This window comes from Mucilaginibacter sp. P1_A3, from assembly GCF_056406855.1.
On sequence record NZ_JBFTZJ010000014.1, the window covers coordinates 1 to 57,671 of the forward strand.

54 protein-coding genes (1 of these 54 running past the window's edge) are annotated in these 57,671 nt (G+C 40.5%); 22 read left to right on the forward strand and 32 right to left on the reverse strand.

Translation table 11 applies throughout. From position 1 onward, the window contains the following. From AC1D0K_RS25915 to AC1D0K_RS25950, 8 genes are all read right to left on the reverse strand, one after another. Window positions 1-248, reverse strand: a 248-nt coding sequence (locus AC1D0K_RS25915; RefSeq protein WP_477463120.1) for a hypothetical protein, incomplete at its 3' end; no start/stop codon positions are given. 236 nt (window positions 249-484) lie between these two features. Next, window positions 485-1,468 (reverse strand): type IX secretion system ring subunit PorN/GldN, encoded by a 984-nt coding sequence (gene porN / locus AC1D0K_RS25920; RefSeq protein ID WP_295712563.1) that lies wholly within the window; start codon window positions 1,466-1,468, stop codon window positions 485-487. 6 nt (window positions 1,469-1,474) lie between these two features. Then, on the reverse strand, window positions 1,475-2,989 hold the full coding sequence (gene porM, locus AC1D0K_RS25925; protein WP_477398821.1) for a type IX secretion system motor protein PorM/GldM: 1,515 nt from the start codon (window positions 2,987-2,989) through the stop codon (window positions 1,475-1,477). Window positions 2,990-3,017: 28 nt separating this feature from the next. Continuing rightward, window positions 3,018-3,842 (reverse strand): type IX secretion system motor protein PorL/GldL, encoded by an 825-nt coding sequence (gene porL, locus AC1D0K_RS25930; RefSeq protein ID WP_477398819.1) that lies wholly within the window; start codon window positions 3,840-3,842, stop codon window positions 3,018-3,020. 47 nt (window positions 3,843-3,889) lie between these two features. Next, window positions 3,890-5,197, reverse strand: coding sequence for a T9SS ring complex lipoprotein PorK/GldK (gene porK, locus AC1D0K_RS25935; RefSeq protein ID WP_295712571.1), 1,308 nt, complete (start codon window positions 5,195-5,197; stop codon window positions 3,890-3,892). Between the two features lie 252 nt (window positions 5,198-5,449). Then, a complete protein-coding gene (locus AC1D0K_RS25940; RefSeq protein WP_295712777.1) occupies window positions 5,450-6,214 on the reverse strand; it encodes a uroporphyrinogen-III synthase in 765 nt (254 codons plus the stop codon). A gap of 12 nt (window positions 6,215-6,226) precedes the next feature. After that, the gene (locus tag AC1D0K_RS25945; protein WP_295712574.1) at window positions 6,227-7,207 is read right to left on the reverse strand and encodes a DUF4271 domain-containing protein; all 981 of its coding nucleotides are present in this window, start codon (window positions 7,205-7,207) and stop codon (window positions 6,227-6,229) included. A 149-nt stretch (window positions 7,208-7,356) separates the two neighbouring features. Further along, entirely contained in the window at window positions 7,357-8,130 is a 774-nt protein-coding gene (locus tag AC1D0K_RS25950) for a hypothetical protein (RefSeq protein ID WP_477398816.1), read from the reverse strand. Window positions 8,131-8,449: 319 nt separating this feature from the next. Between AC1D0K_RS25950 and AC1D0K_RS25955 the strand changes: the two genes are divergently transcribed. Beyond that, on the forward strand, window positions 8,450-8,917 hold the full coding sequence (locus tag AC1D0K_RS25955; RefSeq protein WP_295712580.1) for a response regulator: 468 nt from the start codon (window positions 8,450-8,452) through the stop codon (window positions 8,915-8,917). A gap of 24 nt (window positions 8,918-8,941) precedes the next feature. Here AC1D0K_RS25955 and AC1D0K_RS25960 read toward each other — a convergent pair whose 3' ends face one another. The 5 genes from AC1D0K_RS25960 to AC1D0K_RS25980 form a co-directional block, all read right to left on the reverse strand. After that, window positions 8,942-9,334: a response regulator gene (locus tag AC1D0K_RS25960; protein WP_477398813.1), complete on the reverse strand. Its 393-nt coding sequence runs from the start codon at window positions 9,332-9,334 to the stop codon at window positions 8,942-8,944. A 5-nt stretch (window positions 9,335-9,339) separates the two neighbouring features. After that, window positions 9,340-10,425 carry a hybrid sensor histidine kinase/response regulator gene (locus AC1D0K_RS25965; protein WP_477398811.1) on the reverse strand — a complete coding sequence of 362 codons (1,086 nt, stop codon included), beginning with the start codon at window positions 10,423-10,425 and terminating at the stop codon, window positions 9,340-9,342. Window positions 10,426-10,521: 96 nt separating this feature from the next. Further along, complete coding sequence (locus AC1D0K_RS25970; RefSeq protein ID WP_477442936.1) at window positions 10,522-12,669, reverse strand: sensor histidine kinase; 2,148 nt, start codon at window positions 12,667-12,669, stop codon at window positions 10,522-10,524. Between the two features lie 79 nt (window positions 12,670-12,748). Further along, on the reverse strand, window positions 12,749-15,055 hold the full coding sequence (locus tag AC1D0K_RS25975) for an Rv1355c family protein (protein WP_477392296.1): 2,307 nt from the start codon (window positions 15,053-15,055) through the stop codon (window positions 12,749-12,751). A 51-nt stretch (window positions 15,056-15,106) separates the two neighbouring features. Then, a complete protein-coding gene (locus AC1D0K_RS25980) occupies window positions 15,107-15,916 on the reverse strand; it encodes a hypothetical protein (RefSeq protein ID WP_477392298.1) in 810 nt (269 codons plus the stop codon). A gap of 817 nt (window positions 15,917-16,733) precedes the next feature. On the opposite strand from AC1D0K_RS25980, the gene AC1D0K_RS25985 reads away from it, so the two are divergent. From AC1D0K_RS25985 to AC1D0K_RS26010, 6 genes are all read left to right on the forward strand, one after another. Beyond that, window positions 16,734-17,207 (forward strand): helix-turn-helix domain-containing protein, encoded by a 474-nt coding sequence (locus AC1D0K_RS25985; RefSeq protein ID WP_477392300.1) that lies wholly within the window; start codon window positions 16,734-16,736, stop codon window positions 17,205-17,207. 125 nt (window positions 17,208-17,332) lie between these two features. Then, window positions 17,333-19,216, forward strand: a complete 1,884-nt coding sequence (locus tag AC1D0K_RS25990) for an InlB B-repeat-containing protein (protein WP_477392302.1) — start codon at window positions 17,333-17,335, stop codon at window positions 19,214-19,216. A 73-nt stretch (window positions 19,217-19,289) separates the two neighbouring features. Further along, a complete protein-coding gene (locus tag AC1D0K_RS25995) occupies window positions 19,290-21,227 on the forward strand; it encodes an outer membrane beta-barrel protein (protein ID WP_477392304.1) in 1,938 nt (645 codons plus the stop codon). Window positions 21,228-21,647: 420 nt separating this feature from the next. Then, window positions 21,648-23,285: a sensor histidine kinase gene (locus tag AC1D0K_RS26000; protein ID WP_477442932.1), complete on the forward strand. Its 1,638-nt coding sequence runs from the start codon at window positions 21,648-21,650 to the stop codon at window positions 23,283-23,285. Window positions 23,286-23,399: 114 nt separating this feature from the next. After that, on the forward strand, window positions 23,400-24,500 hold the full coding sequence (locus AC1D0K_RS26005) for a PAS domain-containing sensor histidine kinase (RefSeq protein ID WP_477392309.1): 1,101 nt from the start codon (window positions 23,400-23,402) through the stop codon (window positions 24,498-24,500). A gap of 166 nt (window positions 24,501-24,666) precedes the next feature. After that, complete coding sequence (locus tag AC1D0K_RS26010; protein ID WP_477392311.1) at window positions 24,667-27,153, forward strand: mechanosensitive ion channel family protein; 2,487 nt, start codon at window positions 24,667-24,669, stop codon at window positions 27,151-27,153. 58 nt (window positions 27,154-27,211) lie between these two features. Here the strand turns inward: AC1D0K_RS26010 and AC1D0K_RS26015 are convergent, their stop codons facing one another. Then, complete coding sequence (locus AC1D0K_RS26015) at window positions 27,212-27,643, reverse strand: hypothetical protein (RefSeq protein WP_477392313.1); 432 nt, start codon at window positions 27,641-27,643, stop codon at window positions 27,212-27,214. Between the two features lie 251 nt (window positions 27,644-27,894). Between AC1D0K_RS26015 and hemW the strand changes: the two genes are divergently transcribed. The 4 genes from hemW (at window position 27,895) to AC1D0K_RS26035 (ending at window position 31,577) form a co-directional block, all read left to right on the forward strand. Further along, complete coding sequence (hemW, locus tag AC1D0K_RS26020) at window positions 27,895-29,016, forward strand: radical SAM family heme chaperone HemW (RefSeq protein ID WP_477392315.1); 1,122 nt, start codon at window positions 27,895-27,897, stop codon at window positions 29,014-29,016. 198 nt (window positions 29,017-29,214) lie between these two features. Continuing rightward, on the forward strand, window positions 29,215-29,763 hold the full coding sequence (locus AC1D0K_RS26025; protein WP_477392317.1) for a fasciclin domain-containing protein: 549 nt from the start codon (window positions 29,215-29,217) through the stop codon (window positions 29,761-29,763). A 193-nt stretch (window positions 29,764-29,956) separates the two neighbouring features. Next, window positions 29,957-30,838: a cupin-like domain-containing protein gene (locus AC1D0K_RS26030; RefSeq protein ID WP_477392319.1), complete on the forward strand. Its 882-nt coding sequence runs from the start codon at window positions 29,957-29,959 to the stop codon at window positions 30,836-30,838. A gap of 193 nt (window positions 30,839-31,031) precedes the next feature. After that, complete coding sequence (locus tag AC1D0K_RS26035) at window positions 31,032-31,577, forward strand: hypothetical protein (RefSeq protein WP_477392321.1); 546 nt, start codon at window positions 31,032-31,034, stop codon at window positions 31,575-31,577. A 539-nt stretch (window positions 31,578-32,116) separates the two neighbouring features. On the opposite strand, the gene AC1D0K_RS26040 is transcribed toward AC1D0K_RS26035, so the two are convergent. After that, window positions 32,117-33,091: a phytanoyl-CoA dioxygenase family protein gene (locus tag AC1D0K_RS26040; protein ID WP_477392323.1), complete on the reverse strand. Its 975-nt coding sequence runs from the start codon at window positions 33,089-33,091 to the stop codon at window positions 32,117-32,119. A 127-nt stretch (window positions 33,092-33,218) separates the two neighbouring features. On the opposite strand from AC1D0K_RS26040, the gene AC1D0K_RS26045 reads away from it, so the two are divergent. After that, entirely contained in the window at window positions 33,219-34,082 is an 864-nt protein-coding gene (locus tag AC1D0K_RS26045; protein ID WP_477392325.1) for a helix-turn-helix domain-containing protein, read from the forward strand. Between the two features lie 25 nt (window positions 34,083-34,107). Here AC1D0K_RS26045 and AC1D0K_RS26050 read toward each other — a convergent pair whose 3' ends face one another. Together AC1D0K_RS26050 and AC1D0K_RS26055 are read right to left on the reverse strand one after the other, a co-directional pair. Continuing rightward, on the reverse strand, window positions 34,108-34,596 hold the full coding sequence (locus AC1D0K_RS26050) for an adenylyltransferase/cytidyltransferase family protein (protein WP_295717503.1): 489 nt from the start codon (window positions 34,594-34,596) through the stop codon (window positions 34,108-34,110). A 28-nt stretch (window positions 34,597-34,624) separates the two neighbouring features. Next, window positions 34,625-35,044: a YybH family protein gene (locus tag AC1D0K_RS26055; RefSeq protein WP_477392328.1), complete on the reverse strand. Its 420-nt coding sequence runs from the start codon at window positions 35,042-35,044 to the stop codon at window positions 34,625-34,627. 155 nt (window positions 35,045-35,199) lie between these two features. Here AC1D0K_RS26055 and AC1D0K_RS26060 point away from each other — a divergent pair, with 155 nt between their 5' ends. The 6 genes from AC1D0K_RS26060 (at window position 35,200) to AC1D0K_RS26085 (ending at window position 41,914) form a co-directional block, all read left to right on the forward strand. Continuing rightward, window positions 35,200-36,078 carry a carbohydrate kinase family protein gene (locus AC1D0K_RS26060; protein ID WP_477392330.1) on the forward strand — a complete coding sequence of 293 codons (879 nt, stop codon included), beginning with the start codon at window positions 35,200-35,202 and terminating at the stop codon, window positions 36,076-36,078. Between the two features lie 280 nt (window positions 36,079-36,358). Further along, a complete protein-coding gene (locus AC1D0K_RS26065) occupies window positions 36,359-37,456 on the forward strand; it encodes a vWA domain-containing protein (protein WP_477392332.1) in 1,098 nt (365 codons plus the stop codon). Window positions 37,457-37,578: 122 nt separating this feature from the next. Then, window positions 37,579-39,087 (forward strand): sigma 54-interacting transcriptional regulator, encoded by a 1,509-nt coding sequence (locus AC1D0K_RS26070; RefSeq protein ID WP_295717491.1) that lies wholly within the window; start codon window positions 37,579-37,581, stop codon window positions 39,085-39,087. A gap of 14 nt (window positions 39,088-39,101) precedes the next feature. Then, complete coding sequence (locus AC1D0K_RS26075) at window positions 39,102-40,379, forward strand: metallophosphoesterase (RefSeq protein WP_477392334.1); 1,278 nt, start codon at window positions 39,102-39,104, stop codon at window positions 40,377-40,379. 25 nt (window positions 40,380-40,404) lie between these two features. After that, entirely contained in the window at window positions 40,405-41,292 is an 888-nt protein-coding gene (locus AC1D0K_RS26080; RefSeq protein WP_295717485.1) for a UbiA family prenyltransferase, read from the forward strand. A 1-nt stretch (window position 41,293) separates the two neighbouring features. Next, window positions 41,294-41,914: a class I SAM-dependent methyltransferase gene (locus tag AC1D0K_RS26085; protein ID WP_477392337.1), complete on the forward strand. Its 621-nt coding sequence runs from the start codon at window positions 41,294-41,296 to the stop codon at window positions 41,912-41,914. Between the two features lie 224 nt (window positions 41,915-42,138). On the opposite strand, the gene AC1D0K_RS26090 is transcribed toward AC1D0K_RS26085, so the two are convergent. The 3 genes from AC1D0K_RS26090 to AC1D0K_RS26100 are packed head-to-tail and all read right to left on the reverse strand — an operon-like array spanning window position 42,139 to window position 46,376. Further along, window positions 42,139-42,831: a response regulator transcription factor gene (locus AC1D0K_RS26090; protein ID WP_295717483.1), complete on the reverse strand. Its 693-nt coding sequence runs from the start codon at window positions 42,829-42,831 to the stop codon at window positions 42,139-42,141. Between the two features lie 3 nt (window positions 42,832-42,834). Then, entirely contained in the window at window positions 42,835-44,481 is a 1,647-nt protein-coding gene (locus tag AC1D0K_RS26095; RefSeq protein WP_295717481.1) for a sensor histidine kinase, read from the reverse strand. A 5-nt stretch (window positions 44,482-44,486) separates the two neighbouring features. Further along, window positions 44,487-46,376: an alpha/beta hydrolase family protein gene (locus AC1D0K_RS26100; protein WP_477392340.1), complete on the reverse strand. Its 1,890-nt coding sequence runs from the start codon at window positions 46,374-46,376 to the stop codon at window positions 44,487-44,489. A 152-nt stretch (window positions 46,377-46,528) separates the two neighbouring features. Here AC1D0K_RS26100 and AC1D0K_RS26105 point away from each other — a divergent pair, with 152 nt between their 5' ends. The 4 genes from AC1D0K_RS26105 (at window position 46,529) to AC1D0K_RS26120 (ending at window position 49,366) form a co-directional block, all read left to right on the forward strand. Next, window positions 46,529-48,334: a tetratricopeptide repeat protein gene (locus AC1D0K_RS26105; RefSeq protein WP_477392342.1), complete on the forward strand. Its 1,806-nt coding sequence runs from the start codon at window positions 46,529-46,531 to the stop codon at window positions 48,332-48,334. A 143-nt stretch (window positions 48,335-48,477) separates the two neighbouring features. Then, window positions 48,478-48,780 carry a DUF4286 family protein gene (locus AC1D0K_RS26110; RefSeq protein ID WP_295717473.1) on the forward strand — a complete coding sequence of 101 codons (303 nt, stop codon included), beginning with the start codon at window positions 48,478-48,480 and terminating at the stop codon, window positions 48,778-48,780. Window positions 48,781-48,845: 65 nt separating this feature from the next. Next, a complete protein-coding gene (locus AC1D0K_RS26115) occupies window positions 48,846-49,079 on the forward strand; it encodes a hypothetical protein (RefSeq protein ID WP_477392344.1) in 234 nt (77 codons plus the stop codon). After that, a complete protein-coding gene (locus AC1D0K_RS26120) occupies window positions 49,064-49,366 on the forward strand; it encodes a type II toxin-antitoxin system RelE/ParE family toxin (protein WP_477392346.1) in 303 nt (100 codons plus the stop codon). Before AC1D0K_RS26115 ends, AC1D0K_RS26120 begins: the two co-directional genes overlap by 16 nt. A gap of 65 nt (window positions 49,367-49,431) precedes the next feature. Here AC1D0K_RS26120 and AC1D0K_RS26125 read toward each other — a convergent pair whose 3' ends face one another. From AC1D0K_RS26125 to AC1D0K_RS26180, 12 genes are all read right to left on the reverse strand, one after another. Next, window positions 49,432-50,238: an OmpA family protein gene (locus tag AC1D0K_RS26125; RefSeq protein WP_295717470.1), complete on the reverse strand. Its 807-nt coding sequence runs from the start codon at window positions 50,236-50,238 to the stop codon at window positions 49,432-49,434. 22 nt (window positions 50,239-50,260) lie between these two features. After that, window positions 50,261-50,923 (reverse strand): DUF2461 domain-containing protein, encoded by a 663-nt coding sequence (locus tag AC1D0K_RS26130; RefSeq protein ID WP_295717468.1) that lies wholly within the window; start codon window positions 50,921-50,923, stop codon window positions 50,261-50,263. Continuing rightward, window positions 50,901-51,305: a DUF983 domain-containing protein gene (locus AC1D0K_RS26135; protein ID WP_477392351.1), complete on the reverse strand. Its 405-nt coding sequence runs from the start codon at window positions 51,303-51,305 to the stop codon at window positions 50,901-50,903. Before AC1D0K_RS26135 ends, AC1D0K_RS26130 begins: the two co-directional genes overlap by 23 nt. Before the next feature lie 28 nt (window positions 51,306-51,333). Then, window positions 51,334-51,612 (reverse strand): hypothetical protein, encoded by a 279-nt coding sequence (locus AC1D0K_RS26140; RefSeq protein ID WP_477392353.1) that lies wholly within the window; start codon window positions 51,610-51,612, stop codon window positions 51,334-51,336. Between the two features lie 143 nt (window positions 51,613-51,755). Next, window positions 51,756-52,331, reverse strand: coding sequence for a DUF420 domain-containing protein (locus tag AC1D0K_RS26145; protein ID WP_477392355.1), 576 nt, complete (start codon window positions 52,329-52,331; stop codon window positions 51,756-51,758). A gap of 5 nt (window positions 52,332-52,336) precedes the next feature. Continuing rightward, complete coding sequence (locus AC1D0K_RS26150) at window positions 52,337-53,035, reverse strand: SCO family protein (protein ID WP_477392357.1); 699 nt, start codon at window positions 53,033-53,035, stop codon at window positions 52,337-52,339. Next, the gene (locus tag AC1D0K_RS26155; protein WP_295717457.1) at window positions 53,035-53,379 is read right to left on the reverse strand and encodes a cytochrome C oxidase subunit IV family protein; all 345 of its coding nucleotides are present in this window, start codon (window positions 53,377-53,379) and stop codon (window positions 53,035-53,037) included. The genes AC1D0K_RS26150 and AC1D0K_RS26155 overlap by 1 nt, the downstream gene beginning before the upstream one ends. An 11-nt stretch (window positions 53,380-53,390) precedes the next feature. Then, window positions 53,391-54,113 (reverse strand): cytochrome c oxidase subunit 3, encoded by a 723-nt coding sequence (locus AC1D0K_RS26160; protein ID WP_477392359.1) that lies wholly within the window; start codon window positions 54,111-54,113, stop codon window positions 53,391-53,393. A 22-nt stretch (window positions 54,114-54,135) separates the two neighbouring features. After that, window positions 54,136-54,720 carry a cytochrome c oxidase subunit 3 gene (locus tag AC1D0K_RS26165; protein ID WP_477392361.1) on the reverse strand — a complete coding sequence of 195 codons (585 nt, stop codon included), beginning with the start codon at window positions 54,718-54,720 and terminating at the stop codon, window positions 54,136-54,138. 5 nt (window positions 54,721-54,725) lie between these two features. Then, window positions 54,726-55,589, reverse strand: coding sequence for a heme o synthase (gene cyoE / locus AC1D0K_RS26170; RefSeq protein ID WP_295717449.1), 864 nt, complete (start codon window positions 55,587-55,589; stop codon window positions 54,726-54,728). After that, window positions 55,586-56,647, reverse strand: a complete 1,062-nt coding sequence (locus tag AC1D0K_RS26175) for a COX15/CtaA family protein (protein WP_477392364.1) — start codon at window positions 56,645-56,647, stop codon at window positions 55,586-55,588. The genes cyoE and AC1D0K_RS26175 overlap by 4 nt, the downstream gene beginning before the upstream one ends. A gap of 145 nt (window positions 56,648-56,792) precedes the next feature. Continuing rightward, a protein-coding gene (locus AC1D0K_RS26180) for a cytochrome c oxidase subunit I (RefSeq protein WP_295717443.1) crosses the window boundary here: on the reverse strand, window positions 56,793-57,671 show its 3' portion. 1,011 nt of this gene lie beyond the right edge of the window; 879 of the gene's 1,890 nt are visible here — the last part of the coding sequence; its start codon lies off the right edge, out of view; it ends in the stop codon at window positions 56,793-56,795.

Genomic DNA, 57,671 nt, shown 5'->3' on the forward strand with positions numbered 1-57,671 from the left:
GGCCGGCGACTACCATATTTGGGACCGCGCTTGCCCGGAAGCAGGTCAAGCTCATTACCCGATTGTTTAAATAAATTGTAATACTTTAAGAAACTTCGGGGATCAGTATCATGTGCTGAATAGAAATCCTTGGCAAACCTAAAAATGGAGTGCTCTCCGCGTTTTACCTGCTCATATTCTGTAATTAGAAAACGATACTTATTCAGGTAGTTCCGCTTTAATGTAAGGTCATTGTTAATGTTTCGCATARCATTTAGCTTTATTCCTTAAAGCTAATTCTGTTACCGAATTAGTTGACCTTTACAATTGCGAGGTACGAAGCAATCTCTAAGCTGTACAGAGGAGAAATGCAAGTTCGACCTGCCTATGGAGAGATTGCTTCGTACCTCGCAATGACGTGTTTTATATTTCATGATACCCTTAAACGCAAAAAAGGTCAAAACCATAACAGTTTTGACCTTTGAATTTTAACTTTTGATTTCCTTTAGTATTGCCAAAGGTTAAGTTCCCAATCCATAAGCGTTTTCTTCACCTTTTCAGATTCGTAAAGCTTATCTATACCCTGGGCATAATCTTTAATACGTTCGTCTTTATCGTTGCTTTGTTTAACAATGTAACTGGCAAATATTCTTTTCATGAAAACATCATCAAAACTTAAACCAGATCCGTCGTTGCTTCGGCTTACCACCTCTTTAGTAGCTAATATTGGGCGGGCTTCGGGGAAGTAGATCCAGAAAGCGGGCTGATAATCAACCGCATCACCAGCAACACCTAATCCTTTTGGCTTAATAAGCGGAGCGATACCAATAATGCGCGGTTCAAATATAGAGCGTTGCTTGTCAAACACCCAATCTTCCTTAATGCGGAACTTTAAAACACTATCCGGGTTAAATTCACCGGCCACCATTGTTGATGAAATTACGTTGTTATCCTTATCCCGTTTTTCAACCACGCTGCTATCTGATGATAAACGGCCGCGGGCCTGGGCACTTGTTAAAGGCGTGCTAAAGCTATCGCCGTTCACATCATCCTTTTTACCAGGTGTTGGATCATACGCTGTTAATTCACCTGCAGCTATCGCATCCAGCAAAACATCAATCAAGCGGCGTTTTGGTGATGCCAGGTAAGTATTCATTTTATCACGAACATCAATTTCGCGCCATACCCTTTTTGCAAAGGCAACATCACTTTCGCGAAGGTTAGGGTAAGGCGTTACCCTGGCATTTAAAATATTGTTCTTTTTAAAATACCCGTCAAGTGGCCTTTCAAAAGGCTTCATTGGCTTTTTGTGAGTTGTATCAACGGGTGCTCCAGCCTGGCTTACTACGCTGTTTTGCTGTGGTTTTACCTGTTGTTGTGTAGTACCGGCTGTTTTTTTTGCCGGAGCGCGTTTAGCGCGCTTTTTTGTTTGCCCGTAAGAAGCAACACAGGCTAAACAAAGTACAACTACCAAAATTCTCTTTTTCATACGCGTTTAATTTGCGGATAATACAATTGGATCAAGTGACCGTGGTGACCTGTCTGGACCTACTGCAACAATATCCTTAAATATAACAGTAGTTCCGGGCGTTACGGTGTTTAATGCCGAACGCATAGCACCTGTAAGTTCTGCACCACTTCCTGAATATATAATGGCATCCTGGCGTGGCTTTACAACCAACAGCGTAAAATGCGTTACATTAAATTTAGCATCAAAATCAAACCCATCTAACTGGGCAAACAACCTGTCCTGGGCACGAATATTGGCCGAGCTGGTATTGCCGCCGCTTTTACCGGCAAACTGTGGTTTAGGATCAGGGATACGTTTAATACGAAACTCTGTTGCACCTAATACCATCCCTTTTTCGCCGGTAACAGTAATGTGCGCTTTGCCTATAGCGCTTACAGAAGCGGTATAATGCCCCGCTGAACCGCTTATAGAACCACCGCTCATGTTTACTCCTAAACTTGCTGTGGGTACACCTGGCGCCGATACTGATACCGGGTTGGGTACGCCTATATATAATACGTTCATTTTATCGGGCGATACTACTGCAGATGGTTTTGCAACCATGTAAGTAGTATTTATCTGGTATGTTTTAGGCGCGCCGCCGTCAACAGACTTTACCGATAATGACCCGGTTACTGTGTGCAGGCCTTCGCCGCTTGCTGTAACCGTGTAGGTACCTACACCATCTTTTGTTGGCACAGACGAACCGCCAATAGTAATAGTAGGGTTTGAATGTGAATCATAAGCAGTTAAATAAATATCCGCTTTGTATTGCTGGCCTGCTAAAACATAACTGCTTGGCGCAACCGCTACCGCTTTAAATGCATTAAGCGTCACCTCTGCCTGGTCTATTTTACTATATAATTTTTTAACAACTTCGTTCTCGGCATTCTTGTTATCAGCCTCTATTTTTGCCAGTGTGGTTAAGGTAGCTCCCAATGGGATACCTTCGCCAAAGTAGGCATTTTGCCAGGTTTTTGATTGAATTCCCGGGCGCTTTGGCGGAGCGTCAGCGTTCAAAGAAAAATTAACACCTGCGCCATCCTTACCCAGTAACTGTAATAATTTAGCCTTTGTTGCTTCAATCTTTTCTTTTAAAACATCGGCTCTTTTACCGTTGATCATCACTTCTGATGATATATCTAAATTTTCCCTTGCAGCAACATCATCAATCTCCAGATTAATGCCTCCGCCTTCCTTTATCAAGGTTTTTTTTAATTCTTCGATGTAGCTGCCCAGATCATCAGTCACCTTTTTTGCCTCATTAGCTGCAGCCAGGTACTTAGCCTTATCGGGCTGGGCCTTTACTTTGGTTGCAATGGCACCGTAAGTAGCTTGCAGGCTGTTGTCAACATTTTTTGTTGACGCATCTAAACTCCTCGTAATATTTTTAAAAGCATCCAGCAGATTTTCGGGCACGTTCAGGGCAATTAAGCCTAAAAGCACCAGGTATAAAATACCTATCATCCGCTGTCTTGGGGTTTCCTTACCTCCGGCCATGTATTATAAATCTTAGCTTGTAAAAAATCTATTTATTATTAGTTAACACGTGGCTGTGGTTCATAGCTGTAAGCATATTACCATAGATAGCATTTAATGCGCCAAGGTTTTTAGCTAAACGGCCAACCTCATCTTTAAACTGTTTTGAATCATCCAATGATTCGTTAAAGTTGTTCATGGTTAATGACAGGTTTTGGTAAAACTTGTTCATTGATTTTAAATGCGCGCTTGAATCCTGTAACTCCAGTTCGTAAACCGCGTTTAATGAACCTAAGTTTTTAGCAAGCTTGTTAATTTGTTCATGGTAGGCTTTTGCGTCAACATTTGAATTGGCCAGCTCAGATAAATTTGCTGATGCCTTATCAAATGAAACACTTAAGTTATCATAACTGGCAGTAGCAGCTTTTATTTTAGAAGTAAAAGCAATGGTAGCTTCGCCTGCATCGGTAACCCTTGATATAGCGGCTACTTTATCACCAAATGTTCTTAATCCGTCGCCTAAGCTACGAACCAGCTCGGGGCCTATCTTGGCATCATCAAGCATTTTATCCAATGCAGCAGTACTGCTTGATCCTGCACCAATAACTGCCGGACGTGATGATGATTTCGGCAATTCGCCCTCAAAGCTTTCACTAAGTTCGGGGTAAACACGTACCCAGTCAACCTCTTTATCCTCGCGCTGTAAACCCAGTATAAAGAAAAGCACAGCCTCGGTACCTAAACCTGCGGTAATGAATTCTGACGCGAATTTCCAGTGTTGTATTTTAAATAACAAACCGATGATAACTACCGTTGCACCAATTGAAATAATGTTTCCTATTCCGAATGGTTTTTTCTTTCCAGCTCCTGCCATAATAATCAGAAATAACTTTGTTTGAAGTTTAGTTTAAATTGTTTAGTTTATCGTTTGTCTTTGATATCCCGGCCCAGGTAGCTTGTTACACAGCGGAAACCGATATATGATTTTGCTGTATCCTGGTATTCGTAGGTACGGGTTGCATTTTGCAAAAAGTAACCGATATCTTTCCATGATCCGCCGCGCACTACTTTACGTTTAAGCACTTCGGGATCAGTAGATTTTGCCTCTACGGCAAATGTTGGCGCCAAGTCATGCACAAATGTTGAGGCCGACTCATCAAAGGCTGATGATGTCCATTCTGCCACGTTACCGGCCATATTGTACAAGCCAAAATCATTAGGGAAGTATGAGCGAACATTTACTGTATAGGCACCACCATCATCTGTATAGTTACCGCGGCCCGGTTTAAAGTTGGCCAGTAAACATCCTTTAGCATTTTTTATATAAGGGCCACCCCATGGGTAATCATTGCCTATACGGCCACCGCGGGCTGCATATTCAAACTCCGCTTCGGTAGGCAATCTGTAATCGGCGCGGTGTGGTAAGTGCCTCTGATCTTTATAAGCTTCGTTATAACGTGTACGCCATACGGTAAAAGCGCGCGCCTGCCTCCAGGTTACGCCAACTACCGGGTAGTTACGGAAAGCCGGATGCGAAAAATATCCCTCAACCATTGGCTCGTTGGCAGCGTATGAAAAATCGCTAAGCCAAACCAAAGTATCCGGATAAACATTTACTGTATCGCGCAAAATGAAATCAGAACGTCTTGATTTAGGATCGTTCCTGTGGTTGGCGGCATCGCGCAGAACCATTAGCGCGTAATTATATTTCAGGATACGTACATCAAGCTCATCACGATCAAACACGCGGTCTTCATTCTGGTAATACATACCCTGAAGTTTTGACTTGTTACTTGCCGCTCCTTTTTTATTGTTCCAGATGGGATTCTTTTTTACATAAGCCCAATTGATATATTTTTTACCGCTGGTGTTGGCTGCACCTTTTATTTGCAGGTAATATTTATTATCGTTTACATAGTTGGTGATGGCGATTGAATCACGTACCCAGAATACAAATTTCTTGTATTCACTGTTAGTGATTTCGGTCTGATCCATAAAAAATGGAGCTTCTGTAACCTGTTTTGGCTGAGCTATTTGCCCAAAAGTAACGTCCTGATCGGTTTGCCCCATCATAAATGAACCACCTGGAATATAAACCATGCCGTAAGGCACCTCGGCCTTAAATGACCTTTGTGGTACGCCGGTTAATTCCCCCCTGTCACCGCCGCCGCCGCAACCGCTTAATAATCCACCAGCCAAAACAACTATTAAAAAGTATATCTGCTTCATTTTAAAAATCAAAAATCAGTTATAAAAATATAACATTATGAGACCCCCGAATATATCAAATTTGCGTTACCGCTCCAAAAAACATTTAATTTAAGCAATAAAATGCCCATTAAATGCCGGTGGCATTGTTTCACTAAGATATAATTTTGTAAAAAACAATAAAACAACTAACTACAATAGTGTAAAATTAGTTGTCATTACTACGCTATTATTACAATAAAAGTTGCAATTGAGTTAAATAAATTTCTTTTTTTATTTATTTACTTGCTTGCAATACTGCTCAATGGCCATTGTCATGGATGGAGCAGCCGGGGTTGGGGCCGGAATATCCAGGATCAAACCAGCCTCAAGCACTGCTTTATGAGTTGTTGCTCCAAAAGCAGCTATGCGTGTATTATTTTGTTTAAAATCGGGAAAGTTTTTGTACAGAGATTGTATACTTGATGGACTAAAGAAGGCAATAACATCATAAAACACCTCAGCCAGATCAGAAAGATCGCTGCAAACGGTGCGGAAAAGCACAGCCGGTGTAAAGTTATACCCATTTTCGAGCAGGAATCGTTGCGTTTCTTCGGCCGCTACATCTGAGCATGGATACAGAAATTTTTCAGCGGCATGTTTTTTCAATACCTCGGCCAAATCAGCAGCGGTTTGTTTGCCAAAGAATATTTTACGCTTACGGTATTGAATATATTTTTGCAGGTAAAGCGCAATAGTTTCCGAAAGACAGAAATACTTCATCTCAACAGGCACTTCAAAACGCATTTCTTCGCAAATACGGAAAAAATGATCAGCAGAGTTACGGCTGGTAAAGATGACGGCGGTAAAATCAGCCAGATTAATCTTTTCTTTTCTGAAATCCTTAGCAGGCACACCTTCAACATGAATAAATGATCTGAAATCAATTTTCAGGTTTAGCTTCTTAGCCAACTCAGCGTACGGATTCTTGTCATTCTCAGGCTTTGCTAAAGTAACTAATATACTTTTAACCTTTTTTTTTCTATCTTCCAAGTCAATTATTTTAACTACCTAAATTTTAATTTCCAATGCCTTTATTAAGATTAAAATAGGGCAAATTTCGAGGGCACAAAGATACGTAAATAAATAAAACTTATGAAATCTGAAAGTAGAAATTATATTTACGCTACTTCTGAGGTATTGCCATATAAAAATCACTATGATAACAACGAGTGTAACACTCAGTAATACAGGTATATACTGCACACCAAGCAAACTAAAGCATATTACTACCGGTAAAAAGACAAATGCTATATTAAAATAAGTGAGGTGTAATATATTCAGGTACTCGCTCACCAGTCGGTTCATATCAAACACAAAGCCAAGGAACTTTAATACGATAAATTTCAAGGCAAATAAAGCGATTACAATGATAGTAAGTAACACAAAAAGCCTGCTGCCACTTACCCGGTAATACACCCCTTTGTATGCTGCCAACTGGTATAAAAACAAGCTAAAAGTTGAACAGAACAATAAAAAGAGGCCCAAAAAAGCCCATGAACTTACCAGGGCATCTTCTTTACCTGCCTGCGAAAGTACCCGCTTACTAAAAAACGAATGCAGTACAAAACCCACATCATTATTCAGGGTGATGTTGAGTATAGCTGTATACAATAACATGCCTATAATTAATGCGATAATCCAGGGATCACGTGATGTGCGGGGAATACCATCTTTTACCCTGCCCTTGTTTTGTAAATGGCTATCCAAAAAGCCATACCCCTTATACAAAGCGTGTGCAAATAAGCTATCGGTAAATTCACTGCGGGTACTTGAATCTGGGATGCGGATATAACGCATGTTAATAGAATCGGCCACAAAAAGCTTACGGTTCTGCATGGCATTGGCAACAGAATCAAGCAGGGAATTACCGCCAGCCCTGATATGCCTGTATGCGGGTGCTTCGGCACTTGCCGCGGTAGTATCCTGCTGAGCGAATGCTGCAGAAAAACTCCATAAAATCAACAGAAAGCAGCCAGCAAAAAATCGCATCTAAAAAATCAATCCTTTAAATTCGCTGCAAAATTACAGTAATAATTGATTGTTTTATAATGCCAACAGATTAAAGATTAGGCTATCAAAAATTCAGCATAGGATAGTAGGCATATTTAATTAAAAATTAGCTCAAGCCCCATAACCGTTTAATTTACTACCCCTGTAGCCGCCCAAAAAACAAGGAAACCACCCTTAGCTTTTTTAATCCCAATATAATTCAATACCCTTTTAGGATCGGGGTGAATGTTTAATACATCTATATTATGATGGTTATTTTCTGTCATTACATCATTTTTACCCCATTTGGCAAGGTCATGCAACAGATAACCCTGATTAGGATCACCTGCAGCAATGTCGTTATAATAATCGGGGATCTTAAAAACCTTGATCTCGATACCATCCCAATAGCTCAATTCAACCTCCAATTCTGACGGACCTTCGGCACTGGTGAAGCATAAATAAATGTCACTGTACTTTTTACCGGGTATTTTAAAACCAAATTCTCCCTCGCCTGCAACATAGCGTGCCTGGTAATTAACACTATCCTTATTATCATAGTGCAACAAAATTGGTGGATGCATACTGGTAGTAGCGATAAGCGGATCATCGGGCAAAGCATGCGGACTTTTATCACCATGAAATATGGATGCCGACATGGTGAGATAGCCGTCGCCATCGCCATTACCGTCGATGCCTTTCGTCCAGCTTGTTAATTTGCCGTTTGTAATGGTGGTTACCGGCCGGGCGTTTAACAGGGCATCAATATTAAACTGCACTACCCTGTTGGCCTGCTGAGCATGCGCAGCAATTGAAAGGACTACAAGGGAAACAAACAATGACGCTGGTTTAAGGTTCATACTTTTAATGGTGGATATAAATACAGGAAAGGCAAAACCAGGGAGGTGTTTTATCCAGATCATATTTTTAGCAACTGTTATTGATCAATAAATTTATCACTAATTTTTTTTTACTAACGAATATGTGCCCAAAATTCAAAACATAAAGTAACCAACTTATCCATACTTTTGTATCATTGGGTACAGAGAAATTAAAACTAAAATGCATTGATATTTCTGAGTTAGTTTTGCCGTTATAAGCCAGCAAACGTAACTCAAAACTAAAGTTTTAAAACGGCATTTTTTTTATGCCGAACCTATCAGGCAAGCCCTATCATAGTTGATTGTATAGATTTCAGTATCTTTACACAGGCAAATATGATGTATTGTAAATTACATTAACATGGCAGCAAATAATAAAATCACGGTACTTTATGTAGACGATGAAGAAAACAATCTTTTTTCGTTTAAAGCTACCTTCCGAATGAAATATGAGGTACTAACTGCAATTAGCGCTAAAGATGCTTTAACTGTTTTATCAACAAAACAAGTTCATGTTATACTTAGTGATCAGCGGATGCCGGAGATGACCGGTGTTGAATTCTTTGAGATAATATTAGAGAAATTTCCTGATCCGATGAGGATTCTGCTAACAGGCTATGCAGATATGAGCGCAGTAGTTGATGCTGTTAATAAAGGTAAAATATTTCATTACCTAGATAAACCATGGAACGAAGAGGAATTGGACCAGACAATAAACAGGGCCTATGAAAAATACCTTGAACACGTTCAATTAAAAATAATGAATGAAAAACTGGCAGACTCTAATGAACAATTGGAGTTTTTGCTAAGGCAGAAACTACTTTCGTAATCTCTGTTATTTTTGTTGTAAATACTACCCTAACCGGGTAATTAGCGCCTGTAAATCTGCTTTATAAAGAGGTTTCTCTATCAAACTAACAACAGTTTTATGTGCCATTATCCGGGAAATGTCACTGGCATTCCGGGTACATGACAATACGCATATTTTATATTTATTTCTGATTTCCTGGGGGAGCTTTTCAAATTCTTCCACAAACTGAAAGCCATCCATCACCGGCATTTGTAAATCAAGCAAAATTATTGTTGTAAAACCTCCGCTTATACGGTTTTCACGGATGCTATCCAATCCATGTTGCGCGCTCTGAAAAACATAAACAATTAAATTCTCATCCACCTGCTGTATAACCTTTCGCGCAATGAAACAATCAAGCTCGCTTTCGTCAATAACAATGAATGCCAAATCCATATTAATTATATTGAAGGGATGGTTACTTTAAAAGTTGTTCCTTCGTGCATCACAGAGTTAACTTCTATTTGACCGTTTAATTTCAACAATGCACTTTTTACATTATATAACCCAAAACCCGACCCAACCTCCTGGGAGTTTGCCCGGTAAAAAAGGTTAAATATCTCGCCGATATGGTTTCCTAAAATACCAATACCGGTATCCTTTATAAGAATTGTTGCTACGTTTTTATGCACATCAACAATTATTTCTACTGATTTATCTTTTTTGCTTTTATCCTGGTACTTAAACGCATTTGATAAAAGGTTGTTCAGGATAAGTTTTACCGGCACCCTATCGTTTCTAAAAACCTCGTCCTGGTTAACCGTTATTTTAAAATCTACATTATTTATTTTTGAAAGCACCATATATATGGCTTTCATTTCATCAATAATTTCGTTAAAATCAATCTCTTTTATTTTTAGCTCGCCCCTTTGTAAGCTATAATAATCATGCATACTTATAATGTAAGTATCCAATTTTTTTAATGACTTCTCCATCAGGAACAGCATCTCTTTCATCTCCTCTACATCATCAATTTCGCGTGCTAAATTAATGGCACCCAAAATTCCGGATATAGGCCCCCTGATATCGTGACTTACGCTATAAGCAAACTTATTAAGTTCATTATATGCCTTTTGCAATTCATCATTTTTAATTAATAACATTGAATTGGCCATATAAAACTTATTGGCTTCTTCAATAGCCGAAATGATATCGGCCTCGAGCCATGGCTTCTTTACATATCTAAATATATTACCCTTATTAATGGCATCAATTATGGATTCAATATCTGTATAGGCGGTTAATAAAATACGTACAGGTAAAGGGTAACTGATTCGGATTTCTTCAAAAAACTCAACCCCGCTCTTACCTGGCATCCGCTGGTCGCAAAAAACAACTTTAATATCCGGATGGTTACTTAGATAATTTAATGCCTGTGGTATATTTACAGCGGTAAAAATCTGATATTCAAGCCTTAACGATGCTTTAAAACCTACCAGGTTTTCCTGCTCATCGTCAACATATAGCACTTTTATTTTCTCTGACATTTTCTTAGGTATTAGGTGGCAACAATTGTAATGTGATGCAACCTAAAAATAGGTTATATCATACATTACCAATCCTTTATACATATTTATTTAAAATTATGTTGACTTTAAATTAAATATTATTGGTATTTGCAAAATAAATTCGGTTCCATCGCCCGGTTTACTGTTCACGAATATTTTCCCGTTGTGCTTTTTAACGGTATTATATGCAATAGACATCCCCAGGCCTGTGCCTTCTCCAACTTCTTTTGTTGTAAAAAATGGTTCAAACACCTTTTTTTGCGTTTCAGGCTCCATACCAATTCCATTATCCTTTATCGCTATTATTATATTATCCTTATCGTGGGTTGTTGTGATAACTATTATACCACCCTCCGCATCACCAAAACGCTTCTGCACCGCGTAAATGGCATTTGAGATAATATTTAAAAATACCTGGTTCAGCTTACCGGGGTAACATTCTATAGAAGGTAAATCACCATAAGCTTTAGTTACTACTATTTTTTTAAGCAAATTGTTTGCAATAACCATAGTTGATTCTAAACCTTCGTTAATATTCGCGCTCTTCAGTCCATCTTCATCCAGGCGTGAGAAAATTTTCAGTCCTTTAACAATTTCAGCTGTTCTGCTGGCCCCTTCATTAATCCCTCTTATCAAATGGTTAATTTCAACGGTGAGGTAATCAAAATCCAACTCCTCCTTATATTCCCTGATCTGTTTTTCCTTTTCGGCTACGGACAAGTTGGATACGCCAACATTTTCAATAACGGCCAGGGCATCAAATATCAAACCTATATCCCGTTTTAAAGGCTTAATGTTTGAGGTGACAAAGTTTATGGGGTTATTAATTTCATGCGCTATGCCTGCAGTCAGCTGACCTAATGAGGCCATCTTCTCTGACTCCACCAATTGCGATTGCGCCTGTTTTAAATCTTCAAGCGTTTTGTTCAGCTCCTGGTTTGATGCACTTAACGCAACGGTACGCTCGTTTACCTTTGTTTCCAATAGCACGTTTTGCTCCCTAACAATCCGTTCATTTTCTTTTAAGGCTATTACCGTTTCTTCCTGCGATTTTTCTTTCTCTGCTTTGAAAATGTTTATTTTATCGGCAAGTGCCAGCGAAAGCAGGGTAACTTCAAAGGCTGTACCTGCCTGCATGGTATAGTTTGTAAAATTATTATAAGGCAATACTCCCAAATTACGCAGTACAAATAAGATGATGCCGGTTAAAAACAATGTCCAGGCTAACAAAAAAAACCTTGCCGGCCTGTATCCATCAATAGAAAGTTTAATGATTACTATATATACACTAACCGTTAAGCACAACGCGCAAATATCAATCAACCGGTAGCTAACATGGGCATAACCCAGCAGCCTCACCACAATAGTTGTAGCATATAATATGATTATTGATTTAAGCACACGGCTCATAACAGGCAGCCTTTTCTTGATGCCTAAAAACGATTCGGCAAACAATAAGAGGGAGATACCCGCCATAGCCGGGAATAAAATAATGCCTATACTGAACAAGTATGGAGAATTGGCAAAAATAAACCGGTAAGTATAACCTGATAGTGAGGTTTGAGTAAGCCCTATTAACAACGTATAGGAAACGTAATATAAATAACTGATATCCCTGGTTGAGATAAATACAAAGCAATTGTAAAGCATCATCACCAATAATGTGCCTATAAGCCCTCCCCAAAGCAAATCATGAACAAGTTTTGATTCGGCTATTTTTTGTGGTGTACCAATTACTATTGGCAAAACCATCTGCTCGCCACTCTCCACCTTAAGATAAAAAGTGGCCGTACTATCTTTGGGAAGTTTGATATCGAAAAGAAAATCCTGGTGCTTATACTTTCTTTTTAAAAAGGGATTAGTATCGCTCAGCGTCTCTTTTTCAAAAACACCATTAACAGGATAATAAAATTGGCATAAATCTAATGTGGGATATTCAAGATTAAGAATAAGATCACTTTCTGGGCTTTCATTTTTAATTGTAAACCGCAGCCAAAAAGCCGAATTACTCAACTGCAGGTTAGGGACCTGGGTTTGCGATTGTACAAACCCGGTGGCCGTACGTACTGATTGTATATCAAGCCGTTTAGTAGCATCTTCCAAAACAGCCACGTTTTGACCAATAACTATATTATCACCCTTAAAAAGAATCGCCTTTTGAGCAAACCCTTTTGTTAAACAAAGTATTTGAAGGAATAAAAGGCTTAAATAGATTTTTTTCATATTAACAGGTACGTGACTTACACAATCGCGCTATTGGTTTATGCAGGTTTGTATTTAATACTAAAAAACTAATGTAATACTAATCCAAAACTAATACCTGGTTTAGCGGCAATCTATAGGCCTTTAAAACAGGTTCTTCGGCTACAGCTATTTTTGTGAAAAATACCTCGGCACGGTTATTACCCAATCGAGCAATCTCATCAAACCTTTTTCTTAAGCCAGTAAGCTCCTTAATTGTTTTGGGGCTTAACCCTTCGCCGTTACCGTGTAATATCCTTGAAAATAAATAAAAAGGAGATATAACCGGGTGCACTGCCAGGTTAAGGTTGGTAGCCTCCAGCCAAAAACGCTCCATTGCACGCCCACCTTCAAAAAAGTTCTTTAAATTATATTCGGGCAAAGTGATCATGCACAGTGCGGATGCTGTTTTTACTATCTTTTTGGAAAGCGAATCAAAACCGTAACCACCTTCAAGCTTGTTGATGGTGCTGATCACTTTCTCATTTCTGATGATGCTTAAGGCTGCCAGTTGCGAGTTTGTGAAACCCAGCGTTTTTACATCAATCCCATCTTTTTTGAGCAGCGCTTCTTCGGATGTCCAGCGCATTTCATGATTGATAAAATCATTATGACCGGCAGGATTTAAAAGACGGGCCCTATCGCAGGCGCCAATTATATCTCCCAGTTCTTTTATGACGTCCTCATCAGTAAAGTACTGAAAAGCAGCCCCGGGGATAGATTCCGTAATAGCCGACAGTTGTTCAAAAACACTTGGAGCAAGTTCTGTTTTTGGCGATGGGTTTCTGTTGGTATGGCGTTTAAAAATAACGGCATCAAGGTTAATCAATTCCTGATTTACCTTACTATCGGCTTTTTTGAACCGGATTGCAGCTACTAATCTTTCATTCGGCACCGGCAAAAACTCATAAAAAGCTTCTATTCCTTTAGTAAGCGCATGGATGTACAGGTTTTCATAGGCCGCGCCAAAAGAAATAAATGAGGCAGTTTTTTGAAAATCCCCAAAAGAAAATGAACGGTATTCATCATGGTAAAGAAACAGCGTTTCCTGCTGATACAACCATTTCCATGGCTGGTCGTTCCCGGTTGATGGTGCGGCACAGGCAGCCTTAACCAACTCCTGGATTAAATCATTATCAACGTTTATAGTATCTACTTTAGTCTCAGGCTTATAGTCCTGTACCAATAACCGCAGGTCATTTTCCTGTAGCGGCGAAAACGGGTTAACCGGTACCTGTGAAATAAAAGGCTCCGGTATTTTATCTGCAATAATTTCGTCCAGGTCAACATAATATCTTCCCGAATCATGAAACTGATCAAGCAAGATCCGCCGGCACACATCGGCACCTACAGCACCACCCAATACAACAGAACTGGCCAGCTGAGGCCATGTATTAATGGTTTGCTCTACCTCTATCATAGATGCTTTTATACGTAATGAAACGTTTTCGATACCCAGCATTTGCAATACAATGGGTATTTTTTCTTCATTAGTTAAGCCTTTTATCGTGGTAGTATCTACATCCTCAACCGTTCCGTGGAGTATTGGCCTTAGTGGTTCCAGGTCAAACCGTTCCACATCCAGCATCCCACGATCGCTGGTATCCATTACCACCGGTATTTGAAGTTCCCTGGCTTTAAAACGCGATATTATTTTCATATCAAGCCCGTCGCATTCATCCACCAAAAGATCAAGCTTTCCATCTTTCAGGAAAAAATCGTCCATATTCTCCTCTGTCAAACCCTCAAAAAAGCAGGTCACATTTAAAAAGGGATCTATTTCAGCAATCTCGCGGGCTGTAATCACCACTTTAGGAATACCCAGGTTATGCACCCCGGCACGAATACGGTTTAAATTGCTCAGTTCCAGCTCATCAAAATCGGCAAGGCGTAACTCACCAAATCCACGCTCCATGGCTAAAGTTAAGGCAATGGACTGGCCCACTGAAAGACCAATAATTCCAATCCTCTTTGTGCTTAATATATTCCGTTCGGCCTTAGTTATCTTATATTGATTTCTGTTTGTACGCACCTCCGTAAACTCTTCCTTATCGAGCAAGTGCACCAAACGCCGGTTCCATGGATAATAAACCCATACGCCATATTCCCGGATATCTTTCCCGGCTAAGTGCTTCTCAATAAGTTGCGGATATTCATCCTGCTTAATTTTAATTGATGGATTATAACACTTAATAAGTTCCTGCAACTGACCATAAATTTCATCACAAACGAATGTTATTTTTGAATCTTCAAATAGTTTTTGAAAGGTTGCTTTATCCGCCTCATTATCCAATCTGAGTATGATTGGTTCATGAACGTTTTTTGTTTCTTTAAAACTTGCCAGAAAATCTGATATATTATTATCCATTGGTTAAGATTATGAACCTCTATACGAAGTGAAGTGAAAATAGTTAATCTTTTAGTAAAACTCAGGATCTTTTCTTTCCGCCTTTGCTTTTAAAAAATTTTCCTGGGCTGATACTATAGTTGCCGATAAATCCCATTGGTCAAGATGCGGGATCTGCAGTTCAAAATGTATGGTTATTTCCTTTTGCTTTAATTCGTCAATCTTTAACGAATTGGGATGAGATCTCATGGCAAGCATAGAAAGTTTATCCTCTTCGCCGGCTTTTTCTAAAGAGGAAACATCTTTTAAAATCATAGCTGTAGCTACAAGGTCAATCTTTGGATAGTAAAAGGTTCCCTGATTACCAATGCTTGCTACCAATTCCATACCGCAATTAACTACTGGTTTTACGGTATACGGAGCGCATAATGCAAAAAGCGATTTTAACCCTATTTGAGATGAAATGGCGATACCGGTGCGTATCAATAGCGGGGTTCCTATCCCATATCCAGAAAGTTCCTGCGAGTTCCACAAACCACATATCTCGCCGGTACCATATTGTGCAAAATCATTAACCAGTGCAAACACCCTTGAGTCCATTGCCCCGGTAGCCTGTTCAATAGGTAATAGCTGCGATCCGCCGGCTACATGAACCCGGGCGCCACCATAAACCTTTTTGCCATCCAGTGATTCCACAATGATTACAAAAGCGGCGGGGTTAGTTGTCCATTCATTTTTGGAGGATGTTACTTTTGTAACCCCAATGCTGGTTAACACATTGGTATGCCCTTCAATAAATAGTTCGCAGGTTTCAGGTTCGTTAATTGCCCTGAAGGCTCTAAGTCTTACGTTCGGTACTTCTTTAGTTACACTATGCTCCATTAATAGCTTTTTTCACAATCAATAAATTTAATCTGGTAAGATTATCATTTAATTAGGGGTGGATTGACGGGCGCAAATTTAGATAAATTATCGGTCGGTTTGACGTTTTTAGCTAAAGGCCTTAACTAAAAAGCTAACAAAATGACAGGGATGGGGATCAATCATCTTAAAACAAATCGCGAACTAATTAATAGGAGAATATAATAACTCATACATTATCCCTGTCCATAACTGCCCTTTCGGTTAAGTTAAAATACACCCAATAACAAGAAGGCTTTATACATTCTATATCCCAAAAAAGGCCTTGAAATTTTAAACCAACACAGCGGGTAAACTGTTGCCGCCAATACAACCTATTACTGGCGGATAGTTACTATAGATGCAAAGGGCAATATATCAGATTTGGGGACGTATAACTTTTTCTTAAAATAGCCCCGGAAGCTTTTGGCCCGGGCTGCGGCAGCAAAATTTTCGTTAATTGACTAAAAAAATCCTTTATAGTAATCATAATTAGCCTAAATGAACAACCTCTGGTTTTATCAAAATAACTAAAAGTTAATTTAATAAAGTTATTTTTAAGTTCCTTTAAAAAGCATTTTACTGCTTAAACATGCCTTTACAGCATTTGCAGAGGATATAAAATTAAAACCTCCACACACGCGTTTTATTTGAACTTACTTTTACTGACTAAAAAAACATACAGGCACTTGCTTTGCAACTGGCAGGTACGATGAACCTCTTTATAAAAAACATGGTTAGCATCCGTTGCAAACGGATTGTTGAATCAGAACTTGCAAAAGTTGGAATTAAATGCACAATGATAGATTTGGGTCGGGTTCAGATAACCGGAAGCATTACACAACTGCAAACTCAAGAAATCGCGATAGCTTTACTTGACTACGGATTGGAGCTTTTAGATAACAAGAAAAGCATCTTAATTGAAAGAATTAAGCAGGTGATAGTTGATATGATCCATCATTCAGAAATCCCCCTGAAAACAAACTTTTCTGATTACCTGAGCAATAAACTAAACCTTGATTACACTTACCTGGCCAATATATTTTCAGATGTGCAGGGTATAACTATAGAACAGTTTATCATCCTTCATAAAATTCAATTTGTAAAGCAATTGATACGGCAGGATGAACTAAACCTTACCGAAATTTCCTGGAAAATGCACTACAGCAGCGTAGCGCACTTATCTGCCCAATTCAAAAAAGTTACCGGCTTAACCCCCTCACAGTTTAAACACCTCACCTTTCAAAATAAAGCCGCCCAGATAAATGTGTGAATTATATAATTTAATTAAAAAGTTATATAACACGCGGGCTACAATCTTGTACCACTTTTGTACCATCCTGAAATCTGACCCAATAGGACCCCGGGAATAACAATAAATATTTCAAACACATATTCATGAAAAAAACTTTTACTATGCCTATGGATGGCACCGGTATGCGTCAAGGCAACGGTTATTCCAAAACTTTTAAGGCCATTTGGTCGCTCATATTGCTTATTACGGTTTTAGCCTCCGGTTGTAAAAAAGACGATTACAAAGGAGAGATCAAAGGCGTATGCCCGGTTGTTGTTTCAACCGATCCGGCTGATAAAGCTGCAGACATTGTTTTAAACAAAGCGATATCTGCAACTTTTAATACCAGTATGGCCCCATCAACCATCAATGCAAAAACATTTATTATAAAACAAGGTGCCACAGCTATAGCAGGAACAATAACTAACACCAATAACGGTACTGTATTTACATTTACACCAACCCTGCCATTATTGCCTTTTGTAACCTATACGGGTACCATTACGGCTGCAGTGACTGACACCTTACGCACTGCCATGGTGAGCGATTATTCATGGACCTTTACAACCATTCCGCAGGTTACATTAACCTCAACCCCTACCCTGGGCGGTGTAACTGACGGTGCAGGAACATTTGCACAGGCATCTGTAGTAACCGTAACAGCAACACCTAACACAGGTTATACATTTACTAACTGGACGGATAATGGAGTTATTGTTTCAACAAGCTCAAGTTATCAGTTTACCATGGCCGGGAACAAAGCATTAGTGGCCAACTTTAAAGTTATACCTGTATCACAATTTGCAGTGGTACTTTTATCAAGCCCTATTGCAGGCGGCTCAACAGATGGTTCCGGAGCTTATAATGCTGGCACCAAAGTAACTGTAACCGCCGATCCTAACGCCGGTTATACTTTTGTTAACTGGACAGATAATGGCAATATAGCATCTACAAGTTCAAGCTACCAGTTTACTTTGTCCGCCAACCGCAAATTAGTGGCCAACTTTAAAGCAATACCTGCATCGCAATTTGCTTTAATATTGTCTTCAAGTCCGGCAGCAGGTGGCACAACAACAGGGTCTGGCGCGTACAGTGCAGGTTCATCTGCAAGTGCAACAGCAACTGCAAATCCTGGTTATACATTTACATCATGGAGTGGCGATGCAACGGGCACCAACAACCCGCTAACCATTACCATGAATGGAAATAAGCGTGTTACCGCAAACTTTACGCTTAACGTAGTTATAATACCTCCTATTTTGGGTAATGCCGCAAAATTTGGCGCCTTTGGTGGCAATGCAGGTGTAACCAACCAGGGCTTAAACACCGTAATTAATAACGGAAGCATTGGTACAACCGCTGCATCAACCTTAGTTACAGGATTTCATGATGGCTTAACTGCCGATATTTATACAGAAACACCGCTTAATAAGGGTAATGTAACCGGTGGAATATTTACAGCCCCTCCTGCTCCCGGCACTGCTACCTCTTTTGCAGTTGCTTCGCAGGGACTGCTTGATGCAACCATTGCTTATAACAGTATTTCTCCGGCTTCTAAGCCAGGTGGTATTGACCCGGGCGCAGGTGAATTAGGTGGATTAACTTTAGCCGCCGGCGTTTATAAAGCGGCAAGCGGTACATTTAAAGTAACCAATGGCGATTTGACCCTTGATGCCAAAGGCGACCCTAACGCAGTATGGATTTTCCAAACGGCTGCCGGCCTTACAGTAGGCACCGCCGGACCAGCCGGAGCCAGGAATGTGGTATTGAAAAATGGCGCTCTTGCTAAAAATGTTTATTGGTATGTAGGAAGCTCGGCCGTAATTAACGGCGCAGGCGGCGGTATCATGACCGGTACTATCATATCATCTGCAGGCATCACCTTCTCTACAGCCGGCAACGCGGTACAAACGGTATTAAATGGCCGGGCAATTTCGTTGGTAGCTTCTGTTACCATGGTAAACACAACTGTTAACGTACCTCAATAAGCACAAATCGTATTACATCCCCTTCGGGGGATTTTACTACCGTGTATCACCTAAAATATTAAAGAAACATCTTATGTTACCAATCAATAAAATATTTCAAAAAGTCATCATCTGTTGTTTGATGATCATCATGGCCGGCACAACGGTTAAAGCGCAAACTACAATACCAACCTGGTGGTTTGGTGTATCTGGCGCCGCAAATTTTAACTTTAATGATGGCACAACCCAAAGGTTAAATAATTCACTAATTGCCCCCACTGCTTTCCATAAAGGCCATGATGTGCGCCCTTATGCATCCATACTTACTGAATATCGCCCGGCGGGTATTTGGGGTGTTTCATTAAATATAGCCTATGATGGCCGCGGCGGTAAGTTTAAAGATGTGGAGGCCCCTTGTAATTGCCCCGCTACCTTAGAAACCAGCACCAGCTACATTGCTATTGAGCCAAGTTTACGTTTAACAGTACCCTCAACCGGCCTGTACTTTTTTGCCGGCCCAAGGGTTGCTTTCAATATAAATAAGGATTTTGAATATACGCAGCTTAAACAACCTAATACCAATGGCGAGCTAAGCGCTATGCGCAAAACGCTTGTTTCGGGCCAGGTTGGCGCTGGTTATGATATTATGGTATCATCAGCAAACAGCACTACCAAGGTTAGTATTTCGCCATTTGTTTCTTTTCACCCATACTTTGGGCAGGAGCCACGTAGTATTGAAAGCTGGTCGGTTACTACAGTGCGCGCAGGTATAGCGCTTAAATTTGGTAAGGCATCAAAGGTTGCCCCTAAAGAAGTAACCACCACACCCGTACCAATGCATGATTTTGTATTTAACGTAACCGCGCCAAAAGCAGTGCCGGCAAAACGCCAGGTAAGCGAAGCCTTACCATTACGTAATTCTGTATTTTTTGATGAAGGATCAAACCAAATTCCGGGCAGGTATATAACGCTTTCAAAAGACGCGTCAGCAACTTTCAGGGAAGACCAGTTACAAAACGAGCAATCTGATAACATGACAGGTCGCTCTGCAAGGCAGTTGAGTGTTTACCATAATATACTTAACATTTTGGGCGATAGATTAAGATCAAACCCGGGTGCTACTATCTTACTTACCGGTGCTGCTGCTAAAGGCCCGGGCGAAGGTAAAGCACTGGCAGAAGCAGTAAAACAATACCTGGTTACTGAATTTGCAATTGATGCATCAAGGATAGCTATTGCAGGCCGTACCAGGCCGCTTATCCCATCTGAACAACCGGGTGGTACAAAAGAGCTTGTATTGCTGCGTGCCGGCGATCGCAGGGTAGATATTTCAAGTAGCTCGCCAGAATTATTAACAGAAGTAGGCGGCGATATGATGAAGCCTGTTCAAATAAACGCAACACAGGCCGATCCACTTGATAGCCATGTAATTTTTAATATCGACAGTGCCAAACAACTGCTTAAATCATGGTCGGTTGATATTACTGATGAAAAAGGAACAGCTCAACATTTTGGACCATTTATAAACGACCAGGAAAGTATATCAGGAGCCACTATCTTAGGTAACAATCCCGATGGAGATTATAAAGTTGTAATGACCGGCGAAACCAGAAAAGGCTTGCCTATCAGAAAAGAAAGCACCGTGCACCTGATACGCCAGGACGAAACAGTTAGCAAAGGATTGCGCTATAGTATCCTGTATGATTTTGACAAATCAAACTCTATTGCATCTTATGATAAGTTTTTAACAGATGTTGTATCAGCTTCAATTACCGATGGATCAACAGTCATTATCCACGGCCATACTGATAATATTGGCGATGAGGAGCATAACATGAAATTATCAACAGAGCGTGCACATGATGTTCAGCATACTTTAGAACTTGCTTTAGCTAAAGCAGGTAAAACCAATGTTAAGTTTGAAACAATAGGCTTTGGCGAAGATTTGAGCAAAGCCCCTTTCGAAAATAATTTTGTGGAAGAGCGTTTTTATAACCGTACCGTTATAATAGATATTATCCCCGTTAAGTAGTAAATTTTAATTCAAGTGTAAAGGAAAAGGCGGGAGAGATCTCGCCTTTTCCATTTTACCCCCCTTAGCTTTTTAAATGATGGAGGCCAAAACCAATTTCACATTGCGGATTTATAACAATGCGTGGAAGATTCCGTTAAGTAAGTTATAACATTATAAAGCTTCAGGATCGACGAAAATCTTTTATTTTTTTTGGAACAATGTTTATAGTTTTTTGTTATCTATAATTGCATGTTACTAAATAGGGTGCATTCTTTAGGAATATCCTAAGGAGCTCTTTTTTTATTCTTTTGTACTAATCCGGTTTTTTTAAGCTTAGCAACTCAAAATCAGCTTACGATAATTGTGTAGATCTGCCGTTCGGACGGTTATGATATACCCACTTAAAAATGATAATTGTCAAGCCGTATTATGGACAAAATGAATCTATCAGACCAATTAATCATTGCAAACAGAGAGTTGGTTATTCAAAATCAGGAAAAAGAAAAGCTTGCTGCCCAATTAAGCCATGCTAACAGCCTGCTGCTAATTCAAAATAAAGAAAAGGGAAAGCGCGAAGCGGAATTAATTGTTGCCAACATCGAGCTTGATTTCCAAAACGAAGAAAAACTTAAACGTGCGGCAGAATTAATTAAGGCAAACCGGGAGCTGGATTTTCAAAACGAAGAGAAAGAAAAACGGGCCGCTGAATTAATTATAGCATATGCCCAACTCAGTCTACAAAACGAGGAAAGGGAAAAACGTGCTGCCGAACTGATATTGGCCAACACCGAGCTGATATTCCAAAACCAGGAGAAAGAAAAACGCGCCGCCGAGTTAATAATAGCAAACACCGAACTCATTTTTCAAAATTTAGAAAAAGAGAAACGGGCTGCCGAGTTGGTAATAGCCAATGCTGAACTCATTTTTCAAAATTTAGAAAAAGAAAAACGGGCCGCCGAGCTGGTAATAGCCAATGCGGAACTCATTTTTCAAAATTTAGAGAAAGAGAAACGGGCTGCCGAGCTGGTAATAGCCAATGGGGAACTCATTTTTCAAAACCAGGAAAAAGAAAAAAGGGCCGCAGAACTGGCAATAGCCAATGCAGAACTCATTTTTCAAAATCAGGAAAAAGAAAAAAGGGCCGCAGAATTAGGCATTGCAAACAAGGAACTCGTATTTCAAACCCAGGAAAAAGGGAAGCGCGCTGCCGAATTGATATTGGCTAATATTGAGCTTGATTTTCAGGATGAAGAAAAAGAAAAACGGGCTGCCGAATTAATCATAGCACTTAAAGAACTTGGCTTCCAGGATGAAGAAAAAGGGAAACGTGCGGCAGAGTTAATTATAGCCAATAGAGAAGTACAAATTCAGAAACAGGAAAAAGAACAACAGGCCGCGGCCGAAGCAAAGAAAAATGAGTTCTTTAACATGGTAAGTCATGAATTTAAAACACCCTTGACTAATATAAAAGCTATTAATCAACTACTGGAAAAAACCGCCGACAAAACCGACAAAACGTATGCCTTTATTTTAAATGCCAACAATAGCATTAAACGCCTGGAAAGATTAATAGAAGATTTGTTGGATGTTACCCGGATAAACGCCGGAAAAATAGAACTGGACATTTCTGAGTTTAATTTTTCTGACGCGCTCACCAATAGTATTTCCAAGGTACAACAGATGGTTTCCACAAACCATGAAATCCTCCTTGAAAACTCGGTTGATATGCCTTATACCGGCGATCAATTTAAAATAGAACAGGTTTTGATCAATCTCCTTAAAAATGCAATAAAATATTCGCCGGAGGCTAATAAGATAATTGTAACAGCTAAAATTACTGCCGGGAACATCGTAGTTACTGTAAAAGACTTTGGAATAGGAATTGCAAAAGAGGATATGGGGCAATTATTTCAGCGTTTTTACCGGGTAAGTAAAACATCAATGCTTTACCAGGGCGTTGGCCTTGGGCTGTACATCGCATCTGAGATTGTAAAAAAACACCAGGGAAGTTTCGCCGTAGAAAGCGAAACAGGGAAAGGAAGCAGCTTCAGTTTTAGTTTACCCCTAATTTCGTAATCATCAATTGATAAAACACTGTTTGCCCCTGGGGCTTAAAATTATGACAATCAATACAGTAGTAATTACGTACCTTGTTTTCCAAACTTCCTCTTTCTCTAATTTCCGATACATATGCCTTTAGCCTTAGCCTACCAGGAACACTCCATTCAAGTAACCCAGGATCATTTTAAGATAGCGCTTGATCAGGTACAGTTAGGTTTTTGGGAACTTAACCTCAGTGACTATGCATTAAACTGCACTTCAAAATGCAAAACCAATATCGGCATTTCCATAAACGATGTATTGGATTATGATAAACTGCTGGAATGCATATTGCCCGAAGACAGGCCTTTAATGCCCGACGAAATTATAAAAGCCATACAATCAACAGATGGGATTTATAGTTTACAGTACCGAGTTAGGCATACCGACCAAAGTATCCACTGGATTGATGCCAAAGGCACTGTTCTTTTTGAAGGAGCGGTTCCTGTCCGCATTATAGGAACGATGGTTGATATTACCGAAAAAAAGGATTTGGAGTTGCTAAGGGACGAATTGTTTAACGTAACCACACACGAACTTAAAACGCCACTTTCGGCAGTTAAGGGTTACTTGCAATTGCTGGATAGGTTTATTGCAAGCGTCGGCAATGAAAAGATAACCCAGGTAGCTAAAAGGGCCTTAGGTTCCGTTGAGCGCATTACAAGGTTATTAAATGAAATGGCCGACCCCGTTAACCTGTATTCCAATCAAATCCGTTTAGCCAGAGATTATTTTGATTTAAACGCGCTTGGTGAGGAAATAGCAGGAAACACCATGCTCATTAATCCTGACTACAGGATACAGGTACTAACTACCAATATTGATAGCCTGGTATTTGCCGATAGATACCGCATTGGGCAAGTTTTAACCAACCTTATTAATAATGCAGTTAAATATTCTCCGGAGTGTAAAGATGTAGAAGTATCCATAGGAACCTACAACAACGAGATTAAAGTGCAGGTTAAAGATTATGGCATTGGTTTACCCAAAAGCGAACATCATAAAGTATTTAAAAAATTTTACCGGGCCTCCTCCACGCCAAAAAACATTCCAGGATTTGGCATCGGCTTATTTTTAAGCGCCGAAATCATCATCAGGCACGGCGGACTTATCGGGGTAGAAGAAAATGAAAACGAAACTGAAAATGGAACTTGTTTTTATTTCACTCTTCCAATATATCCGTTCAGGTAACCCTGGCGTTAATAACTTATTTAATTAACAGCACAGCCAACCATTTGCAAAGTGGATGGTTTAATTTTTTTATAGCAAAGCTAAATGCATTCATTAATTTAGCTTTATCAACAACTAACACACCCAATAACGGATGCGAAATATATTTAAAGTCATTTGTATTTTTTTGATTTTAATACAAGCCTCAACCCTAACCCAGGATTGTTCTGCCCAGATCAAAAAGAAAAAAGGGCATTTATCAATAAGAGACTCCTTACGACAAAAGGTTTTGCACAGGGATTCCGTGATCCGTTCCTTTAAAAACGCCAATGGCTCAGTAAATATCCTGCTTGGTAAAATTGAGGATTATACCACCGCATATGTAGAAACCAACTCCGATCTGTCTCGCGGTTTTGATACTTTAGATATTAGCGAACGCTTACCTTCTTTAGAAAAGAGGATGGCTTTAATGCGCAATACCATAAACTCCTCCAGCACGCTGGGTAACCTGGTTACTATCCGCAGCATGATTGATCACCTAAAAGATCAATTGGGTGATTGGGAAGATCAGCTCACGATATACAATGACCAACTTGATAAAATGCGCGATCAGATATCTGAATTTAAAACAGATACGGCGTTGCGCACGGCTCCTGCCGATAGTAGTTTACGGGACAAGTTTTTTAGCCAGGTACAGATTTTAGATGCTAAATGGAAAACCCTGGACAAGGCCACGCAAAAATCAGTTATCAGGATAGGGCTTTTACAGAACAGGGTATCTTCCCTGTCGGTATTCGTGATTGACCTTGATGACCGGATCGACCTGAAAATACACGAGTTTACCATTAAAGCCATGGATAATGAATATGGTTTTATATGGGAGATGAATGAACACGGCAAAACTGCCAGGTTAGATACCGCGGTTGTTAAAACCTATAAATTAAATTCAAGGCTATACAAGTATTTTTTTACCAGTAAATCAAATTATTGGGCACATTTTGCAAGCGTGTTGCTACTCATTGCCTTTTTTACATGGATATATACCAGCAAAAGAAAAATTGCCCGGCTTAACGAAGGGCATGCAAACATATTTGAGCAAACGCATTACATCATAAAGCACCCATATCTATCTGCCTTAACGGTTTTCAGCATACTATCGCCCTACTTTTATGATCATCCGGCACAAGTGTTTGCAAATACAATGCTTTTGATCATGATGGGCAGCATTGGTCTTTTAATAAAAGACAACTGGCCTAAACCTTTATTCAAATTTTGGCAGATACTGTTTATCGCCGCTTTATTTTTCTGTTTAAGTAGTTTACTGATATTGATAACCTATGTTGACAGGATCGTTTTGCTGTTGATATCCGGATTTCTAATTTTTTACTCGTTTAAATTTTTAAAAACCTTAAAAAAAGCTGCCGATAAATACCCTCCTTACATGACAGTTGTTTTAAAAGTATTTATTGGCTTGCATGGGTTTTCTGTTTTATTAAACATATTAGGAAGGTTTAGCCTGGCCAAAATAGTGGGTACTACTGCAACCTTAAACCTCTGCTTAGCAATGGGATTTTATCTGCTTGTGCAGATATTGATGGAAAGTTTGTTTTTACAATTAGAAGCCAATAAAAACAAGGATAATAATACCAACATCTCTTCATTTATTGATTTTAAGGTATTGCAAAAGAAATCCAAAACTATCCTGGTTAAAATCACCGCTATATTGTGGTTGGTTGCTTTAACTAAAAACCTGGCCATTGATGATTATTTATATGATCAGGTTAATGATTTTTTAAATCATCCTTATAAATTTAGCAGTACTGCCTTCACCTTCCGTAGTGTGCTGGTATTTATTATTGTGATCTGGATCTCGGGTCTTTTAGCACGAATCATTAGTTATTTTTATGATTTTGCCGGCCAGCAAACTAAACTTACCCCGCAGGCTAAAAAAACAAGATCATCTATATTACTCATCAGGCTAACTGTTTTTGTTGTTGGTTTTTTTGTAGCCATAACTGCAGCAGGCATACCTATGGATAGGGTAACCATTATTATTGGTGCATTAGGAGTAGGTATTGGTTTTGGCTTACAAAACATAGTAAATAACCTGGTATCGGGTATTATACTGGCCTTTGAAAAACCGGTGCAGGTGGGTGATATTATTGAAGTAAGCGGTAAATCCGGTACCATTAAGGAAATAGGTATCCGGTCAAGTAAAATAGAGTGTGGCGATGGATCCGAACTTATTGTACCCAATGGCGACCTGATATCGCACCACGTGGTAAACTGGACCTTAACTAATAATAACCGCCGTGTAGAGCTTATTATTCGTGTTACTTATGGATCAGATGTGGTGAAGGTTGAAAATATACTTAAAACTATTATCCAGAGCCACGACGATATCATGAGCACTCCCGCGGCGTCGGTTTTTCTATATAATTTTAGTGATACCGCCGTTGAATTCAGAGTATGGTTCTGGGCCGCGGAAATTACAAAATGGCTGAGTTTAAAAAGCAACGTAATGCGTGCTATATACATTGAATTTGCTAAAGAAGGCATAGAAATACCACAGGGCAAAAATGAGTTCCTTTTAAATTTTCCAGGCAACACTCCGCAGGAAGAAAAACCCAGGGAGCCTTTAGTTCCGGGCGATGCGCCTGCTACAGAGAAGTAACGGCTCAAATGAAGTAAGTACCTGGTTATTGCATTTAGGGTTTGGCTCCGTTTGAAATTTAATTTTCATTCGTAGCCTCAACCCCATAGCGTATGGCCGCTTCAAGTATATCAATGTTTATATCTTTTAGCGTTTTAAACTTAATGCAATACCCGGTTACGCTCGCCTTGCCTATTGCTTTTCCATATGTTTGGGGTAAGTACGTCTTATCTTTGATACCCATGATGTAGACAGAGATTCCGACGGTGTTTGCGCTCAAACCAATTTGAAAAAAATCCCTGGTCTTTCCGTCAGCATATTTTATGGTATATAATCCATAGCCTATATTGGGGTTACTAACAGTTTTACCTTCGCCGTTTTTACCGCTATCGAACCATAATTTACAACCTGGTAAAACTTGAAGTGTGCGATGGTGTAACTCTTGCATTTCACTGCGCTTGGGTTCAGGTTGGCTGGTAATATACTCGTTGATTTGTTCCTGTACGTTCATATGAAATATTGAATTAAGGATTGTTTACTTTGGCTTTTCAAATTTCGCTTTATTTTTAGTCATCCACCAATTCTTCGAAAGTACTTTTTCTTGTTTTCAATGGTTTATCATTCAAACTTAGAGACTACAGCATTTAGTAACGATGTACTTATATTAAAGCCTGTTACCCATACCAGTATCATCTTTATCTATATATATCTTCAGAAACCCGCAATTGCACTTACCTTTGCCATTTAAGCTATCATAATATAATGGCAGGCATTTACATTCATATTCCTTTTTGCAAGCAGGCATGTCATTACTGCGATTTCCATTTCAGCACATCGCCAAAGTATAAGGACGAACTTGTACAGGCCCTGGTAAGCGAGATCAGGCTACAAAAAAACTTTTTAAACGGCGAAACGGTAGAAACCATCTATTTCGGCGGCGGCACCCCATCAGTGTTAGCGGCCGATGAGATCCACCTGCTCATCAATACCGTTACGGAGTTTCACACCGTATCATCAACGGCCGAAATTACACTGGAGGCTAATCCTGATGATTTGAATGTGGCTAAAGTGAAAGCTTTGCGCCAAACAGATGTAAACCGTTTCAGCATTGGCATACAATCTTTTTTTGATGAAGACCTGGTTTGGATGAACCGGGCACATCGCAGCCGGGAATCAGAATCGGCAGTGAAAAGAGTACAGGATGCCGGTTTTGAAAACATCACAGCCGATTTGATCTATGGCTACCCCCTGCTAACCGATACCAAGTGGAAACAAAACCTGGATAAGATGTTCGAGCTTTCCATTCCGCATATTTCGGCATACTCCATGACGGTGGAACCGCAAACCGCGCTTGCCGCTTTTATCAGCACAAAAAAGCAACCTCCCATGAACGATCAGCAAAGCGCCGCCCAGTTTATGGTGCTGATGCAAGCCATGGCCGATCATGGTTTTGAGCATTACGAGATCTCGAACTTTGCCTTGCCCGGTCAATATTCAAAACATAACTCTAATTACTGGCAAGGTGTAAAATACCTGGGCATAGGCCCATCGGCACACTCCTACAACGGCGAAGTAAGGCAGTGGAACATTGCCAACAACGCCAAATACACGCAAGCTATTGTAACCGGTAAAATACCCGCCGAAACAGAGACACTGACCGAAGAGAACCGCCTGAACGAATACATCATGACTTCCATACGTACCATGTGGGGACTTGACCTGGACAGGCTTAATGCAATAGCAAAAGGCTCTTCTGATCAATTACTGATTTCGGCAGGAAATTATTTCGACAGGGAGTGGATCATCCAAAAAGATAATACCATCTTCCTTACGGCTACCGGTAAGTTATACGCAGATAATATTGCCGGGGGATTGTTCTTTTAACCCCATATACCCTAAAAAGGTGTAAGAAACATCCTGTCCCTTTAAATCCAACTCCACTAACTACCCGTATCTTCTTATAAATAACAAACAACTAAAAGCCGGTTAAACATCAAGAGCTCGTGACAGTTTAATCAGCTTTAAAAACAACCAACCAGGCACCCTTGTGCTATTTAACCACATTTATAAGAAAACACGACAATGAAAAAATTAATCATCGCTGCATTTGCAGTAGCAGCTTTAGCGGTAACACCAAAAGCAAACGCGCAAAATAAAATGGTAGGTGGCGCGGCCATGTATCCCACTAAAAATATTATTGAAAACGCAGTAAATTCAAAAGATCATACCACGCTGGTAGCAGCAGTAAAAGCCGCTGGTTTGGTTGAAACACTTTCATCTGCAGGCCCATTCACTGTATTTGCACCAACCAACGAGGCTTTTAATAAATTACCCGCTGGCACTGTTGATAACCTGGTAAAACCAGCTAACAAAGCAACCCTTACCAAAATTTTAACCTACCACGTGGTTGCAGGCAAATTAAGCGCTGCCGATTTAGTAGCCAAAATAAAAGCAGGCCATGGCAAAGCCCAACTAAGCACAGTAAGCGGTGGCACTTTAACCGTTATGGCGAAAGGCAAAAAACTTTACCTGGTTGATGAAAAAGGCGGCAAATCATGGATCACTATTGCCGACGTAAATCAAAGCAATGGTGTAATACATGTAGTGAATACCGTTTTAATGCCCAAATAAGTTCTTTACTGCAGGCGGGCTTTAATACTAACCCGGTACTGTAAAACCAAAAACAAAGGCCGGATGCATTTAGCGTCCGGCCTTTGTTTTTGCAAGGAAATTATACCATTTGAAGTTTTATTTCGTTCCTTTGTTTACTTTTTGGTAATATGAAGTAATTGTTAAAATAAACACACCCGGAAAGCACCCCTATATGAGTTTTATACTTAACCCGATTGATACCGTTGAAAATATTTCTCCCGAGGATTTTAAGAAGAATTATTTAAACCCACGTCGCCCTTTGGTAATTAAGGGACTAACCAGAAGCTGGCCTGCCCGTGAAAAATGGACCCCTGAATATTTAAAAGAAGTTGTTGGCAAAAAGGTTGTGCCTTTATATGATAACTCCAAAGCCGATCCATCAAAACCCATCAATTCATCAGCAACAGAAATGCCTTTTGATGATTATATTGATATGATCCGCACCCAACCTACCGAGCTGCGTATCTTCTTCTTTAATATTTTTAAACAGGCGCCGCAGTTATTGGATGATATTGTACTACCTAAAGACCTCATGGGTGGCTTTTTAGAAAGCATGCCGGCCATGTTTTTCGGCGGATCAAACTCCGTTACTTTTTTACATTACGATATTGATCTTCCGCATATTTTCCATACCCATTTTGGTGGACGCAAACATGTGATCCTGTTTGAGAATAAGTGGAAACGCCGCTTGTACTGTATCCCCAACGCTACTTACGCGCTGGAGGATTATGATGTACAAAACCCCGATATTAAAAAATTTCCGGCCCTTGATGGTGTGGAAGGCACCGAGGTATTCCTGGAGCATGGCGATACCCTGTTTATGCCAACCGGCTACTGGCACTGGATGAAATACATCGACGGATCGTACTCCTTAAGTCTGCGCGCCTGGGACGCATCTTTAACCCGCAAAGCTGCCAGCTTATACAACCTGGCTATCAAAGGCGGTGTTGATAGTGTATTAAAGATGGCCTTCAAAGAAAAATACGCCAAATTTCGCGAGGAACTGGCCGTTAAGTGGGCTAATAAGGAGCTTGCAGCCGGCAAACCTTTATAAGGTTAGGTTCGGGTTTCGGGATGCCTGTTGTGGGCTTTTGATTAAAGAATTATTTATAGCGATGGGGTTTCCTCATCGCTATTTTTGTTTTTGGGTGTAAATGTTGGCTGTTAGGACACAGCTAACGGAATATGCCCGTCAACGCACATCTTTGATTATAGTTATTTATATCTTTAGGGCAAATCCTTATCCTATGATTTCCGATAAATTAAAACTTCACCTGGGCAACTATGTCAAGATCACAAGAACAGTAGCCAAAGGTGTTGACAAAACAAGCAGCGGATATATTCTTAATTATTCTGATGATTTTGTTTTGATGCAGGAAGCGGGTGATTTTACTCTTCTCGGCTATATTGTTTTACCTGTTAACCAGCTAAAAAAGATTCGTCATAACAAATATGATAAGTGTTTTAAAAAAATAATGATTGCCGAAGGCGAAGCTGATAAAGTAGGTATCAACTACAAAATTGACTTGAGTAGCTGGCAAACAGTTTTTAACAGCATAAAAGATATCCCACAAAATGTAATTGTTGAATGTGAAGATCCTAAGATCGGCAGTTTCACCATCGGCCCCATTGTAAAGGCAAATAAAAAAAAGATTAATATACAATACTTCGACCCTACCGGCTTGCTTGATGAAACGCCTACATATGTCAATTATGAAGATATAACCAAAGTTTCCTTTGATAGCAGATATATTAATGTTTTCAGTAAATACTTAAGGGAGAAAAAAGCTTAAGACCGTTTATACAGCAAAAGTTGGCTGTGAGGACACAGCCAACGGGTGTAGGTGTAGATGTTCGGAAGATTTGTTAACGAATTTTCAATTCCCTCCCTCGGGAGGGGCCCGGCTGTAGTGTGCGCAATGGCAGGGAGGGGTTTCGCCGACATCCATCTGCGACGTACCTGAACGCCTGATTTAACCCTTACCTCCTCCTTCCCCGAGGAAGGAATCGCACATTGCCACTACCTTTTTTATGTCTTCCTAACATATATGGTGAGGACTCAGCCAACGGAGTATCGGTGTAGATGTTCGGAAGATTTGTTAACGGGTTTTCAATTCCCTCCCTCGGGAGGGGTGCGGCTGTAATGTGCGCAATGGCAGGGAGGGGTTTCGCCGACATCCATCTGCGACGTACCTGAACGCCTGATCTAACCTACCTCCCCCTGCCCCGAGGAAGGAATCACACATTGTCCCTACCTTTTTTATGTCTTCCTAACATATATAGTGCTCTCACAGCCAATGGGTATCAACATAAAACAGAGTCATTTTATTTTCTACCACCTCTCCAATCCTAAAAGCTTCTTCCCTAAATCTGTAAGCTCTGCAACAGGGTTTTGTTTTTCCCGCTTCATCGGGTCGCCGGGGAAAGCGTAGCCTTGCATCGCTTCACGGCTTTGCCAGCTGTTAATGCGCCATTGCCTTAAGTCTTCGTTATCTTCCTGTGCGGGCATCATGGCTATGTATTGGGCTATCCTAACCTTATCATTGCTGGTGTTGGGGCGGATGCCATGTGGCTGCAGGCTATTAAATATCAGCAGGTCGCCTGCTTCCAGTTTTACTTTTACAATATCAAAACCGGTGGTATCGGGTTTGTAATGGTCGCGGTCTTCGGGCTGGGTAAGTTTCCAGGTATCGTAAGTACGGTACAATTCCGGGATGCACTGAAAGCCCCCCATGTTTTCATCTGTTTGATCGGCAAGGGCCAAAACACCCTGTACATTTTGTGGTTTTGTTTCGGGATCATAATCCCAGTGTATAAATCCCTTGTATTCAAAACCCGGTCTTAGCGGAAAATTCAGATTAGCCCTGTCAATAGTTACCCAAAGCTTTTCGGTTCCCCATACATCAGCGAATGCCTCATGCACCTTTGGATACTGGCGATTATCCCACAAAAACTGTTGATTATAAATTTCTACCATACCGGTATTATTTAATTCGGCCATTTGCATTTGGGCGTTGGGTTTTTTATACCAGCTTTCTATATCATGAGCATCCTTACCTTCGTACACCCATAAGTAATCAGCCAGTTTTGCAACCTGCTCTTTAGGCACGGCATTTTTGATGATCACGTAACCATTCTGGATCCAAAACCGCCAGTCATCTTCAGTGAATAAGCGCAAAGGCTCGTTGTTTTTACGCTCGTTAAGGCGTATCTGACTTGATTTTGCTGTTGATGGATTACCGGGTATTTCCTTATGAGCGTTTTCGGGTCCCGGAGTCATGGTCATGGTGGCGTTTTCGGTTTTCATAATTTGTATTGATTTAATAATTCAAATGTAGGGTGATGGCCATACCTGCCTATTCTGTATAATGACCAATATTTGCTCTGTATTGACCAATTAAGTACATTTATATAAATTATGATTACAATACAGCATGAACAAGATAGAACTGGAGAAAGTAGAATTTGAACCGGGCAAATCGTTTAAGCTTTTTTCGCCGCGGTTAAGGAACACCTTCCTGTGGCATTATCATCCCGAATATGAATTAGTATATGTGGAGGCCGACGCCGGAATAAGGCATGTAGGCTCGCATATATCCGGCTATACCCAAAGCGACCTGGTTTTAATTGGCAGCAACCTACCCCATTTAAATTTTGATTACCGCCTCAGGAGCGAATATCACCAGATAGTAGTGCAGCTTAAGGAAGATTTTATGGGAACATCGATGGCTATAACGCCAGAATTTGCAGGCATTAACCAACTATTTAAATTAGCCGCCAATGGCATAGCTTTTCATGGCGATACCAAAGCTATGGTTGTGCAAAAGCTGAAACAACTTTCGGCATTGAGCTCTTTTAAACAACTGTTGGAGTTGATGGAGATTTTTCAGATCCTGGCCAAATCCAATGAAATGACGATTTTAAATGATGACGACTTAAGTCTGCAATTCTTTTTAAAAGATAAGATAAGAATGGGGGCTGTTTATGAATATATCGACAGCAACTACAACCTAAACCCCGATGTAAATGTGGTAGCTGCCAAAGTTAATTTTACCACAGCTGCTTTTTGCCGCTACTTTAAAAAACAAACCAATATTACCTTTACCGATTTTGTGAACCAATATCGCATTGATGTTGCCAAAAACCTGCTCATGCAAGATAAAAACGTTACCGAAACCTGTTATGCCATAGGTTTTGAAAGCTTATCCTACTTTAATAAACTCTTCAAAAAAATAGTTGGCGAAAACCCGTCGGATTTTAAGCGCAAATGGGTTGATAAGGGTAAAGAAAATTTATAGCCTTACTATTATAAATAAGGCTGTTTTACAAGGATCGCTGTTTGCTGTAATAAGCTTTTACAACATCGGGCAAAAAAGCCTCATATACCGCGGGGTTATTCAAAAGCTGGGTTGCCGAAACAGGTACCATTTTACGGGGCTCACTAAAAATAACACTTTCGCAATTTAAAAACCTGCACATGTAAGCGCCATACGGTTCCGAAGCAAAGATCACATCAATGGGTGGCAACTTTACCTGCAGGTAATTAGCCCAAAGCCGGGATACCCCATCTGCCGATGCAGAAGTATTTGGAGATACAGCTTCGTCGTAATTCAATAAAATGGATTTTACCTTGCTGTTATTTTTATATACCTGCTCAATCCACTCCAACCTTTGGCTACCTGCAATAGGTTCATCATCACTGGCGCTCACCACAACAAACAGCTCGTCGCAATGCTCCAAAGCAAAATCAATTAAGGCAGTATGTCCAATATGCAAAGGCATAAACTTTCCAATAACCAAACCTGTTTTCATACCCTGATTATAAAGTAACGGGCCAAAGTTAAGAAGTATGGTCACATACTATCTTCCATTCTCCTTTAATTTTCTTAAACCAAAGGGTATAATACCCACCCAGGTCGCCCTTAACCCGCTTAAGGTGCCATCCGCCCAAAACAAAAGCGTTAGCAGCATCCAGTACTTTTACCTGCATTATGGTAAATTTAAGCTGCCCCATAGCGGCTTTACCCGGGTAACGTTTTTTATAATTATCAAGCGTAGTTTGCCAGCCATAGGCCGGCGCGGTTTTACCTACAAACACCAGCGAGTCTGATTTCCAGTATCCCTGCATAAAGCCTTCCACATCCGCCCGGTTCCAGGCCAGCTCCTGATTATGCATTACGGTTAATATGGCCTGTTTATCCTGCGCTTGCGAGAGAAAAGAACTTAGGATCAAAAAGAAAACCAGGGTGAGTTTTTTCATAGTTTGAAGATAGGAATTTTGTTTGAACCGGGATTTATCGAATTTATAAATTAACAGCATGAAAAAAAATCCAAAAATTCTTTAATTCTACAATTCCGGTTCACACAAAAAATCAGCTATATTTGAATTTCACTGCCTAACAAAAAACTTACTCTATGAAAAATCAGGTATTAAGCTTCGGCGAAGTTTTATGGGATGCTTTTGGCGATGGTAAAAAAGCTGGCGGCGCGCCAATGAATGTAGCCAGGCATCTGGTACAGCAAGGCGTAAAAGTAGCCTTTGCCAGCTCTGTTGGTATGGATAGCAGCGGCGACGCGCTGATTGGATTCCTAAAATCAAACGATCTTTACTCTGATTTAATCCAGCTGGATGATGAGTTTCCTACCTGCGAGGTTACCGTACAACTGGATAAAAACAACCAGGCAACCTATATCATTCCCCAGCCTGTTTCATGGGATAATATTCAAACTACGGCTGAGCTTAACGCTGCTGCAAAAAAAGCATCCGCCATTGTTTTTGGCAGCCTGGCCTGTAGGTTAACCACCACGCGGGAAACCTTGCTTAACCTGCTTGATGAAACCCCCGCACTTAAAATTTTCGACGTAAACCTACGTCCCCCTCATTTTACACTTTCAACCATAGAAACCCTGGTGGCGCGTGCCGATGTGGTGAAGATGAATGAAGAAGAAGCCAACTTGCTTATAGGTGGCAGCAATAATTCATTAAAAGACCAGATAGCAGAGTTTCGTTCCAAATATCATAATCAAACCATTTGTGTAACGCGTGGCGAACACGGCGCCATAGTTTGGCATGATCATGAGTTTTATGAAAGCCCCGGCTGCCCCGTAAAAGTGGGCGATTCGGTAGGTGCCGGCGATGCATTCCTTGCCACTTTCATTAGCGGTTTATTAGCCAAGCAGCCCATGCAACAGGTTGTTGAAAGAGCTTGTACAGTGGGTGCCTTCGTTGCCAGCCAGCGTGGCGCAAACCCTATTTACCCACCAGAGTTGCTGAATAGCCTGGTTTATATTTAGGAAGAAATTCAAAAAAATTCATGATGTAGGTTTGAAAAAACCTTTTTTGTCATCCTGGAACGCAGTGAAGGATCTGTTATTCGCCATACTTCTTCGCCCTGTACAGTCTGCGAATAGATGCTTCACTCCGTTCAGCATGACAATGGGTTTAAAGAATCCTGTCATCTGAATCTGCATATCTCACAAATTGTCATACTTACCTAACAATTTACTTTAATCCCCGGCACTCCAAACTTTTAAGAATAATTATCCGTTTCTTTATATTAAGAAAGGACGAAATATGCGCGGTTTTGGATTTTCCAAATTTATACCCAACCAGATCCCTAAAGGCGGATTTGAAGAATTACTGAAATTATTTCTGGAATTGCTCAACTATACTTCGGGCGATGCAGGCGAAGCTTTGGCCTGGCTTAATGAGCTTGATAAACAATACAACCTTACCAACGATGATTATGGTATGGGCGATTTTATTGACGAGCTGAAACAAAAAGGCTACCTAAGCGATGACCAACAAACAGGGGGCTTTAACATTACCGCCAAAACGGAGCAAAGTATCCGCCAGTCGGCATTGGAAGAGATCTTTGGCAAACTTAAAAAATCGGGCAAAGGAAATCACATTTCACCTCAATCCGGCCAGGGCGATGAAAAAAACGCAGAACGCCGTGAATTTGAGTTTGGCGATAGTTTGGACCAGATAGACATGACCCAATCTATTCATAATGCACAGGTAAACCACGGCATAGGTGATTTTATGATGACCGAGCGTGATTTGGAAGTAGAGGAAATGGACTATAAAACCCTTACTTCTACCGTGCTGATGATTGATATATCGCATTCCATGATCCTTTACGGCGAAGACCGGATAACCCCGGCAAAAAAAGTGGCCATGGCCCTTGCCGAACTTATCCGCACCAAATACCCCAAGGATACTTTAGATATTGTTGTATTTGGCAACGATGCATGGCCTATAACCCTACAGGATTTGCCATATTTACAGGTTGGCCCTTATCATACCAATACTTATGCCGGTTTAGAACTGGCTACCGACTTGCTGCGACGTAGAAAAACGCACAACAAGCAAATCTTTATGATCACGGATGGTAAACCCACTTGTTTAAAAGAGGGTACCAAGTACTATAAAAACAGCATTGGCCTTGATAGAAAAGTGGTGAACAAAACCCTTAATATGGCTGCCCAGTGCAAGCGCCTAAAAATACCTATCACCACTTTTATGATAGCAAAAGACCCGTACCTGCAGCAGTTTGTACGTCAGTTTACAGAAACTAACGGCGGCAAGGCTTTTTACAGTTCATTGAACGGCCTCGCCGAATACATTTTTGAGGATTATATAAAAAACAGAAGAAAAACAGTGAGATAGTTTTTAGTCGGGAAGCCCAAAAGTCCGGGAAGTCCTAAAGAAGGAAAACTATTATAAAACTTATATTGATAAAGAAACTTTCGGACTTTCGGTCTTTCCGACGTCCGGACTACAAATAAAACATGAGTAAATTATTAGATATAAAAACCCTCGGTCAGCTAAAAAAATCTGCTTACAAAAGCCGTTCGGTTAAAGATGAATTACGTGCCAACCTTATTGAGCAACTTAAAAAACGCGAAGGTGGCTTTGAAGGCATAATCGGTTTTGAGGATACCGTTATTCCTGATCTGCAAACCGCCATACTATCGCGCCACAATATTTTATTATTGGGTTTACGCGGCCAGGCTAAAACCCGTATTGCACGTTTATTGATCAACCTGTTGGATGAATATGTGCCTTACATCGAAGGATCTGATTTATTTGATGACCCTTACCACCCTATATCATGGTATGGCCATAGTACCATAACCGAAAAGGGCGACGATACCCCTATCGGCTGGATCCACCGGTCTGAACGGTATACAGAAAAATTGGCTACGCCAGATGTTACCGTTGCTGATTTAATTGGTGATGTTGACCCTATAAAAGCGGCAACATTAAAATTAACCTACTCTGACGAACGCGTTATCCACTTCGGATTAATTCCGCGTGCTCACCGTGGCATTTTCGTGATCAACGAATTGCCCGATTTGCAGGCCCGTATCCAGGTTTCATTATTTAACATATTACAGGAACGGGATATCCAGATACGCGGGTTTAAACTGCGTTTACCATTAGATATTCAGTTTGTATTCACCGCCAACCCCGAGGATTATACCAACCGTGGCTCCATCGTTACGCCGCTTAAAGATCGTATTGAAAGCCAGATATTGACGCATTACCCACGCACGGTTGAAATTTCAAGAAAAATAACCCAACAGGAAGCTTCCCTTACCCCGGAGCAGCTTAGCACCGTCGAGGCAGATAGCCTGGTTAAAAACCTGATTGAGCAAATAGCTTTTGAGGCACGCAGTTCTGAGTATATTGATAAAAAATCGGGCGTATCTGCACGTTTAACTATTTCGGCCTATGAAAACCTGATCAGCAATGCAGAGCGCCGCATGATCATGAACCATGAGTCAAATACATTTGTACGCATAACCGACTTTTTGGGTGTTATCCCTGCCATAACCGGTAAAATTGAGCTGGTTTATGAAGGTGAGCTGGAAGGTCCCGGCAAGGTGGCCAATATATTGATAGGCAAAGCCATTAAAACCACACTGCTTGAATTTTTCCCAGATCCGGAAAAGGCTAAGAAAGCAAAAGGTGTAAACCCTTATGCCAGCATTATCAACTGGTTTGGCGAAGGCAACAACCTGGCTTTGGTTGATGATATGTCATTAATTGACTACAAAAAAGAGCTTAATGAAGTTGCGGGGCTAAAAGACCTTGTTAAAAAACTACACCCGCGCATAACAGAAAACCAGCAATTGTTGCTGATGGAGTTTGTACTGCATGGCCTTTCAGAGTTTTCGCAACTAAACAAAGGATTTTTGGATAATGGCTTCGCCTTCTCGGATATGTTTAACAGCCTGTTTAACCTGCAGCCTGATGAAGATGATCTTGATTTAGACGACGACCGTTATAATTGATACCTTTGCAATAAATGACAGAACAGGCGCTTAACATCATCCTGATTATAGCGGCACTATTGCTTATTGACCTGTATGTATTACATGGTATACGCGGTGCCTTTAAAAATTGGAAATTGCTCAGTAAAAAAGGCTTTACTTTTTTTTACTGGGCAATTAGCATCCTCATTATTGCGGGGCTGCTGGTTGGTGCTTACCTTCATGTAGGCCTTGGCGTACGTGCAGCGGGTCTGCTTGTTTTTTCCCTCATATTTATAGGCAAGCTAACGTTTTTACCTTTCCTGCTAATCGATGACGCGAGAAGGCTGCTGATATGGCGTAAAAACAGATTTAAAAACCTATCTGCAAGAAGCACCGCCCTGGTGCCACCTAACACTATTCCCCGGTCGGAGTTTTTGATGAAAGCCGGTTTATTGGCTGGTGCCGTGCCTTTAGCTGCCATTAAGGTTGATATGCCCAAAGGCTTATATGATTATCATATAAGATATCAAAACCTATATTTAGCAAACTTGCCCAAAGCTTTTGATGGCATTAAACTGGGCCAGATCTCAGATATCCATTCTGGTAGTTTTTTCAACAAAAAAGCGGTACTGGGTGGTGTTGAAATGTTATTGAAAGAAAAGCCCGATTTTATATTTTTTACCGGCGACCTGGTAAATGGCCAAGCCAGCGAAATGCGGGATTACCAGGATATTTTTGCTAAAGTTAAAGCGCCGCTTGGTGTTTATTCATCACTGGGCAACCATGATTATGGTGATTATGGCGACTGGCCAAACCCCGCCGATAAAAAGAAAAATCACGAGGACCTGATACTCACCCACAAAAACATGGGTTGGGACCTGTTGCTTAACGAGAACCGCCGGCTTAAAGTTGATGGCGAAGAAATAGGAATACTCGGGATAGAAAACTGGGGTGAGTTTAGTCGCTTCCCTAAGTATGGCCGCATGGATCTGGCTACAAAAAACACCGGTGATTTACCTGTAAAGCTCCTCCTCTCACATGATCCTTCTCACTGGCGGGCGCAGGTATTGGCAGATTATCCACAGATAGATGCCATGTTCTCTGGCCATACGCACGGTATGCAATTTGGAGTGCGTTACAAAGATTATCAATGGAGCCCTATTAAATATGTTTACCCCGAATGGGCAGGTCATTACCAACAGGGCAAACAACAATTATACGTAAATGTGGGCTATGGCTTTGTAGGTTTATACGGCAGAGTTGGAATATTACCGGAGATTACGATATTTACATTAAAAGCCGGGGACGATCCTTCTGGAAGTAGAACTTAAGATCAACGCGGGCAGATCATAATCAATGAAAAAAATATTTCAATCCGTTTTTGATTTTCTGCTGTTCAGTAATATCTTCATGTCGCTTTGCGCCGTAGCGCAGGCCTTGGTTACTTTTCACCTCATAGGAACCGCGCCAATTTTATCCGTTTTAGGATTACTTTTTACCTCTACATTAGGCATATACAATTTCTGCATCATTATTACCAAGCCTAAAAAGCCCGAAACATCGCCCTACAAACGTGTGCGCTGGTTTTTTTCGCACTACCGCCTCATGGTAACATTTACCATCGTTTCGCTGCTTTCTCTTATTCCCCTGTTTTTCCTCATCACTACAGAATCAAAAATACTGCTCATCTTTTTGGGTATTTTATCATTTGGTTACAGTTTGCCACTATTTGCCGTTGGCGAACAAAAGTTTGGTTTGCGTAATATACCCGGTTTAAAACCATTCCTCATCACCCTGGTATGGACCATGAGCTGTGTACTTTTCCCTGTGCTTGAAGATATGCACCTTCATGCAACTGATATATCCATGCGCGATACCACTATACTGATTGCTAAACGATTTTTATTCATCGGGGCGCTTACTATACCCTTTGATATCCGCGATTTGTTTGATGACCGCAAAATGGGCCTCAAAACCATCCCCGTGGTCTGGGGCGAAAAAAATGCCTATCTGTTTTGCCAGGTTTTGCTGGCCGGTTATATAGGGCTGCTTTTCCTTTTCAGGGACAACGGTTTCAATGCCGATTTTTTTGCATTAACGCTTACGGTTTTTCTTACTGGCTGGCTTATCTTTAAATCAGACCGGAAGAAGGATGAGTACTATTATTTCTTTTTTATGGATGGTGTGCTGATCCTCCAGTACGTAGTATTGTTAGCCGTTAACCTGATCTTCAAAAGCCATTAATATGGCTGCCAGTTTTAATAATTCCGCCTGGTTTTATGATAGCCTTTCACGGTTGGTTTATGGCAAAGCCATTATAAACGCACAACTTTATTTACTCAGTTTTATAAAGCCTGGCAGTAATATCCTTATAGTTGGCGGCGGCACCGGCTGGATACTGGATGAACTCACAAAACTTCAGCCCTCCGGCTTGCGAATTACGTATGTAGAAGTAGCTGCGGACATGATGGCATTATCCCGAAAAAGAAACACCAATTGCAATAAGGTAGTTTTTATAAATGACGCCATCGAAAACGTAAATATCGCGCAACAATTTGATGTCGCCATCACCCCTTTTTTATTCGATAATTTTGTAGAACAAACTTTAAAAACCGTATTTGATCATATCGATTCGTTGTTAAAACCGAATGGACTATGGCTTAATTGCGATTTTCAGTTAACAGGTAAATGGTGGCAGGAGATCTTGCTTAAAAGCATGTTCCTGTTTTTTAGAACCATATGCGGCATAGAGGCCGGTAAACTACCAGAGATTGAGCGCTGCTTTGCTTTGAATGGCTACGAGATTTTAGATGAAAAGCTGTTTTTTAATGATTTTATAGTGGCGAAGGAGTATAAAAAGCAATAAGCTCAATATAATCGCCACAGCGGCAAAATTCTCCAAATTTCACCTCAGTTTGTAATCCTGAACGCAGTGACGTTTTGAAAGGTTTGTCATCCTGAACGCAGTGAAGGATCTGTTAGCAGACTGTACAGGGCGAAGAAGCATGGCGAATAATAGATTCTTCACTGCGTTCAGGATGACAAAAAGGATTTCTTTCCCATTATAACGATAACGGGAAAAAAACTTTTTTACTGAGTATACACAAACTTATATCCTATCCCTCTCACAGTTTGTAAATACTGCGGCGAATCGGCGTTGGTTTCTATCTTTTTGCGGAGACGAACGATGTGCATATCCAGGGTGCGGGTGTTTACATCGGCGTTGTAGCCCCAAACTTCCATCATTAGTTCTTCGCGGTTAATTACCTTGTTCTTGTTTTTCAAAAAGTAGAGTAATATCCGGTTTTCCAGTATGGTGAGCTCAATTTTGCGGCCATCCCTGATCAATAGGTGGGTATTGGGCAAATGCTCCATGTTGGCAAACTTGTACGATTCTGCCTTTTCGCTATTCAGGCTAAACTTGATCTTGTTATCAATCAACGCTACCAGCACATCCATGTTAAAAGGCTTGGTAATATAATCAGATACCCCAAAGTTGTAGGCTTCAATTTTGTCAACATCCTGCGCCTTAGCGGTCATCAATATCACCAGCTTATCATACCCCTTTTCCCTGATGTTACCACAAACCTCAGAGCCCGGTTTGCCGGGCAGCATCCAATCAAGCAGTACAATATCGGGCTGCTCGGCCAATATCATAACTTCCGCATCGTCGCCGTTATCGGCTTCCAAAACCTTATACCCCTCGGTTTGCAAGCGCTCTGCAACCAGGAAACGCAGGTTTTCATCATCTTCAACCAGCGCAATCTTAATTTCTTTGTTCATAATTTAATTTTCGTTTGGAAGCGTGACTATAAATTCCGAACCCTCATTAATTTTACTGTTAACCACAATCTCTCCGTTCATAAAATTAACCAGCTCTTTACAAAATGCCAAACCCAAACCTACGCTCCCGTTTTGGTTATATTGGTTCTCAATTCTGTAAAACTTTTTAAATACGTTACTCTGTTCATTTTTAGGAATACCTATGCCCCTGTCAATAAAGGCAAACACTATCTTTCCCTTTTTCTGCGTGATGTTTATATTAAGTTCCTTTTGCTTCGGGTGCGAATATTTATAAGCGTTCTCTATCAAATTTTGAAATACACTTCCCAAAAGTACCGGATCGGTATAAAAATCATGTACCCCGTCAATTTTATATTTCAGTTTAAAATCGGGGTATTTAATTTTAAAAGTAGCAATATAACGGCTCACAAAATCATCAATAACAATTTTTTCTTTTTTAATATTGATAGACTTATTTTCGAGTTGGGTGAATGATAACAACTTATTCATCAAATCGTTTAGTTTATCTGCTTCCTCATCCAAAATTTTACCATAATGCTTGCGCTGCCGCTCGGTGAGCTCGCCATCGCCCCTCAGGTTTGAGCCTGCTATTTTTATAACGCTAACCGGCGTTTTAAACTCATGTGTAAAATTGTTAATAAAATCATACTGCAGTTTAAACAGTTTAAGGTTAACATTCAGGTTACGATAAATGAGCCAGCCTATTAACACCAAAAAAAGCGTAATTAATAACACGGCAGCCCCAATGGGCATAAACCTGCGGTTTGTCTCGCTGCTGAGGTATCCCTGTTCCGAACTAAAAAACAATTTATAATCAGAAAACGCGCCGGGGAACGATACCTCGGTTATCAACTTATTCCCATCGCTATCAATAGGATCATATACCACAGGTTGTATAGATACGCTTTGATAAAGCTCATGATGAGTATTTTTTACCTTGAGCAAAAAAGGATCAAGATAAAAAGTCATCATGTTTTGCTTATATGACTCTGATAGCATATCGCGTTGCTGCAATTCGCGGTAAACCTTAACATCCTGCCGGCGTAAAATATTAGTATACGTTATTTTATTAGGTTTAACATCCCAAAATGTTTTGTACAACTCATCCTGGGTTGATACACGGGTGGTATCAGAAAAAGCAATATAATTGCTCAACTTGGCTGCCATCTCCCTAAAATCAGATTCATCGGCAGGGCGTAGCTGCTTTGCTCCCCATATTTTACCCTTTTTATGACCATACAGGTAAGTACCCTTTAGCGAGATCTTCAGGCTATTTCTTTGGATTGATATTGGCGCCGAATGCCCGCCGATGAGTGCATCATAAAATACCACTCTTTTTACAAAACCATAATCATGAAACACAGATGCTGCATACTTAGCCGCCGATGCCGAATCAAGGAAACCCTGGTAGGATGTTATTTCGGGTATTTTATTCTGAAAAAAGTCATTGTAAGGTTTAATGGTTTGCTCCAATACCTCAATCTTTTTTGAAGCAAACTCATTTTCAACATATTTTGATGTAAGGTTATAAGATATAAAAAGCGCGACAACAAAAGTTATGGATATGAGCACCAGAAAAATGATGATCAGCGAAAAGTTTTTGCGGTAAACATGTTTTTGTGCCGGCATAACCACTATGGTTTAACCCTCATATTATAATCCAGGAATTTTTCTATTTCGGTGTACATTTCAAGGCGGTTGCGCTCGCTCCTAAAGAAAGCGCGTTCATTAGGCTTTAAAAAATACTTTACATCTACATCATGCTTACGCAATTCGCGTACAAATTGGTTCAATTCGCTGATGTTGGCCCGCTGATCTTTAGCCCCCTGGAAAATAATTAACGGCACTTTTATCTTATCCGTATGAAAAACCGGAGAAATCGCTCTAAACTGATCGGCATCCGTTTCAGGGTTACCAACCATTTCATAGGTCATTTTTAAATAGGGTTTAAAAAACGGCGGGGCATCTTTAATGTAGGTAAAAAAGTTGATCAACCCATACTGTACAACCGCGCAGCTATATAACTCCGGATGGAAGGATACGCCGTACAAAGCAGAGAAGCCACCAAAGCGACCGCCAAAAATGGCAATCTTTTTAGGGTTCGCTATCTTTTTATTTATAAGCCAGTGCACACCATCGGTTATATCATCCTGTATCTTACCCCCTACCTGCTTATAGCCGGCACTCCTGAAAGCCTTACCATACCCGGTTGATCCGCGGTAATTAACCTGGAAAACGGCATAGCCGCGGTTGGCCAAAAACTGCACCTGCTCGTCATACCCCCATGAATCACGCGCCCAGGGGCCATCATGCGGCATTACCACTACGGGTAAGTTAGTTTTTTTATTACCCAACGGCATGGTTAAATATCCATTAATGGTGAGCCCATCTCTTGCCTTGTATGATATAGGCTGCATGGCACAAAGCTCATCAGGTACCAGCGACGAGTTGAGATCACCCAGCTTTGTTAATTTACCGGTAGTTTTTTCATACAGGTAATAGGAGCCTGGGTTACGGTCGGTATAAGTATTCAATATAAACCTGTTCTCTGAACTATCGCGGTCAACTACCTTAATTTCGTAGCCTTTTAACTGTTGTTGCAAATTGTAATAAGTATGCTCAATATCGGGCACCAAAAAATGCTTACGGGGCTTGGCTTCTTCCCAGCTGATGAACTCAACACGATGTTTGTTTTTAGAATACTCCACATACGTTACATCGGCTTTGTTGCAACTAAAAATAGTTTTTTGCTCCTTCCCATCTTCCGCGTTAATTTCAACAAGGGCCACCTTATCACGATTCACGTTTGATAGCGCGTAGAAATTGTTTTTTACCCCCGTAAAAGCGATAGGCCTTACCGAATTTTTAAAATTATTTTGAATGATAGGCTTAAAGGGAGTAGCATCATCAGGGCGGTATAAAATAGCCTCGTCAACTCCATCTGATGCTTTAACCAGGCGAATTTTTCCATCAGCATCCGGAAACCACTCTGTTATATTACCCGGGTTAACCAGGTAAGGGGTAAGCACACCGGTTTTAATATTAAGCCGGTACACGTCAAAATTAGCCGGGTCGCGCTTATTCATCTTTATGGTAATCAGGTCTGGCTGCTGCCTGTTGCGGTTAACCAGGTTTACCCTCACTTTTTCCAGCGATAGTATGGTGCGTACTTTATGTGTTGATACATCAAGCGCGTACATGATAAAACCATCATTTGCTACAATATCCTGGTTAAATACAAGTTGGTTATTATAGGTCCAAAAATAATCATTACGTACCGGGTAATCCTCAAATGAGGTTTCCATATGTTCAGTACCATCTGCCAGCGATTGGATAAACAGGTTCTGCTTATCCTTGTAAGGTTTTAAATAAGATACGTACTTACCATCAGGCGATATTCTGAAGAAGCTTTTCTCGGGCGTTTTAAAAAAATCAACAATAGGAATCTGCTTTACATGATCTTTGCAGGAACATATAACGGTAATTACACCAATAAACAGAAAAATCTTTAACCGGCCCAACATATTTGTTTTAACCTATTTTATTAATCAGGTCAAATTAGATAAAATAAGTTGACGATATCAAGATGTCACTACAATTTTACCCGGTGAATCATTATATGAATATTAAGCAAAAACGGCTATGTTATATACATTAATTCCCTATTTTTGAATAGATGAGGTGTTTATTTGCAATTGTTATTTTTGTTTTGTTTGGCTCGGTCAGGCTGTTTGCGCAGAACAACGAACTGCAGCTTGCTGCGCAATTTAATGCTAATGGCGAACCTCAAAAAGCGCTTGAAATTTACCAGAAGCTATACAAGCAAAATAACGAAACCTATTACTCCTATTACATAAACACCCTGCTTAGTCTCAAAAAATTTGACGACGCCGAAAGCGTTGCCCGCAAACTTGTACGCAAGCATCCCAACGTTAATGAATACCAAATAACACTGGGCACCATTTATACCCAGCAAGGTAATTTGGATAAAGCCAATGTCATTTACGATGATATGCTGAAAAACCTGCCAGCCGATCAGATGGAAATTGCCAGCCTGGCTAACCAGTTTTATCAGAACGCCAATATTGATTACGCCATAAAAATATTTTTACAGGGCCGTAAGCTGCTCAAAAGCGATGAAGCATTTACTTATGAACTGATAAATCTTTATCGTTTTAAACGGGATAAAATATCCCTTACCGAAGAGTATCTTAACTTTCTGCCAGCTAACCCCAACTTTATTACCCAGGCCGAAACCACATTTGCCACCATATTTGAAGGGGATACCGATTATGATTTACTTAAAACCGCCCTGCTAAGACGGATACAAAAAGATCCGCAGCAAACTATGTACGCCGAACTGCTTTCCTGGCAATACATGCAGCAAAAGGAGTATGATCTGGCACTTAACCAGGCCCTGGCGCTTAGCAGGCGGCAAAATGATGATGGAAACAGTATTTATGAACTGTGCCGCACACTTAACGCCAACGAAGCCTATGACGCCGCTATTCGCGGGTATGAATATATTATTGCAAAGGGAGCAAGCAACCCGTTGTATATTCCTGCTAAAATTGAGCTTATCAATACCAAAAACCAAAAGATCACTGCAGGAAAATACCTCCCTGCAGACCTATTGGGACTGGAGCAGGACTATATAGCCCTGCTTACCGAGTTTGGCCGAAACAACAATACTGTTTTTGCGATGCAGAAACTGGCCGCCCTGCAGACTTTTAAACTGCATAAAATTACCGAAGCTCAAAAATTACTGGAAAGCGCGATAACGATCCCCAATATCCGCACCGATTTGCTGGCTTCCTGTAAACTTGATCTTGGTGACGTTTACCTGTTAAACAACCTGCCATGGGAAGCAACCCTTTTATACAGCCAGGTTGAAAAGGATTTTCCGAATACGGCCATTGCACAGGATGCCAAATTCCGGAATGCTAAGCTGGCCTATTATTCGGGCGATTTTACCTGGGCAAAGGGTCAGTTGGATGTATTAAAAGCCGCTACATCACAACTGATAGCCAACGACGCCCTTAATTTACTGCTACTCATTAATGACAATACCGCTGCAGACAGTTCTGGTGCAGCCCTTAAAATCTACGCCCGTGCCGATTTGCAGATCTTCGCCGAGCAACCTGCCAAAGCCCTGCTGGCACTTGATAGCATCGACAAAAAATTTCCGGGGAATAGCCTTAGCGATGATATTCTGATGGCAAAATCGCGCATCCTGATCCAGCAAAAAAACTACTCGGATGCTGTTCCGCTGCTTAAAAAGATCTTCGCCGACCATCCAACAGAACTATGGGCTGATGATGCCGTTTTTATGCTGGGCGATATTTACGAGAACCACCTTGATGATAAAAACAATGCCAAAACCTGGTACCAAAAAATCATCACTGATTATCCCGGCAGTCTCTGGATCAACGAAGCCCGTAAGCGTTTCAGGCTGTTAAGGGGCGATAAAGCGGATTCATAGTGGTGGTGAGTGGTTGATTGGGTGAGTAGTGAGTAGTTTTTAAGCGCCGTAAGTCAATCGTATATTCGTTAAGTTAGTCCTTCAACCAATCACATAACCAACCACTCACCTAATCAACTTTAAATACCTATTTTTGCATTATCATGATTGTATACAACGATACTATAATACTGGATGAAGCTATCCAGGAAGAATGGCTTCATTATATGAAAACCATTCACATACCAGCAGTAATGGCTACCGGGCTTTTTAGCTCACACCGGATTTTAACTGTTATTGATTCGCCAAACGAAGGCGTTACCTATTGCATCCAATATCACGCGGATAGCATCGAACAATTTCAGCAATACTATATGAATCACTTGCACAAAATCCAGGCAGCTCATCAGCAAAAGTTTGATGAAAAGTTTGTGATATTTAATACGGTGATGGAAGAAGTGGAGTAGCTATCATTTTTATCGTACCGAATAAAACTTCTAAAATAAATGCTTATTTTAGTATTAATTAAGCCATGAACATGCATGCAGCAAAGTTGGATATTTTACAAACCATCATGAACACCAATGATGAAGGTTTGATTTTGGATGTGAAAGCTTTTCTATCCAGTAGAAAAGCAGATTGGTTTGATGAGTTAAACGAAGATCAGCAAAGGGATGTTTTAGAGGGTTTGGCTCAGGCTGATCGAGGTGAAACCATTTCTCATAACGATGTTGTAAAACTATTCGGAAAATGGGGCTTGAAATAGTCTGGACGACTAAAGCTATTGATACTTTTGGCAAACGGATAGCTTATTTACAAGAACACTGGACCGATAAAGAGATATACAATTTTACTACTCGTGTAAATGAATATTTAGCATCATTACAAACACAACCATTTATGTTTCGCAAATCTACCAGGTTGCAGCATACACATATTGGTGTAATTATTAAGCAAGTTTCATTAGTATACAGAGTAAAACCTAAAAGCAAAACAATTGAACTTATAGCTTTTATTGATAACAGACAGAATCCCTCTCGTCAAAATTATTAATGTTAAAACGAAATAATCAGTATATAATAAAAAAGCTCCCGGACACATGCCGGGAGCTTTTTTTATTATTTAGATATGAGGTTATACAACTCATCGAGCTTAGGACTAAGCACAATCTCTATCCTTCTGTTTCTGGTTCTGGCGTCATCTGTGCCGGCGCTGTCTATGGGCTGAAACTCGCCTTTGCCAGTAGCCGTTAATCTGTGCGGATCAACCATTTCAACTTCGGTGAGGTAACGGGTTACTGATGTTGCCCGCAGTACACTCAGGTCCCAGTTGTCTTTTATCTGGCCCAGGTTTTTTACCTTCTTATCATCGGTATGACCTTCAACTGCCATGTTTATATCCGGCTCTTTATTTAATACCTCTGCCAGTTGTTTCAGGGCTTGTTTGCCTTTATCATCAATTACAATACTGCCCGATGGAAACAGCAGCTTATCGGTAAGTGAAACATATACTTTTCCGTTACGGATATCAACTGTTAACCCGCTTGCCTGGAAACCCAGCAACGCCTGCTGTAGTTTATTTTTCAATGCATTGGTAGCTTCATCACGCTTTTTCAAAATAGCTTCAACCTCTTTTAAACGGGCTTCACGCTTTTGCAGGTCGGCGGCCAGCTGGTTTGCCTTGGTTGATGTAACATCCAGGTTATTGGTAAGGGCGCTGTTGTTGTTCAGCAAGTCGGCAATCTGGCGGTGCAGGCGGGTGGTATCGCTCTGCAATTGTGCTAGCTGTGATTCTAAAGTTCCCGTACGGGTATTTAGTGAATCGCGCTGAGCCACTAATGACCTGTACTCCTTAGGAGATAGTATTTTGCACGAACTAATGGCAATGCAAAAAGCCGCGGCTAATAATAAATATTTAGTTTTCATGTGATTATTTTTCAAGTAATTGCTATGCAAGCGCGTTTTTCAAAAAAACATTCAGCGGGTAAATTTTGCTGCACATATCAGCTACAAGCTGTACAGCACCATCTTTCATAATTTCCTCATCGCTAATTTTATGCCAGCCTACAAAGCTTTTCAGCTTCAGCAGGTCGATATTTTCATTTTCGGCGCTATATTCTCTTGGTACAGATTTTAATTGCTCCTGCTTCCTGAAATCGCCAAAAAGTTCAACAAACTTTTTATCATCAATGATCTGCTTCAGTTCCGATGCGTTGTAATCAATTTCCTGGCGGATGGCTTTAAGATGAGGAGCCTCGGGCATCCAGTATCCTCCCCCAATAAACGAATTTCCCGGCGAAATCTGTAAATAGAACTCCACACTGCCGCTTTTTAAACCAGCAGAAGGTATACTTACACCAAAATTATTTTTATAGGGAGTTTTATTTTTGCTGAAACGGATATCGCGGTAAATACGCATCACACGTTTTTTCGGATCCATACTTTCATCAATAGCGGGATCGATCTTTTGCAGTTTTACAAGTAGCTGACCTGTAAAATCTATTACATTTTCACGGGCAGCATCGTAACGTTCTTTATTGGCCAAAAACCATTCGCGGTTGTTGTTTTGAGCCAGATCATTTAAAAATTCAAGACTTTGCTGGTATATCATCAGTATCTAAATAGGCCTGGTAATGTATTTTGGGCGATAACCAATATAACAAAAGCACACGCGAATATCTGAAATTTATAGGTGCAAGTACAAGACAGCCTAAAATTATTACACTAAGATACAACCATGGCGAATCGGAATTGTGCGTAATTAAATAGGTAAGCCAGGCCAAACCCAATGCTTCGCCCACGTTAAGTGCATAGCTTACATACATGGCCGCATAAAAATATCCCGGCTCAATCTCAAAATGCATATTACAATGCGGGCAGTTGAGGTTTATTTTATTTGAAAAGCTGTAGGGGCCTCCCTGAAACATATCACCACGACGGCACCTCGGGCATTTACAATGAAGCATTGCCCATGACTTTGATGTTTCCGGCATGATAACAAAGAGGAGATTATGTAATTACTTAGTTAAGGTTAAGCTTTTCATCGCGCATGTTAAGGCTAACATTTTTACGACGATATTTCTTGTACCAGATATACCCTGCAGCGGCAACAGCAAAGTAAGGTGCGCCTAAAAGAAACAGGATGCCTTTATTTAGGCCTTTAGCTGCGTTACCGCCGCTTTTAGTATTCGTTTCAACAGTTGCAGCACATTGAGCGCATTGGGCCTTTACCGGCTGCCTTACGCATACCAGCAACCCAAGGGCCATTACGAAAAGAATGATTTTTGATACTCGTTTCATACCTGCAAATTTAACTAATTATTAATAAAAAAAATAGAATTGTATGTGTTCTGGTCCGCGTTTATTCTATGCTTAGATTTAAGGAGTTATTTAGCTCGTTTTCCTTTACGCCTTAGCGTTTTAAGGCGAGCTTAAAATCAACCTTAAAAATGATAATAAGGCTTAATCATTAAATATACCACTACACCGCTCACCGTTACAAATAACCATATCGGAAACGCCCAACGCACCAGTTTGCGATGCTTTTCTACCTGCATTTGCAGGCCACGGTAAAAGCTCAGCAATATCAGCGGTAACACTCCTGCTGCTAATACAATGTGTGGTATTAAAATACCCAGGTACAGGGTACGCAGTACACCTATAGATTCGCGTTCCTCAATGGAAAGCACGCCATCGAAATTAGCATCGCCATAAAAAGTATCATTACGCATCAGGTAATGGAACAGAATGTAGGATACCAGGAAGGTAGATGACAAACAAAAGGTAATAATATTAAGCCTTTTATGAACTTGTATGTTCCCTTGTTTAATAAAGTAAAGGGATGTAATTAAAAGCACAGAACAAGTACCGTTCAATACTGCATTCAGCATTGGCAGGTATGGCGTAAACGCGGGCGCTACCGCCGGGCCGGGGATAAGGTGGCGATTTAAAACAACAACTACCAGTATCACAAATATGGTAACCGACGCCACAAAACGAAAAATAAATTTATCTGTCATATCACTTAGTATAGTGCTTTATCAACTTTACGCAGTTCTTCGGCTATCAGCACTTTTATCTCATCGTTAAGGCGATTTACATCGGTGGTATTGGCACCCGAGTAATAACCCCTAATGTGTTTATCCTGATCAATAAGTATCAGCTTATCGCTGTAAATAAAATCATCCTTACCCGCCTGCACTGCATCAACCAAAAAACCTTTACGGGCCAGGTTATAGATAGACGAGGTGTCGCCGGTTAAAAATACCCAGCGGTTTGATTCGGGTTTATAGCTTTGCAGGTATTTATTCAAAACATCCTGGGTGTCGCGCTCAGGATCAACAGTGATGGAGGTAAAATACACCATCTTGTTTTTCCAGTAGGTACCTACCAGGTAGCTTAAGTTTTTATTGATAGTAGTACATACCGTTGGGCAATGCGTATAAAAAAAACTGGCTACAAATATCTTACCTTTCAGGTTGGCCTGTGTAAAAGGTTTGCCATCCTGATCTGTGAGCTTAAAGTCGGGGACCTTGAAATAGTTGGTATCGGGAATATCCTTGCCATGAAACCTATGCGTGGTTTTGGCAACTTCCTTTGGGCCGAAAAAGCTGAGTGGCTTGTAACGGTTTTTACCTTTTGCAGTTAGTAAATAATACAAAAATCCTGGCACTGCTAATATGAGCACCAGGACTGTAATTTTTTTCCAGATGGCAGCTTTCATTACCCCCTCAGATCAATCCAGTGGTGACTCTCGTTAGTAAGTACCAGGATTAAACCGATTATAAATATAATTGGAACGATAATAGCTAATGCCAAACCCAACTTCTCAAACTTTAAGTGCATAAAGTAAGCAACAATGTAGAATGCTTTAAGCAGTGTTAAAGCTATATAAACAGGGTTTGCGACTCTCAGATACTCCGGATGACCCGGTACTATCACCAATGCAATTACGAATTCAACACAGGTAATGGCCAATAATATAAAAAACACTTTCCAGATCTTCTTCCGGGTCATTGTTTCGTGTTCACCGCCTTCGTGATGAACTTCGTGTGATTCTGACGACATATATAATTTTTTTAAACTAAGTAAAAGAATGTAAACACAAATACCCAAACCAGATCTACAAAGTGCCAGTAAAGGCCTACTTTTTCAACCATTAAATAGCTACCGCGTTTTTCATAGGTACCTCTTAACACGTTAATAGTGATAATAATGTTGATTATAACACCCGTAAATACGTGGAAACCGTGGAAACCTGTTATAGTAAAGAATAAGTTAGCAAACTCCTGCGCCGTTAAATGCCTTGCAGCATCAGTACCGCCAGCGTTGAAAAATTTACCCAGCTCCTCTAAAGCAGGTGTACTTCCCCACCAGAAACCTTCGTGGTGCAGGTGGCTCCACTCTAATGCCTGGCAACCCAGGAACATAAAGCCTCCGATAATGGTAGCTACCATCCACCATAAAACTTCTTTTTTAGCATTACGATGGCCTGCCTCAACAGCTAATACCATGGTAACCGAGCTCATGATCAGGATAAAGGTCATTAAACCCACGAAAACTAACGGCGCACCGCTATCTAACAAACCGGGTACCGACTGGAAAACTTTATCTGCCGCTGGCCATACGCTTGCGCTGAAACGTAATGATCCGTAAGAAATAAGCAATGATGAAAAGGTAAATGCATCCGATAGGAGAAAGAACCACATCATAATTTTCCCGTACTCAACATTGAAGGGAGATCTCCCTCCTGACCACGGAGTTGTTTTTACTTCATCAATTTGTGATACTGTTGTACTCATTTGTACTTAAAATAATGGTGTGTTAATTTTGGTTCAAAAGTAAAAAAACATACAGATAAATCCATATAATTCCGAGAAAATGCCAAAAAATAGAAGTCATTTCCATTTTAAACATGTTTCTTACCTGCGGAATGTTTCTGTATGTGCCCCAAAGGGTATTTAGTAACAGCAATATAGCTGCAATAATGTGTATTAAATGTGTACCTGTAAACGCGTAGATAAATGAACGCGATGCGTTAGGATCAGTAAAATAGATGCCCATTTTGTAAGTTAACACATACCAGGCGTAGATCTGTATGGCAAAAAAAGCCAAACCCAACACCAATGTTAACCACAAATACAATTTCTGTTCGCCAAACCTTAAGCCTTTAGCTGCCCTGCTGGCCAATAATAACGTACCACTGCTTAATATAATAGCTGCAGTGCTGTACATAAATGCGCTGGGCATAATTACATTGAGGCCATGCCCTTTACCCCCGCTATAAACAATAAACCCACTGGTTAAAGCCGCAAAAAACATAAATGATGTGAATATAAAGATCCACATATTGAATTTTTTGGGAGCCAGATCAAGCCTATCGTTGTTTTTTTGAATCGAAGCCATCATTACTTTCACTTTCCTATAAAATCAAACAAAAACATTAACTGCACTATGGGCAGATACATAAAAGAGCCGAACATCAATTTACGGGCCGATTCTATCTGCTGCGTGCGTAACAAGCCATACGCCTGGTACAAAAATACTAAGCTACATATCAACGATACACCTGCCACCCAATAACCACCATGATGATAAAAATAGGGCAATAAGCTAACGGGTAACAATATTAATGTAAATATAAACGTAATTATCGCACTTCCTAAATCACGGTTACCGGTAGGTAACAGTCTGAAACCCGCAAGCTTGTAATCATCATCCAATACCCATGCAATTGCCCAAAAATGCGGAAACTGCCATATAAACTGAATTGCGAACAATATGAGCGCTATTTCATCAATGCGGCCATGCTGCTGTGCAGCAACGTAACCAATAAGCGGTGGTAACGCACCTGGTATAGCACCTACAAATACCGCTATAGGCGATTTACGCTTAAGCGGCGTATATGCAAAAGCGTATAGCAATATCGAAAACACTGATAATAACCCGGTTAACAGGTTGAGGCTGCCTAAAAGGTAAGTACCAGCCATGCCCATACCCAAACTCATAACCAGGGCTTGCCCCGTTGTCATTTTTCCTGACGGAATTGGGCGGTCCATGGTGCGTTTCATTAACTTATCCAGGTCCTTTTCAATAATCTCGTTAAAGCCATTGGCCGCTGATGTTACCAGGAATCCCCCTACAATCAGTTTCACCCAGTTTATCCAGTCGATATGACCATTTGCCCTGCTGCCTATCAAAAATGATATAGAGGCCGAAAACACCACCAAAAAGGTGAGCCTTAATTTGATCAGTTTTGAAAAATCACTCCACTTCATTTGCTTACTCCCCTAACATTAACCGACTGATGCAAATTCAAAAGCAAATAAAACTGTGCTCCAAATATTAAACTTGCCAATAAAATATGCGCTGCCTGTGCAACCGGCGGCAGTGCCGAATATGATAATAATATACCTGTAACTATTTGCAGCATGATCATCAAAAAGTTGAAGCTCATTAACTGCTGGTGGATAGAATGCCGATTAAAACGCTTGCGTATTAACGCATATAACACAATATTGATAATAAACACCAAAATGGCCATGTCCCGGTGATGTGCAAAAATCTCGCCTGCGTTAACAACCCACTTGTTGCGATAACCACCCTGAAAGTGAGTTGCCACCGCGTCAATTTTTTCTCTTACCTCGGTACCAAAAGTAATTTGCAAAATGCTTAATAATAAGGTCACCACTGTAATAACATAAATAAGCGGGCTGGTATTCAATTTACTGTTACCGTAAACCTTTGCCAAGTGATAGGTATAAATACACAGCGCTAATATGGCCAGTGCAAGTAACATGTGCACGGTAACTATCCATGCCACTAAATTGGTTGATACCACTATAGAACCCAACCATCCCTGGAAACCTACCAGTATAAGGTTTAGTATACTTAATATGGTGATCTTTTTATCTTTACCCCAGTAGCTGAAACCGTATATAGCAGAAAGCAGCAGAAAAATGCCCGATATAGCTCCTATTAAGCGATTGACATATTCTGTCCAGGTTCTGCCTGCGTTAAATTCTTCCGGAATCAGTATTGACCTATCTTCACGAATACGCCTGGCCAGCTCGCTATAACCAAATACATCAAGTGTTTTGGCGAAGCGTTGGTTTTTGGCTAAACGCTGATCAACATATTTTTGCTTGTAATCTTTAGGCAGATCGGAACTGCTTATTGGTGGAATATACCTTCCGAAACATTTAGGCCAGTCCGGGCATCCCATTCCAGAACCTGAACTGCGCACAACACCACCGGCAAGTATCAAAACAAAAAGAAGAACGATTGTTATGAGGTTGATTTTTTGAAATCGTTTATTAGATGCGGTTGTGCTCATTTAAATATTTCTAACAATTTAGGGTACCCTTTTCAAATTTGAACATTTGAGAATTTGAGGATCTGAAAATATTAATTTTCAAACTGCCTTATTTTCAAATCTTCAAATTAAAGAGGTACCCTAAAAGATCAGATCAGTATTAAGATTATTTTACTTTTTCTTCGGCCTTCAACGTACTTGTATATTTGTTCAGCTCCTCTAACCCAGCTGGATTATCTTCAAAATCATGAGGAAGATTTGAGCTCATGGTTTGTGAAAAAGGAACAGTTTGAGGGATAAAATCCTCTTCAGCGCCTGGCTTGCTATAGTCATATGGCCAACGGTAAACAGTTGGAATTTCACCTGGCCAGTTGCCGTGAATATGCTCTACAGGTGCAGTCCACTCCAGGGTGTTTGATTCCCATGGATTCTGTGTACTTTTCTTACCGGCAAATATCGATACGATAAAGTTATATATGAAAGCCACTTGTGCTAAAGCTGCCATAATAGCCGCCCAGGTAATAAATGTATTGATAGTTAACCATTTTTGCATCGAAGCAAACTCGGTAAATGCATAGTAACGACGAGGTACACCATCCAGACCCATAAAGTGCATTGGGAAGAATACAAGGTAAGCACCAATGAAAGTTAACCAGAAGTGTAGGTAACCTAATTTTTCGTCCATCAGTTTACCAAACATTTTAGGGAACCAATGGTAAACACCGGCAAGCATACCAAATATAGCTGCAGAACCCATTACTAAGTGGAAGTGGGCAACAACAAAATAAGTATCGTGCAGGTTAATGTCAAGCGCAGCATTACCAAGGAAGATCCCGGTTAAACCACCAGATATAAAGAATGACACCATACCTATAGCGAACAACATCGCAGGTGTAAACCTGATGTTACCGCGCCATAAAGTTGCCAGCCAGTTAAACGTTTTTACCGCTGATGGAACCGCGATGATCAAAGTAGTGATCATAAACACGCCACCCAGGAACGGATTCATACCCGTTACAAACATGTGGTGACCCCATACAATGAA

Excerpts from the sequence above, each read along its gene's own strand:
- AC1D0K_RS26035 (WP_477392321.1), top strand. The coding sequence starts at position 31,032 with ATGATTTCCGATAAATTAAAACTTCACCTGGGCAACTATGTCAAGATC.
- AC1D0K_RS26175 (WP_477392364.1), bottom strand. The coding sequence starts at position 56,647 with ATGAGCACAACCGCATCTAATAAACGATTTCAAAAAATCAACCTCATA.
- AC1D0K_RS26060 (WP_477392330.1), top strand. The coding sequence starts at position 35,200 with ATGAAAAATCAGGTATTAAGCTTCGGCGAAGTTTTATGGGATGCTTTT.
- AC1D0K_RS26050 (WP_295717503.1), bottom strand. The coding sequence starts at position 34,596 with ATGAAAACAGGTTTGGTTATTGGAAAGTTTATGCCTTTGCATATTGGA.
- AC1D0K_RS25955 (WP_295712580.1), top strand. The coding sequence starts at position 8,450 with ATGGCAGCAAATAATAAAATCACGGTACTTTATGTAGACGATGAAGAA.
- AC1D0K_RS26145 (WP_477392355.1), bottom strand. The coding sequence starts at position 52,331 with ATGACAGATAAATTTATTTTTCGTTTTGTGGCGTCGGTTACCATATTT.
- AC1D0K_RS26030 (WP_477392319.1), top strand. The coding sequence starts at position 29,957 with ATGAGTTTTATACTTAACCCGATTGATACCGTTGAAAATATTTCTCCC.
- AC1D0K_RS26065 (WP_477392332.1), top strand. The coding sequence starts at position 36,359 with ATGCGCGGTTTTGGATTTTCCAAATTTATACCCAACCAGATCCCTAAA.
- AC1D0K_RS26090 (WP_295717483.1), bottom strand. The coding sequence starts at position 42,831 with ATGAACAAAGAAATTAAGATTGCGCTGGTTGAAGATGATGAAAACCTG.
- AC1D0K_RS26160 (WP_477392359.1), bottom strand. The coding sequence starts at position 54,113 with ATGAGTACAACAGTATCACAAATTGATGAAGTAAAAACAACTCCGTGG.
- AC1D0K_RS25995 (WP_477392304.1), top strand. The coding sequence starts at position 19,290 with ATGTTACCAATCAATAAAATATTTCAAAAAGTCATCATCTGTTGTTTG.
- AC1D0K_RS25965 (WP_477398811.1), bottom strand. The coding sequence starts at position 10,425 with ATGTCAGAGAAAATAAAAGTGCTATATGTTGACGATGAGCAGGAAAAC.
- AC1D0K_RS26140 (WP_477392353.1), bottom strand. The coding sequence starts at position 51,612 with ATGAAACGAGTATCAAAAATCATTCTTTTCGTAATGGCCCTTGGGTTG.
- AC1D0K_RS26100 (WP_477392340.1), bottom strand. The coding sequence starts at position 46,376 with ATGTTGGGCCGGTTAAAGATTTTTCTGTTTATTGGTGTAATTACCGTT.
- AC1D0K_RS26165 (WP_477392361.1), bottom strand. The coding sequence starts at position 54,720 with ATGATGGCTTCGATTCAAAAAAACAACGATAGGCTTGATCTGGCTCCC.
- AC1D0K_RS25990 (WP_477392302.1), top strand. The coding sequence starts at position 17,333 with ATGAAAAAAACTTTTACTATGCCTATGGATGGCACCGGTATGCGTCAA.
- AC1D0K_RS26155 (WP_295717457.1), bottom strand. The coding sequence starts at position 53,379 with ATGTCGTCAGAATCACACGAAGTTCATCACGAAGGCGGTGAACACGAA.
- AC1D0K_RS26125 (WP_295717470.1), bottom strand. The coding sequence starts at position 50,238 with ATGAAAACTAAATATTTATTATTAGCCGCGGCTTTTTGCATTGCCATT.
- AC1D0K_RS26055 (WP_477392328.1), bottom strand. The coding sequence starts at position 35,044 with ATGAAAAAACTCACCCTGGTTTTCTTTTTGATCCTAAGTTCTTTTCTC.
- AC1D0K_RS25975 (WP_477392296.1), bottom strand. The coding sequence starts at position 15,055 with ATGGATAATAATATATCAGATTTTCTGGCAAGTTTTAAAGAAACAAAA.
- AC1D0K_RS26005 (WP_477392309.1), top strand. The coding sequence starts at position 23,400 with ATGCCTTTAGCCTTAGCCTACCAGGAACACTCCATTCAAGTAACCCAG.
- AC1D0K_RS26150 (WP_477392357.1), bottom strand. The coding sequence starts at position 53,035 with ATGAAAGCTGCCATCTGGAAAAAAATTACAGTCCTGGTGCTCATATTA.
- porN (WP_295712563.1), bottom strand. The coding sequence starts at position 1,468 with ATGAAAAAGAGAATTTTGGTAGTTGTACTTTGTTTAGCCTGTGTTGCT.
- AC1D0K_RS26075 (WP_477392334.1), top strand. The coding sequence starts at position 39,102 with ATGACAGAACAGGCGCTTAACATCATCCTGATTATAGCGGCACTATTG.
- AC1D0K_RS26045 (WP_477392325.1), top strand. The coding sequence starts at position 33,219 with ATGAACAAGATAGAACTGGAGAAAGTAGAATTTGAACCGGGCAAATCG.
- AC1D0K_RS26110 (WP_295717473.1), top strand. The coding sequence starts at position 48,478 with ATGATTGTATACAACGATACTATAATACTGGATGAAGCTATCCAGGAA.
- porK (WP_295712571.1), bottom strand. The coding sequence starts at position 5,197 with ATGAAGCAGATATACTTTTTAATAGTTGTTTTGGCTGGTGGATTATTA.
- AC1D0K_RS25985 (WP_477392300.1), top strand. The coding sequence starts at position 16,734 with ATGATAGATTTGGGTCGGGTTCAGATAACCGGAAGCATTACACAACTG.
- AC1D0K_RS26085 (WP_477392337.1), top strand. The coding sequence starts at position 41,294 with ATGGCTGCCAGTTTTAATAATTCCGCCTGGTTTTATGATAGCCTTTCA.
- AC1D0K_RS26115 (WP_477392344.1), top strand. The coding sequence starts at position 48,846 with ATGAACATGCATGCAGCAAAGTTGGATATTTTACAAACCATCATGAAC.
- AC1D0K_RS26120 (WP_477392346.1), top strand. The coding sequence starts at position 49,064 with ATGGGGCTTGAAATAGTCTGGACGACTAAAGCTATTGATACTTTTGGC.
- AC1D0K_RS26015 (WP_477392313.1), bottom strand. The coding sequence starts at position 27,643 with ATGAACGTACAGGAACAAATCAACGAGTATATTACCAGCCAACCTGAA.
- AC1D0K_RS26040 (WP_477392323.1), bottom strand. The coding sequence starts at position 33,091 with ATGAAAACCGAAAACGCCACCATGACCATGACTCCGGGACCCGAAAAC.
- AC1D0K_RS25980 (WP_477392298.1), bottom strand. The coding sequence starts at position 15,916 with ATGGAGCATAGTGTAACTAAAGAAGTACCGAACGTAAGACTTAGAGCC.
- AC1D0K_RS25970 (WP_477442936.1), bottom strand. The coding sequence starts at position 12,669 with ATGAAAAAAATCTATTTAAGCCTTTTATTCCTTCAAATACTTTGTTTA.
- AC1D0K_RS26135 (WP_477392351.1), bottom strand. The coding sequence starts at position 51,305 with ATGCCGGAAACATCAAAGTCATGGGCAATGCTTCATTGTAAATGCCCG.
- cyoE (WP_295717449.1), bottom strand. The coding sequence starts at position 55,589 with ATGAAGTGGAGTGATTTTTCAAAACTGATCAAATTAAGGCTCACCTTT.
- AC1D0K_RS25950 (WP_477398816.1), bottom strand. The coding sequence starts at position 8,130 with ATGATCTGGATAAAACACCTCCCTGGTTTTGCCTTTCCTGTATTTATA.
- porM (WP_477398821.1), bottom strand. The coding sequence starts at position 2,989 with ATGGCCGGAGGTAAGGAAACCCCAAGACAGCGGATGATAGGTATTTTA.
- AC1D0K_RS26080 (WP_295717485.1), top strand. The coding sequence starts at position 40,405 with ATGAAAAAAATATTTCAATCCGTTTTTGATTTTCTGCTGTTCAGTAAT.
- porL (WP_477398819.1), bottom strand. The coding sequence starts at position 3,842 with ATGGCAGGAGCTGGAAAGAAAAAACCATTCGGAATAGGAAACATTATT.
- AC1D0K_RS26025 (WP_477392317.1), top strand. The coding sequence starts at position 29,215 with ATGAAAAAATTAATCATCGCTGCATTTGCAGTAGCAGCTTTAGCGGTA.
- hemW (WP_477392315.1), top strand. The coding sequence starts at position 27,895 with ATGGCAGGCATTTACATTCATATTCCTTTTTGCAAGCAGGCATGTCAT.
- AC1D0K_RS25945 (WP_295712574.1), bottom strand. The coding sequence starts at position 7,207 with ATGCGATTTTTTGCTGGCTGCTTTCTGTTGATTTTATGGAGTTTTTCT.
- AC1D0K_RS26130 (WP_295717468.1), bottom strand. The coding sequence starts at position 50,923 with ATGATATACCAGCAAAGTCTTGAATTTTTAAATGATCTGGCTCAAAAC.
- AC1D0K_RS26070 (WP_295717491.1), top strand. The coding sequence starts at position 37,579 with ATGAGTAAATTATTAGATATAAAAACCCTCGGTCAGCTAAAAAAATCT.
- AC1D0K_RS26000 (WP_477442932.1), top strand. The coding sequence starts at position 21,648 with ATGAATCTATCAGACCAATTAATCATTGCAAACAGAGAGTTGGTTATT.
- AC1D0K_RS26105 (WP_477392342.1), top strand. The coding sequence starts at position 46,529 with ATGAGGTGTTTATTTGCAATTGTTATTTTTGTTTTGTTTGGCTCGGTC.
- AC1D0K_RS25960 (WP_477398813.1), bottom strand. The coding sequence starts at position 9,334 with ATGGATTTGGCATTCATTGTTATTGACGAAAGCGAGCTTGATTGTTTC.
- AC1D0K_RS26095 (WP_295717481.1), bottom strand. The coding sequence starts at position 44,481 with ATGCCGGCACAAAAACATGTTTACCGCAAAAACTTTTCGCTGATCATC.